Below are 49,077 nucleotides of genomic sequence, written 5' to 3'. Positions count from 1 at the left end.
CGTCCGGAGTGGGCCCGACTTGCCTGACCCGAGCTACCCGTAAGGCTCACCGCGCCCAAGCCGCTAGTCCGTGCAACAAGGTCGCGGCTGGTCGCTGGATCTGAGCCACGAAGCAGACCAGCTCAGCGTTCCGAAGCAGGAATCTAGCTCCATCGAAGCGCCCAAGTGGTGTTAAACTCAACTTCATGAAGTCGATTCTGGAAGATGTAGGCAGTTGTTCTGGGGGTTTGCCTCAACGCGGCTTGGTGCGCCTGCAGTGGCGCGTCCCCTCCAAATCTGACGCAATGATGCCCACGGCCTGGTGGTCCTTCCTTGATGCCGAGGAACGGGACCGAGCCGTGCGTTTCCATAACGAGGAGGATCGCCAATCCTATGTGGCTGCGCATGCCCTCAAGAGGGCGATGCTGGCGGAAGCCACCGGGCTGGAGCCTGGCGCCCTCCGCTGGATGCGGAACCATGCAGGCAAGCCGGAACTGCATCCAGCCCTCAACTTTCCACAGCTTCGCTTCAACATCAGTCATACACGCGGGCTGGTCGCCTGCGGATTGACCCTCAATGACGATATCGGGGTGGACGTCGAAGCTATCACCCGCCCAGTCAATGTGTTGGAACTCGCGGAACACAGCTTCACGCGGGAGGAATTTACGAAGATCGGGCTCCTTCCCGCCCACGAGCACGAGGCATACTTCCTGCGCCTGTGGACGCTCAAGGAGGCATTCGTGAAAGCCCTAGGAACGGGCCTGCCGTTTGGTCTGGACAGGTTCTCCATGCGGCTGGACCCTATTAGTCTGGTGCGAGCGCCCGAAGAGGCCGGATCACCTGACAGGTGGCGCTTCACGCAGCTGCACCCAACCCCGTGCCATGTGCTCTCCGTGGCCACGCGGCACGTTTCTTGCCTTGCAGCGGAACCAAACGGCATGCTGACCTTTGCCGAAGCCTGTACCAGCGTCGCCGCCACTTCTGCTTGACTAGAGCAACGGCCCCCCTTCGCTGCCTGACAGTCCGCTCATCAATACGCGGAGGCCGGATGCGTGCTGCCGACAATGCGGCTGCCGCGGGGCCCGCATCTTCCGCAGTGACCCGCGGCTGGGGAACGTCTCTTGCCCGGACGGGATGCGCGGCTTAAGCCGAAGCGTCTCCTTGGATACGTCTCCAGATGCATCGGCTCCTTGTTCTTCCCCATGCTGGCGGTGCTGCGCACGGCTATCTTCCCCTTCGCCAGGCTCTTGAACCCGCCGTACCCGTGCTGTGCCACGAGCTTCCTGGCCGCGGGAAGCGCAGCCGCGAGGCAAAGGCCAAAAACCTCAACAGTGCCGTGGACGACATCCTGCAGGCGAGCGCGGAACTGAGACAGGGTACGTGGTCGGTGTTCGGGCACAGCATGGGCGCCCTGCTGGCCCACGCGCTGGTCCGCCGCCTGCTGGAACTCGGGCAGGCGCTGCCGCAGGGCATCTATGCCTCCGGCACCATGGCACCCTCCGCCCGGCAGCGCAAATCCATCTCGCAACTGCCCCGTGATGACTTCTGGCGTGAAATCCGCGCCTACGGAGGCGTTCCGGCCGAGATTCTGGCGGTGCCCGACTTCATGGACTACTTCGAGGGAATCTTGCGCGACGACTTCCGCCTGCTGGAGGAAGCGCTGCCCCCACCCTCGCCCGTACCCGTGCCAGTTACGGTGCTTTATGGCACGGACGAGATGACTTTGACCCAGGCGGAAAGCTGGACCGCCGAAACCACGCGGCCGGTCGTCATACATGGCTTCTCCGGGCATCATTTTTTTCTGTCCACCCAGTTCGCGGCCGTCGCCAAGGTAATCCGGGACGGCATGGCCGCCTCATGAGGCATGGCACGGTGAATCCGGCACCTGTGGTGGATCGCAACAGGATATAAAAGGCGGATCGACCTCAACCTGCCTTGTTCAGCGGAATGAAATCGATATACGCTCCGTGCACGCCAACCTGCGATTGCATGGCGGTCAGATCATGTCCCAGCCAAAGGCAGACCTTGATGTCCACGACGACCCAGCACGCAGATAACGCCATGCCAGCAGTGCTGAGCCAGGGCGACCGTCTGGCGGCCGCATCCCAGATCATCTCGAATTCCTGCGGCTGGTCGGCCGCCTGCGGCATCATTCCCCTGCCGGTGGTGGATCTGGTGGCGCTGGGCGCCGTGCAGGCCACCATGATCAACCGCATCGCCAAGCTCTACGGCGAGAGCATTTCCAGCGAGAGCGCGCGCTCCCTGATCAGCGTGCTGCTCGGCACCCTGGCGCCCGGCATGGCCACCGGCGTCGCCGGCGCGGTGGTGGGCTCGGGCATCAAGGCGGTGCCCGGCGTCGGGCTGCTGCTGGGCGGGGCCGCGCTGGCGGGCTTCAGCGCCGCGGCCACCTACGCCATCGGCAAGATCTTCGTGCGACACTTCGAAGGCGGCGGCACCTTCGGCACCTTCAGCGCCGATGCGGTGCAGGCCGACCTGCAGCGCGAGTTCACCTCAGCCAAGACCCGCAACAAGGCCGGCTGAACAACGCCCATGACGCTGCTGCTCCTGCTCTACGTCCTGACGTGCCTGGCAGTGGCCTGGGCCGGGCGTGGGCGGGAGATCGGCTTCGCGGGCTTCCTTGTGCTCTCGATCCTGATCACCCCTCTCGTGACCGCGCTCATTCTACTGGTCAGCGCCCCGCGCCAGACGCGGATCTGACTCTGCATAGCGCTACGGAATAGACTTATGAACGAGGCAGCATCGCCTCTCGGCGAGCGTCTGCTCTCGCTGATCGCGCGGCTGCGCATTCGCGCACCGTCGTTGCGGACCCTGCGTACCGACCTGCTGCGGCTCGAAGCGCCGTGGCAGGTGGTGGTGATGACCGCCCTTGCCGGCCTGTGCGGCACAGGCATCGTCGCCATGCTCAACAGTTCCGCGGTCGTGGAAGGCGATGCGGACGAGGTGCTGTGGCACGGACTCATGTTCGTCGTGCTGCTGCTGCTCTACCGCGGCCTGCAACGTGGCCTGCTGCGGCGCACGGCGGCCGCGGTGGAGGCGGCGCTGGACCGGCAGCGCACCGCCATCGCCGGCAAGGTGCTGCGCCTCGACCTCCGGCGCTTCGAGACCCTGCCCAGGGAACAGCTCCAGGGCGGCCTTGCCCGCCATTACGCAACCATCTCTGAAGCCATGGTCGGCATCCTGACAGGGCTGCAGTCGCTAGTGCTGCTGGTGCTGACGCTGGGCTACCTCGCCACGCTGTCCGTGATGGCGGCGCTGCTGAGCCTGGGCGTGTTCTTTATCCTGATCCAGGCCTATCTGGGCAAGCGTGCCGAGCTGGCCCAGCGCATGCGCGCCGCCGCCGCCGCAGAATCCGGGCTGGCCGGTGCGCTGGCCGAGTTGCTGGACGGCTTCAAGGAATTGCGGCTGGACCACCGGAAGCGCGCGGCGGTGCTGGACGCGGTGGACACGCAATCCACCCGCTCCGGCATGGAACGCGCGGTCACCGCCGGCATCTTCGGCGACGTCATCGTGTTCGGCAATTCCATGGCCTACCTGATGGGGGGTGCCGTGGTGTTCCTGCTGCCCATCCTGGGCAGCGCCGACAACGCGGATCTTCCCCGCCTGGTGGCGGTGGTTCTGTTCCTGATCGGCCCCATGGGCGCCACGGTGGGCGCCGCGAAGCAGCTCGCCACCGCGCGCTTCGCCATCAATGCCTTGAAAGAATTCGAAGCGCTGCTGGACACCCTGCAGCCGCCCGAGGGGCCGCCGCCATCGCTGCCGCCCTTCCGATCCCTGCGCGCGGACGGGTTGTGCTACGCGCACCGCCCGCAGGGCGGCGATGCCGCCTACCGCGTCGGGCCCGTCAGCTTCGAGGTCGCGGCAGGCGAGGTGGTGTTCGTCACCGGCGGCAACGGTTCGGGCAAGACCACCGCGCTCCGGGTCGCGATCGGCCTTTATCCGCCCACGGCCGGGCGATTGCTGCTGAACGGCACACCGGTGTCGGATGCCGTGCAGGAGGGCGACGCCTATCGGGAACTGTTCGGCGCCGTCTTCGCCGACGCCTATCTGTTCCGTCACCCCCATGGCCTGACCGACGCCCAGCTGCCCCGCCTGCGGCGGGAGCTGGAAGGCTTCGGCATCGCCGACAAGCTGCCGGCCGACCCGCGCGATGGCTTCGACCCCCGCACCCTGTCCACGGGCCAGCGCAAGCGGCTGGCCCTGGCACTGGCACTGGCCGAGGAGCGGCCCGTGCTGGTGCTGGACGAATGGGCGGCGGACCAGGACCCGCAGTCGCGTGAGGCCTTCTACCGCGTGCTGCTGCCGCGCCTCCGGGCGGAAGGCAAGGCCGTGATCGCCATCACCCACGACGACCGCTACTTCGACGCCGCCGACCGCCGCTACCACATGGAAGACGGCCGCATGACAGAGGTTCCCGCCGCATGAGCGTGACCATGGCCACCCCTGCCCCGCGCCGCCGCAACCCCTGGTGGGCGCGTGGGGCCTTCGGCCTGCTGATCGTGGCCTTTCTGGTGATCCTGCTCTGGAACCGCATCTTCATCACCATCCCCCCCGGCCATGTGGGCGTGCTGTGGATGCGCTTCCTGGGCGGCACCATCACCAGCTTCCATTTCAGTGAGGGCACCAAGGCGGTCTTTCCGTGGGACCGGGTGTATCTCTACCCGATCCGTCTGCAGCGCATCGACCACACCATTACTTCCCTGACCCGGGAAGGTCTGCCGCTGGTGCTGGAAACCACGGTGACCTTCGTCATCGCTCCCAGTTCCGCGCCGGAGTTGCACATCTCCGTCGGCCCGGAATATGCCGCGCGCCTGATCGAGCCGCTGATCGCCGCCTCGGTGCGCGAGCGCATCGCCGACAGCCCTCCGGAGCAGCTCTACGCCGTCGCCCACCGCGCCATCGAGGACGACATCGCGGCCGGCCTTCAGCAGAAGCTCACCGCCGTTCACGTCAACCACGGTTCCACCGGCAGCCCGCTGATCGTCATCTCCGACTTCAGCGTCCGCAGCATCACCCTGCCCCCCATCGTCCGGCAGTCGATCGAGGAAAAGCTCGCCGCCGACCAGGCGGTGCGCCGCTACCGCTTCAGCATCGACCAGGAACGGCTGGAAGCCCAGCGGCGCGAGATCGAGGCCCAGGGCATCCGCCGCTTCCAGGAGATTGTCAGCCCTGCCATCTCGGACAGCTTCCTGCGCTGGCGCGGCATCGAGGCAACGGTGGCGCTGTCGCAATCCCCGAACAGCAAGATCGTGGTCATCGGCAACGGTGGCTCCGGCCTGCCGCTGATCCTGGATGGACGCGGGGATAGCGCGCCACCGGCCGCATCTCCGCCCATGTCCGACGCGGCGCCAGCCTTGCAGCCGGCGGCGCCGGTGGGCGCGCAACCCTCGGCGGCCCCGGCCGGGGCACCGCACGCGCCACAGCCGCAGCCTGACCTGCCCTCGAGCGGCGACATCCGCGTCCTGCGTCAGCCCCTGACACCGCACAACGACTTCACCGGTCACAGCCCGCAGGAAGCGGCCATCCGGCCGGGCGCCATGGCCGGCGCGCCCGGTGCCACGGAACCGGATAGCGGCGGAGCCCTGCCGGAACCGCCCCGAGGCCGGCTGCTGGCCCCTTCGGAGCGGGCAGCCGCCCTTGGCGGTATTGTCGGCCCGATGTCGCGCGACATGCCGGGCTTCCGCGGCGGGGCATTCGACATGCGCCCTGGCCTGCCGGCGCCGCGGCCTTCCCGCGCGGAACTGGACGGCAAGGCGCGCTGACAGCAACCCCGGACCTGCCTCTCTGGCAGGCCCGGGGTGGTCTTACCGCCGCAGCACGGCTGCCAGAACCTCCGCAAGCCCAGGCACATGCGGTTCCGCCAGCATGGTCAGGTGGGTGCCGGGCGTCACGTGCAGCGCCACGGGGCCGATCGCGGCCCAGGCCCGCCGCATCGCATCCCGCGCCGCGCTGGCCTGTCCAGAAGGTGAGAACAACGCCACCGGCACGGCACGGACCGGCTTCGGCCGGTAGCACAGGTGCGCCCGGGTATTGGCGCGGAACAGCGCAACCATGGCCCGGACCTGCGGCAGGCTGGCGCCTTCTGGCAGGAAGCGGTGCCGCTCCAGCGCCGCCTTGACGCGGTGCAGCCGCGCTTCCGGGTCCAGGGGCGCCAGGCTGGCGGCCAGCACGCCTTCCTCTTCCGCCTCCGCGCCACCGAACTCGGCCGCCGCCCGCATCAGCCCGGCCAGCCAGCGCGTGTCGTCCCACTGGACCGGCACCGCTTCCCCCTCGAAGAAGGGCAGGCCGTCGAACACGGCGACCACCTCCACCGTGTCTCCCGCCTCCAGCAGCCGCTGCGCCACTTCCAATGCGATCTTGGCGCCCAGGGAATGGCCGCCGAGGCGGTAAGGGCCCTGGGGCTGCACGGAACGGATCAGGCCGATGAAATGCTCGGCCATCGCCTCGATCCGCTCCAGCGGCGGGCTGTCCCCATCCACCGCGGCCGATTGCAGGGCATAGAAAGGCACCTCCGCCGGCATGTGGCGTGCCAGGTGGTACAGGTAGAGCGCGTGCCCGCCGGAGCCGGGGAAGCAGAAGAAGGGCATGTCCCCACCACCCCGCCGCATCGGCACCAGGCTGGAGCCGCCAGAGGGGCGGACATGGCCGCGCAGCAGCGCCGCCATCTCGGCCACCGTCGGGTTGTTGAAGATCTCCGTCAGCATCAGCGGGTGGCCGAAATGACGGGTCAGGCTCGCGGCCAGCCGCACGGCCAGCAGCGAGTTGCCGCCGAGGTCGAAGAAGTTGTCGTCCGTACCGAGGGGCGCGTCGCGGTCCAGCACGGCTTGCCACTGCGCCGCCAGCGCCTGTTCCAGCCAGTCGCGCGGCGCGGTGAAGCCAGTCGGTTGCAGGACAGCGGGCGGGGCCGCCTGCCGCAGGGCGGCGCGGTCCACTTTGCCATTGCCGGTCAAGGGCATGGCCGACAGCGGCAGGATCGCTGCGGGCAGCATGTAGCCCGGCAGGTGCGCCGCCAGGTGGCGGGCCAGGCGCTGTGCCGGCGGCTCCGCCGCGGCAGGCTCCTCCGGCCAGGTGGTTGCCGCTGTCGGCTCGGGCAGGCCGCCCAGCAGGCCTTGCAGCAGGGTTTGGCCATGCTCCAGCCGCAACCGGTCTCCGAGCGGGGCGAAATCCATCCGCCCCACCGGGCAGAGGCCGATGCCGTGCTCCGGCGCCTGCTGCATCAGCAATTGCATCATGGCGCCCGCTTCCAGCAGCGCGAAGCTGTCGGCGGCGTCGCCGTAGAGCGGCGCGATGGCGGCCGGGCGGCCCACCAGGAACAGCACGAAGGCGGCATCCGCTTCCACTTGGCGGTTGTAACCGCCGGCCGGGCCGAACAAGGCCGCTTCCGCCGGCGCGGAGGAGACAGGCAGCAGCCGGTGCCGCAGCGGGTGGTAATAGTAGAGACCCCCTTCCAGCCCCGCCACGCGCCCCGACTTGACCGACAGATAGGCCTGCACCGGGTAGAGCGAACCGGCGGAAGGATAGGCCCGGCGGGGCAGCGCCCCACCGGCATCCCAGGCCATCAGCCCGGTCAGCAAGCCAGCCAGGGCCTCCAGCCCCACCGCACCAGCGGCGAAGCGGCGGTGGCTGCGCCGGCGCAGCAGCGCCTCACGCTGTTCGGCATCTGGCGCCGGCAGGACCACACCGTCATGTTCCGGCAGGTCGGCGCGCAGCCCCGGGTGCGACAGCTTGAAGCGCAGCCGCTCCCCCGCATCGTGCAACACGCCGGCCGCATCCGGGTCGGCGGCATCCCCGGCGCCCGCACCCGCCTCCTCCAGCACCACATGGGCCACCAGGTGCTGGGGCCCGTGCCGCTCACCCTGGAGGGTCACCACCGCGTCGCGGACCTCCGGATGCAGCAGCAGTGCGGCCTCGACCTCGCCCAACTCGATGCGGTGGCCACGCAGCTTGATCTGGTGGTCCTCCCGGCCCAGGAACTCCAGCGTGCCGTCCGGGCGGTAGCGGCCCAGGTCGCCGGTGCGGTACAGCCGTTCTCCCGTGCGGGGGTGGCGGATGAAGCTGGCTTCCGTGCGCTCCCGGTCGCGCCAGTATCCCTGGGCCAGGCCGGCGCCGGCGATGAACAGCTCGCCCGGCACCCAGTCCGGGCGCGGCGCCAGGTTGCCGTCCAGCACATGAAACGCCTGGTTGGCCAGGGGGCGGCCGTAGGGGATGCTCTTCCAGCCGGGCTCAGGCGCCCCCGCAGGGTGGGCGACGGACCAGATGGAGGCTTCGGTTGCGCCGCCCAGGCTGACGACCTCCGCCTCCGGCCAGAAAGCGCGGATACGGTCCGGCAGGGAGAGCGGAATCCAGTCGCCGCTCAGCAGCACCAGCCGCAGGCCGGGGGGCGGTTGCAGGCCCCGCTCCTCCAGGTGGTCCAGCAACATCACCATCAGGGCGGGCACCGTGTTCCACACCGTCACCGTTGCATCGGCCATCAGCGCCAGCCAGTGGTCCGGGTCCCGCCGGCGGTCGGGGCGCGGCAGCACCACCGCGCCGCCGGCGCCCAGCAGCCCGAAGATGTCGTAGACCGAGAGGTCGAAGCCCAGGGCGGACAAGGACAGCACACGGTCGGCTGGCCCGATGCCGAAGCGGGCATTGATGTCGGCCACGGTATTCAGCGCCGCCCGATGGTCGATCATCACCCCCTTGGGCTGGCCGGTGGAGCCGGAGGTGAAGATGACATAGGCCAGGTCGTGCGCCGCCGCCGCCGCAGCATCCGGCGCGGCATCCGGTCGGGCCGGCCCTGCCTCCACCGCCATGACCCGCAGTTCCGCGGGCCAGGGCAGCCGGTCCCGCAGCCATGGCTGGGTCAGCACCACTCGGGCGTCGAGGCGCGCCAGCAGTTGCGCCAGCCGCTCCCGCGGCAGCTCGGGGTCCAGCGGCACATAGGCTCCGCCGGCCATCAGCACGCCCAGCGAGGCGGCCAGCTGCGCCCAGCCCTTCTCCATCACCACGGCCACGGGCTGGCCTGCGGGCAATGGTCCCAGTTGCGCCGCCACGGCGCGGGCGCGGGCGGCCAGGGCGTCGTGCGTCAGGGTGCCCTCCGCATCCAGCACCGCAAGGCGCGCGCCGGCTGCCGGCAGCGCATCCAGCCAGGGCTGGTGCAGCAGCCCGGCGGGCAGCGGCGCCGCCGTGGCGTTAGCCGCGTTGCGGGCCGCCATCTGCGCCGGGGGCGGCAGCCGTTCCGCGCTGTTCTCCTTCCAGGCGGTATCAGACTGCGCCAGGCGCAGCAGATGCGCCGCGTAGTCGTGGAACATCGCGTCCAGCATGCCCGGCGGAAACAGCGCCTCGATCGCGTCCCACTCGAACTTCAGCGCGCCGCCGGCCTCGGACACCTTGTGGTCCAGCCAGACCTGCGGTGTCTGAGTGATGCTGAACACCACCTCCCCCGGCGGGGCCGCGGCCTCGCTGCCCGCCGCCAGCGCCAGGGTGCTGGTGAAGACCACGGGCATCGCGACCGGGGTTCCGCCGTTGCGCCGCGCCAGTTCCCGCAGCACCGTCACGCCATTCACATAGCGGTGGTCCAGATCCTGCCACAACTGCCGCTGCAGCCGGCGCGCGCGGGCCTGGAAGGTCGCGGCCGGGCCATTGTCCACCGCCAGCAGCACCAGGGACGTAAAGTCCCCCACCACCCGATTCACCGCCGGGTGCACCGGATGCCGGTTGAACAGCGTGAGATTGATGGTGAAGCGCGGGCTCTTGCTCCAGGCCGTCAGCACATCCGCGAAGGCCGCGAGCAGCACGCCAGTGGGCGTCATGCCGGCACGGGCCGCGCGTTGCTTGAGCGCCTGCCAATCGGCGGCCTCCAGCCGGCCGGCGCGGCGATCAAAGCGCGGGTTCCGCAGCGCGGAAGGGCTGGTGGCCAGCGGCAGGTCCGGACCCGGCGGGAAATCGGCCAGCCGCTCCTGCCAGTAGCGCAGGGATTCCGCGTACCACGGCGTGTCGCGCCAGCCCTGCTCGGCCAGCACGTAGTCGCGGAAGGTCAGCTCCAGCGGCGGCAATGCCGTGGCCGGGGCGTGGTAGAGCTGGAACAGCTCGGCCATCAGCACGCGCAGGCTGTGCGCATCGCCCCACAGCGCGTCGATGCTCAGGTGCAGGCGGGTGAGATCCCCGTCCAGCAGCGAGGCGCGCAGGTCGAAGAGCGGCCCTTCCGCCGCGTCCAGCAACTGGTGCGACAGAACCGCGCGCCAGTCCGCCAGCGCCGCCTCCCGCCCGGGGGCGAGACAGCCGCGCAGGTCCTGCACCACGATGCGATAGGGCGCGGCCGGGGGGCGCACCTGCTGCATCCCGCCCGGCAGCACCACCATGCGCAGCATGTCGTGCCGCTCCACCAGGCGCTGCCAAGCCTGCTCGAAGCGCGGCAGGTCCAGGCCAGGGCAATCGGCCTCCAGGTAGCCATGGGTGGCCACGTTGCCCAACTCGAAACCGGTGTCGCGGCCGAGCCAGTAGGCCTGCTGGATCTCGGTCAGCGGAAAGGGCTCGTGCCGCGCCGCCGGGTCGGACGTCACGGCGGGCAGGGCCACGACAGGCGCGCCGCCCCGCCGGCGATGGGCGGCGAGGCAGGCCGCCAGCGCCGCCACCGTGGGATGTTCGAACACCTCGCGGATCGGCAGGTCCACGGCAAAGGCGTCCCGCACGCGGGATGCAACGCGGGTGGCCAGCAGTGAATGCCCGCCCAGCTCGAAGAAATTCTCGTCCCGGCCCAGGGGGCGGGCGGCATCCCGCCCTAGCACCTCGGCCCAGATCGCCGCCAGCAGCACCTCGTCCTCGCCGATGGGGGGCAGCGCCACCGGCGCGGCCAGTTCCGCCACTGCGTGGCGCGCCAGCGCGCGGCGGTCGACCTTGCCGTTGCCGGTGAGGGGCATGGCATCCAGCAACCGGAACTCGGCGGGCATCATGTGCGCGGGCAGCGCGCGGCCCAGGGCGTCGCGCAGGGACGCCACCAGCGCGTCCGGCCGGCTCCAGCGCTCCCCGTCCTCCTCCACGGCCGGGCGCGGCGCGCCCCGGCGGGCGTAAAGATTGACCAGGGGCACGGCACCGCCAGCGCCCATCGGCGCTTCCGCCGCCACGGTGAATCCCTGGCCCCGCAGCAGCGCGGCCACCGCCTCCGCACGGCCGCCGGCATCGTGCACCTCCACCACCACCTGGTGGATGCGCGGCCAGTCCTGCGGCGCGATGCCGCGCAGCACCTCGGCCTCACCATCCTCCACGTCGATCTTCAGGAAATCGATGCGCTCCACCCCGCGCTCGCGCATGGCGGCGGAGAGGGTCGTGAAGCGGGCCCGCAGCAGCTCGCTTTCCAGGCGGTAATCCAGCACGTCCTCGGCGACCGCGCCGGCGCCTCGGTCGCGTTCATAGGCCAGCACCGTGTCGCGGACCGCCCCTGCCTCGGCCCCGCGGCCGGACATGATGGAGAGGTGCGGGAAATAGCGCAGCGCCGCCTCGCCCTCGTGCTCGGCCAGGCCCACTGCCTCAGCAGTGCCCGCGATCCCGTGCAGGGCGAAGTTGCGCGCCAGCACGGCGTGCACGGGCTCCGCCGGCTCGAAGGCATGGATGCGCGCGCGGTGGTCGGTCTCCTCCGCCGCGAACAGCGAGAAGAGGCCGATATTGGCGCCGACATCGAACACCACGTCGCCCGGCCGCAGCGTCAGCCCGTGCCGAAGATAGCAGCGGTCCTCGAAGATCTCGCGGAACAGGAAGCTGGTCTCGTTGCCGTTCAGCTCCGCCACGCGGAGGCCGTTTGGCAGGCGGGTGGTCGCCCCGGCCGGCGCCGCGTCCCGCCGCAGCCCGCGCCGCACGGCCGCGGCCCGCACGGGATGCGGCACCACATAGGCCACCAGCCGGTTGGAGCCAGTCCCGGCTTCCGGCTCCGCCAGCACATGGCATTCCGCGACGCCCGGATGCGCCGACACATGCGCGGCGACCTCGCCGGGCTCGATGCGGTAGCCGCGGATCTTCACCTGGTGGTCCGCGCGGCCGAGATAGGCATAGCGCGGCGGCGTGCCGGGCAACCGGCGCACCAGGTCGCCGCTGCGGTAGGTGCGCCGGCCGGTAGCATCGGTCGGGAAGCGTTCCGCCGTCAGCTCCGGCCGGCCGAGATAGCCGCGCGCCACGCCCGCACCGCCGACATGCAGCTCCCCCGGCAGCCCGGGCGGCACGGGCGCGCCGAAGCGGTCCAGCACCTGCAGGCACAGGTCCGGGATCGCCTCGCCGATCAGGCTGGGGCCCGGCACGGCGTCGGCGGCGCGGATGACATGGGCGGTGACATGCACCGTGGTCTCGGTGATGCCGTACATGTTGACCAGCCGTGGCGCGTCCTCCGCATGGCGGGCGAACCAGGGTGCCAGGCTGGCGAGGTCCAGGGCCTCCCCGCCGAAGATCACCAGCCGCAGGGCCGGCAGCGGCGTGCCCAGCGCCGCATCGGCCTCCATCAGCGGGCGGAAGGCGGAGGGCGTCTGGTTCAGCACCGTGACCCCTTCCCGCCCCAGCATGGCGTGGAACTCGCGCGGGGCGCGGGAGAGCAGGTGGGGCACCGTCACGAGGCGGCCGCCATGCAGCAGCGCGCCCCAGATCTCCCAGACCGAGAAGTCGAAGGCCGCGGAATGGAACAGCACCCAGGTGTCGGACGGGCCGAAGCCGAACCACTGCGCCGTCGCGGCGAACAGCCGGGCCACCTGGGCGTGCTCCACCACCACGCCCTTGGGCCGGCCGGTGGAGCCGGAGGTGTAGATGACATAGGCGGCGGCGGAAGGGTCCAGGGCCACGCCGGGGTCGGTGTCCGGCATGCCGTCCAGCGCCGCGCCGTCATCCAGGCAGAGACATGGAAAGGTGCCTGGGCCGGGCAACGGCGGCAGGGCGGCGGCGGTCACCAGCAGGCTGACCCCGGCATCCTCCAGGATCATCGCCTGCCGTTCCTCGGGCTGCGCCGGGTCCACCGGCACATAGCAGCCGCCCGCCTTCAGGATGCCTAGCATGCCCGTCAGCAGAATCGGCCCCGGCGGCAGCCGCAGGCCCACCAGAACCTCCGGCCCCACGCCGCGTGCGCGCAGGGCGTGCGCCAGGCGGTTGGCCGCGGCGTTCAACGCCGCATAGCTCAAGGGAGCCCCGGCCCGGTGGCCGGCATCGTCCACCAACGCAACGGCGACGGCATCCGGCACGCGGGCAGCGACGGTTTCGAACAGGTGGTGCAGGCATGCGACCGGAAAGATGGCGGGGGCGGCGGCGGCGGGTGTGGCATCCGCCAGCGGCAGGCGCAGCGGCTCGGCGGCGGGGTCCGCCACCATGCGGCGCAGCACGGTTTCCAGCAGCGCCGCCAGCCAGTCCACTGTCTCCGCCGCCACGCGCGCGCCGTCATGGTAGAAGCGCAGCAGGATCTGCTCACCCGGCAGCACGGCCAGCGCCAGCGGATAGCCGGTGCGCTCCACCACGCTCAGCGTTTCCACCCGAATGCCGCCTTCCAGGCTCTGGCTCATCGCCTCGTCGGTCAGGGGAAAATTCTCGAACACCAGCAGCGTCTCGAACAGCGGCGTGCCGCCCGGCACGGCGCTGCATCGCTGGATCTCGGCCAGCGGGCTGTGGCCATAGGCATCCTGGTCGCGCTGGGCATCCTGCAGCCGGGCCAGCCAGGGCACCAGCGCCTCGCCTTCCCGGATGTCGACGCGCACGGGCAGGGTGTTGATGAACAGCCCGACCATGCCTTCGACGCCGCGCAACTCTGGCGGCCGGCCGGAGACGGTGGCGCCGAAGACCACCTCGTCCACGTCGCAGATCCGCGCCAGCAGCAGGGCCCAGGCACCCTGGAACACGGTGTTCAGCGTCAGCCGGTGCTGCCGCGCCATCTGCTCCAGGGCAGTGCCCAGATCCGTCGGCAGCCGCCGCTCGCGGTGGCCGGCTCCGGTGCTGGCGCCGGCAGCCACGGGCGGCAGGCTGGCCAGCAGCGGCGTCGGCGCGGCGAAGTCCTGCAGCAGGCGGCGCCAATAGGCTTCCGCGGCCACCGCGTCCTGCTGCTGCAGCCAGCGGATGTAATCCCGGTAGGGGCGCGTCGGCGGCAGCGCCGGCGGCTGCCCGCGCAGTGCCGCGTTGTAGAGGTCGATCAATTCGCGCACCAGGATGGGGATGCACCAGCCGTCCAGCAGCAGGTGGTGGTGCGACCACAGGAAGAACCATTCCTCTTCCCCCAGCCGCGCCAGGGTCAGCCGCATCAGCGGCGCCTGCTCGGGGGCGAAGCCGGCCGTGCGGTCGGCGTCCTGTAGCGCCCCGATCGCCGCCGCCTGCGTGGCGGCATCGCGGTCGCGCCAGTCCAGCTCGGTCCAGGGCAGCGGCAGTGCCTTGCGCACCACCTGCACCGGCTTGTCGAGCCCGTCCCAGAAGAAGGCGGTGCGCAGCGCGGCGTGGCGATCCAGCAGCGCCTGCCAGGCGGCGCGGAAGGCGGCCACCGACAGCGGCCCGCGCAGGCGGTAACCGAACTGCTCGACGTACAGCGCGTCCCGCCGCTCTCCCACCAGGGCTTCGAACAGGATACCCTGCTGCAGCGGCGACAGCGGATAGATGTCCGCGACATTGTCCAGCTTCATCGCCCTCAGTGGTCCTTGCCCATCAGTGTGGCCAGCCGCGCCAGGTCCGCGTCATCCATGCCCGCCATCTCGAAGTCGCTGGCGGTGTGGCCGCCCGTGCCATCGGCCAGGCAGTGTTCCAGCAGCAGCCGCAGCTCCGCCATGATCGCCTCCGCCCAGCCCTGCGCGGTCGCGGCGGCGTAGCGGCCGGCGGGGTAGTCCAGGGACAGCCGCAGCCGCCCGGCCAGCACCAGTGCATTCACCTCGATCGGGTAGACGCGGTGCTGGCGCGGGTCCCGCATCGGGCCGGCGCCGGTGCCGGCCTCCCCCGCCAGCAGGGTATCGGCCCCGCCATCGGAAAGACTGTCGAACTGGCCGAGGTAGTTGAACACCATGGGGGCCGCCGGCTGGGCCTGCAGCGCCGCCGCCCCGGCGCCGTAGCGCAGCAGGCCGTAGCCGATGCCCCTGCCCGGCACGCGCCGCAGCGCTTCCTTCACCGCGCGGATGTCGGCGCCGGGGTCGTCGGCCCAGCCGCGCGGCGGCAGCGTCAGGCGCAGCGGGAACAGGCTGGTGAACCAGCCCACGCTGCGCGACAGGTCGGCCGCCTCGTCCGGTGGCTCGCGCCCATGGCCTTCCAGGTCCACGCGCAGCGCCGCCTGGCCGGTGGCCGCGCGCATGGCGCGCGCGAGCGCCGCCAGCAGCAGGTCATTGACCTGGGTATTGTAGGCGGCCGGCGCCCGCTTCAGCAGCGCATCGGTTTCCGCCGCATCCAGCGCAACGGAAACACGGCGGGCCTGCAGAACGGTATCCGGCGCCAGCGCGTGGTCGGCGGGCGGCGGTGCGGCGCCGTCCGCGCTGCCGGCGGCGATCCAGTAGGGCAGCTCGGCCGCCACGGCGGCCGAGGTGGCATGGGCCTGGAGAAGCCGTGCCCAGCCCGCGAAGGACATCGTGACCGGCGGCAGCACCACCGGTTGCCCGGCGCGAAGCTGCCGGCAGGCGGTATCCAGCTCGGCCAGCAGGATGCGCCAGGACACGCCGTCCACCGCCAGATGGTGGATAGCCCAGTGCAGCAGCGGCGGCAGGCCGCCGCCGCGCCGCACCAGGGTCATCCGCATCAAGGGTCCGGCCACCGGGTCCAGCCCGCCCTGGGCCGCGGCCAGCGCTGCTTCCAGCGCCACCGCTTCCGCCCCGGGCAGGTCGAGCACGCGGAGGATGCTCCCGGCATCCTCCGCGTCCCCGAACAGCAGCTGTGCGGCGGGGCCGTAGTCGGACAGCCGCATCCGCAGTGCGTCGTGCCGCGCGATCACCGCGGCAAGCGCCGGGCGCAGCACCTCCGGCGTGGCGTCCGGCGGTGCGGCGAAGATCATGGCCTGGTTGTAGTGCGCAGGGTTGGCCAGGCCGAGTTGCAGGAAGCGGCGCTGGATCGGCGTCGGCGGCGCGGGCGCTCCGGTATCCGCAGCCGTCGCCGCCGCATCGGCGGGGCTTGCCACGAAGGCCAGCTCGGCGACGGTCTGGTGCGTGAAGATCTGCCGCGTGGTCACTACCCAGCCGGCCTGCCGCACCCGGGCGACGATCTGGATGGCCAGGATGGAATCGCCGCCCAGGTCGAAGAAGTTGTCGCTCACTCCGGCGCAGGGCGCCCGCAGCACCGCGGCGAAGGCGGGCAGCAGCGCCGCCTCCACCACATTGCGCGGCCCGGCGGCGCGGTGGGCGGCGGGCTCGGGCTGCGGCAGGCGCTGGGTGTCCAGCTTGCCATTGCCCAGCCGCGGCATGGCCGGCAGCGGCACCACGGCTGCGGGCAGCATGAACTCCGGCAGGCTGTCGCGCAGGACGGCCAGCAGCGTGTCGGCCCATCCCTCCGGCTCCGCGCCGGCGGGGACGACATAGGCCAGCAGGCGCTGCCCGCCGGCCGGCGCCGGCGACGCCACCACCGCCACGTCCCGCACGCCCGGCTGCCGGCGCAGGGCGGCGGCTAGCTCTTCCGGCTCCACGCGGTAGCCACGGATCTTCACCTGCCGGTCGGCCCGGCCGAGATAAAGCAGGGTGCCATCCGGCAGGCGCCGCGCCAGGTCCCCCGTCCGGTAGGCCGGCACCGCGCCGGGCCGGAAGCCGCCCGGTTCGGTGCCGTCCAGATAGCCCTCCGCCACCTGCACGCCGGACAGCACGATCTCCCCAGGCGCACCCGCCGGCACCGGCTGGCCGGCGCCGTTCAGCAGCGTCACCGCCATATTGGCCAGCGGCTGACCGAGCGGCGCCGTTTCCCCCGCCCGCGCATGGGCAGGCAGCGCATCCACCCGGCCGGCCACCGCGCCCACCGTGGTTTCGGTGGGTCCGTAGTGGTTGAACACCGCCGTGGAAGGAGACAAGGCGCGGGCACGGTCCACCAGCGCCCAGGGCAGTGCTTCGCCGCCGCAGATCAGGGCGCGGCGCGGCAGCAGCGCGGCCGCATCCCGCGCGGACAGCAGGGCCGCAAAATGGGAGGGCACGGTCTTCAGGTAATCCACAGGCTGTGCGCGGAAGAGGGCGGCTAGCGCGTCCGGATCGGTGGCCAGCGCTTCCTCCACCAGCAGCAGGCGGCCGCCTGTGCAGAGCGTGCCAAACAGGGCGGTGTAGCCCAGGTCCGCGGCGAAGCCGGCGGTGGTGGCGAAGCAGGGCTGCGGGCCGCCGGCCTCCAGCCCCAGCCGCTCGGCCAGGGCGTGAAGGTAGTTGTGCAGTTGCCGGTGACCGACGCGCACGCCCTTGGGGCGCCCGGTGGAGCCGGAGGTGAAGATCACATAGGCCAGCGTCCCGCCCACCACTGGGGGAGCCTGCGCCGCGTCGGCGGCGGCATCCGCGGCAAGGATGCGCCGCGTTCCCGCCAGCACCGGGATCGCGCCCCCGTCGGTGACCACATGGCCGATGCCGGCCTGCGCTGCCAGTTCCTCCAGCCGCGCGGCCGGCCAGCGCGGGTCTAGCGGCACAAACGGCGCGCCGCGCCGCCAGGCCGCCAGCACCGCCGCCACGAAGCCCGCGCCACGGTCCAGCAAGAGGCCCACCGGGCTGCCTGCCAGGTGGCCCGCCGCCGCCAGCCGCGCCGCCAAGCCTGCGGCAGCGGCGTCCAGCATGGCGTAGGTCCAGGTGGAGGCGCCGTCCAGCAGGGCGACGGCATCCGGTGCCGCGGCGCGGTGGGCGGCGAACAGCGCTGGCAGGTCGGGCGGGCCGGCCCAGATGCGGGTGGCGCCCTGCCCCGCGGACAACAGCGCCGCGCGCCCGGCCTCGTCGTAAGGCAGCAGTTCGCCGACCGTGCCCTCCAGCCCCTCGGCCAGCCGGTCCAGCAGCGCCCGCAGGCGCGCGGCGAGGGTTTCCACCCGCGCGGCGTCGAGGCAGGCCTCGTCGAAGGTCATGCGCAAGGCCAGGCGCCCGGCGCGGGCACTGGCCACCACGGTGAGAGGGAAGCTGGTCTCGCCCGTGGCGGAGAAGCCGGATACCGCAACGTCAGTATCCAGGGATGGGCGCTGCTCGGCAGCGTCAAAGGGGAAGTTCTCGAACACCAGCAGCGTGTCGAACAACGGTGTTCCGCGCGGCACGCCGGGCGCGCAGGCCAGGATGTCGCGCAGCGGCAGGCTGCCATGCTGCTCCATGGCGACCTGCGCGGCGTGGCGGGCTTCCACCCAGTCCCGCACCGGCAGGGACCAGTCCAGCCGCGTGCGCACCGGCAGGGTGTTGATGAACAACCCCACCATGTTCTCCACGCCCGGCAGGTCAGCCGGCCGGCCGGACACGGTGGTACCGTGCAGCACGTCCGTGGTTCCGGTCTCGTGGCCCAGCAGCAGGGCCCAGGCGGCCTGCAGCAGGGTGTTCAGCGTGACGCGCGCGGCGCGGGCGGTGCCTTCCAGCGCCGTCGCGGTGCGGGCCGGCAGTTCCAGCCGCAGGGTGTTGCAGCGGCGGGGCATACCGTGGCTTGCGGCGGGCAAGGCGGCCAGGCGTGTCGGCGCCTCCACATCCCCGAGTTCCGCGCCCCAGAAGGCCAGCAGCGCATCGCCGTCCCGCGCACGCCGCCAGCGCAGGAAGTCACGCCAGTCCGGCGCCGGCGGCAGCGCGGCGGGCGTGCCGCGCACAGCGGCCGCGTAGAGCGCGCGCAGTTCCCGCATCAGCACCGGAATGCACCAACCATCCATCAAAGCGTGGTGGGTGGTCCAGACCATGTGCCACCGGGCTTCTTCCGCCCGCAGCAGCGCCAGGCGCATCAGGGGTGGGCGGGCGGGGTCGAAGGGCGTGCGGCGGTCGGCGGCCAGCCAGTCCTCCACCCGCCGCTCCCGCACCGCCCCGGGCAGGCCGCGCCAGTCCTCGCGCAGGAAGGGCAGCGTGGCCCGCCGGCGCACCACCTGCCTCACCCGTGCCTGCGCTTCCCAGTGGAAAGCGGTTCGCAACACGGCATGGCGTTTCACCAGCTCCTGCCACGCGGCTTGCAGGGCATCCTCCCGCAGCGGGCCTTGTAGTTCCAGCACCACCTGCTCCAGGTAGCTGCCGGCTCCGGGGGATGAGAGGGATTCGAACAGCATCCCCTCCTGCAGCGGCGTGGCGTCGCAGACATCCTCCACCTCCGTGTCGAGGGGAAGCGAGGCCAGTTCGGCGCCCGTCAGCGTCGCGGCGGGATAGTCGGCGGGCGTGGGCACCGGGGCGGGCAGCGACAGGCAATGCGCCGCCAGCGCTTCCAGCCGCCGCAGCATCGCCTCCGCCAGCTTCTCGATCGTGGCCTCGGCATGCACGGCGCGGCTGTAGTGCCAGCGGAACACGAGCCGCCTGCCAGTGAAGGCGGCGTTCACCTGGATCAGGTAGGGGCGGTGCTGGCGCGGCGCGTGGATCGGGCCGCTGTCCAGCTCCGGCACGCCCGTCACCAGCTCACCATCCCGCGGCACGGTGGTCTGGCCCAGGTAGTTGAAGCACAGTTCCGACCCGCGCTGCCCCAGCAGCGCCGGGTGGCGGCGGAGGTAGCGCAGCAGCCCGAAGCCCAGGCCGTGGCGGGGCACGGCGCGCAACTGCTCCTTGGCCGCGACGATCAGCGCGGCGGCATCGTCGCCCGCCGCCGCCAGCCGCAGCGGGTACAGCGCCGTGAACCAGCCGACGGTGCGGGACAGGTCGGCCTCCGCCGGGCCGCCCTGGCGGCCATGGCCCTCCAGGTCCAGCCGCACGGCATCCGCGCCCGTCCAGTCCCGCAGGACGCCTAGGAGCGCCGCCAGCAGCAGTTCCTGCCCTTGGGTGCGGTAGGCGGCCTGGGCACGGCCCAGCAGCTCCCGGCTTGGCGCCTCCGCCAGCCGCGCCACCACCACCGCTTCCGACGCCACGGTGTTGTCGCCGGCGAAGTCCCGCGGCAGGGCGGGCGCGTCAACGGACACCGCTTCCCGCCAGTAGGGCAGCTCGGCCTGCGTGGTGGGCGCCTCGGCCTCCCGCTCCAGCATGGCCGCCCAGACGCGGGCGGAGGTGGTCTTGGGCGGCAGCGCCACGGCCTCCCCCCGCGCCAGCAGGGCGTAGGCCGCGGTGAAATCCTCCTGCAGGATGCGCCAGGACACGGCGTCCACCACCAGATGGTGCATGGTCCAGAACAGCAGCGGCGCCGCGTCCGGGCCCATGTCGAACAGCGCCAGGCGCAGCAGCGGGCCGCCGCGCGGGTCCAGGCTGGCCTGCAGGGCGGCGCAGAGGGCGCGCAGCCGCCCGGCCCGCGCGTCCTCCGGCAGCAGGGAAAGGTCGTGCCGGTCGATCAGCGCGGCGCCCCCCGCCGCGTCCATGGCCGGCAGGATCTCGGGCTCCGGGCCGGGGCCGGGGAAACGGCTGCGCAGTGCATCGTGGTGACGCAGCAGGGCGTCCAGCACGCCGGGCAGCAGGGCGGCATCGAAGTCCGGACGCAGCGTCACCAGCAGAGACTGGTTGAAGTGGTGCGGGTCCGGCGCCACGGTCTCGGCGAACCAGTGCTGGATCGGCGTGGCGGCGGCGGGGCCCACCACGGCGTCCTGCTCGGCGGTGGGGACGGCATCCTCCGTGGCCACCGCCGCCAGCCGGGCGATGGTCTGGTGCGCGAAGAGGTCGCGCGGGCTCAGCCGCAGCCCGGCGGCCCGGGCGCGGGAGATCACCTGGATGGACAGGATGGAATCGCCGCCGCACTCGAAGAAGTTGTCGTGGATGCCGACCTGGTCCAGCCGCAGCAGGTCCCGCCAGATGCCAGCCAGCACCGCCTCCGCCGGCGTGGACGGCGGCACGGTCGCGGCAACAGGCTGGCCGCCGGGCGGCGGCAGCGCGGCGCGGTCCACCTTGCCGTTGGGTGTCAGCGGCAGCCGCGCCAGCATCACGGTCGCGGCGGGCTGCATGTAGTCGGGCAACGTGTCCCGCAAGGCCTGCCGCAGCATGGGGGCCAGCCGCTGGCTGGCGCGCCCGAGCAGCGGATCATTGGCGAAGCGCAACCAGTCCCCCCTCACCCCGGCGGCGACGGGAAGGGCGGGCGGTGCGCCCCGGTGGAACACGGCGCGCATCGCGCAGGGGTCGCCGGCTGTTGTGGCCAGCTCCAGCGCCCAGCCATGCCGCGCCGCCAGGGCATGGAGCGCCTCGGGCTCGATGCCGGCAGGCACAGGCTGGCGCCGCCATTCCTCCAGCGTGGCCTCTCCCGGCTGCTGCAACCAGCGCAGCAGCTGCGCTTCCGCCGCCAGCCGCGCGTTGGGGATGCCCTCCACCGCGAAGGGTGCGGTGCCGTCTTCCAGCCGTGCCGCCAGCGCCGCCAATCCCAGGCGGTCGCGGCTCCAGTGCAGCTCCGCCGCCAGCGGCGTGCCCTCGGCGGCGGGGCCCAGCACCGCCTGGTAGCGAAAGGCGCTGAGCTCGTTGCGCGCGGCGCCACGCTTGACGCGGATGCGCGCTTCCTCCAGGCCCGGCAGGTCCGGCAGCAGCGCGGCGAAGAAGGCGGGGTCGACGTAGAGCTCCTCCTCCTCCGTCATGCGGCGGCGGACACGCTCGCGCAGCGCGGCGCGGGTGGTGTCATCCCCCGCCGCATGCACCGCGACCGAGGCCTGGAGCGCCTCCATCAGCCCGTGATGGCGCAGATCCCCCAGGAACACGCGGCCGCCCGGCGCCAGCAGCGGCACCACCGCCAGCAGAAGCCGCCGCAGGTCGTCGATGCCAGGGAAGTACTGCACCACCGAGTTCAGCACCACGAGGTCGTAGCCGCCCGGCAGGCCGCCGATCTGCTCGGCGCCGCGCTGTTCCAGCGTCACATGCGCGAGCTCCGGCCGCGCCTCGCACAGCGCCGCCACGCTCCGCAGCGCATCCGCCGCGATGTCGGTGCCATGGTAGGCGGCACAGAGCGGCGCCACCCGCGCGAGCACCAGCCCGCTGCCGCAGCCGATCTCCAGGACCCGCCGCGGGCGCAGCGCCAGGATCTCGGCCACCGTGTGGTCCAGCCATTCCCGCATCTCCCCGGCAGGGATCGGCTGGCCGTCATAGGAGCTGTTCCAGCCGGCGATGTTGAAGTCGCCCGCCGCCATGTCCCGGTAGAGGCTGTCGAACAGCGTGCGCCAGCTGTCCCGCCGTTCCGTCCCTTCCACGGCATGGTCCGGCAGCGGCTGCACATAGGCGACGAGGCGTTTCTCGCCCGGCACGTCCTCCCGCGCCACGACCACGCAGTCGGCCACGCCGTCGCAGCGGCGGATCGCCGCCTCCACCTCCCCCGGCTCCACGCGGAAGCCGCGCAGCTTGGCCTGGTGGTCGGCGCGGCCGACATAGTCCAGGCGCCCGTCCGGGCGGTGCCGCGCCAGGTCGCCGGTCTGGTACAGCCGGCCAGGGCCGTAGGGGTTGGCGATGAAGCGCTCCGCCGTCAGCTCCGGCCGCCCGAGATAGCCGCGCGCGACCCCGAGACCACCGACCGCCAATTCCCCCACCGCGCCCACCGGCAGCAACTGGTTCTGCGGCCCGAGAACCAGCGCCACGACATTGTCGATGGGTCGGCCGATCGTCACTGCCTCCCCGGCCCCGCAGGTGCCGGCCGTGGCGCAGACGGTGGTTTCGGTGGGGCCATAGGCGTTGGTCAGGCGCCGCCCGGGTGCCCAGCGCGCCAGCAGCGGCTGCGGCAGCGCCTCCCCCGCCAGCACCAGTTCCCGCAGCGCCGGCAGGGGCGCATTGGGCAGGGCGGCGAGAAAGGAGGGCGGCAGCGTCGCGTGGGTGATGCCCGCCTCGGCCATCCATTCGGCGAAAGCGCAGTCTGGCAACGGGCGGGCCGGCGGCAGCACCAGGCAGGCGCCGCTGCCCAGCGCCATGACCATCTCCCAGCTCGAGGCATCGAAGCTGAGGGACGCGAATTGCAGCACCCGGTCCCCCGGCCCGGCGCCGAACCGCCACGCCACGGCGCCGGCGAGGTTGCCGAGCCCGCCATGCGTCAGCATCACCCCCTTGGGCTGGCCCGTGGAGCCGGAGGTGTAGATCACATAGGCCAGGTCGTCCGGCGCCGGGTCATGGGGCGCCAGGGCCGGGCCTTCCGGCAGCCGCTCCAGGCACAGGGGCTGCCAGCTTCCTGGCGCCGGCAGGCGCGGCAGCAGCGCGTCGCGCGTGAGCACCAGCGGAACCCCGGCGTCCGACAGCACGAAGGACAGCCGCGCGGCGGGATAGTCGGGGTCCAGCGGCAGCCAGGCGGCCCCCGCCTTGATCAGGGCCAGAATGGCGATAAAGGCGTCCGCGCCGCGCTCCAGGCACAGCCCCACCAACATGCCGGGCGCCACGCCCGCCGCGCGCAGCCGCGCCGCGAGGGCGGCGGCGGCGGCATCGAGTTCCGCGTAACGCAGCACGCGCGGCCCTTCCGCCAGGGCGACGCCGCCGGGCGCTTCCGCCACGCGGCGCTGAAAGCGGGCGGGAAAGCTGTGCACCGTGGCTGCCGGGACCGGCGGCGCGTTCCATTCCTGTAACTGCTGGTGCCGCTCCGCCTCGGACAGCATGGGCAATGTGCCGACGGCGCCGGCGGGGTTGGCTACCGCCGCCGCCAGGATCGCCTGGAGGTGGCGCGTGAAGCGGTCGATGCTGCCGGGCTCGAACAGGTCGGTGGCGTATTCCCATACCCCGGCCAGCGCCCCGTCCTCCTCCTGCATCGACAGGAACAGGTCGAACTTCGCCGTGCCGTTGTCGAGCGGCAGCGGCTCGATCTCCAGCCCGGCCAGCCGGAGGGGCGGCCGGGGCGCATTCTGCAAGGCGAAGGCGGTCTGGAACAGCGGCGCGTGGCTCATGTCCCGCTCCGGTGCCAGTTCCTCCACCAGCCGCTCGAACGGCAGGTCCTGGTGGTCGAAGGCATCGCGGGCGGTTTCGCTCAACTGCCGCACCAGCGCCTCGAAGGGCATGGCGCCATCCACCCTGGCGCGCAGCGCCAGCGTATTGACGAAGAACCCGACCAGCGGTTCCACCTCCCGCCGGTGGCGGTTGGCGATGGGCGTGCCGGCGACGATGTCGTCCTGCCCGCTGTAGCGGTGCAGCAGCGTGAAGAACCCGGCCGCCAGCACGGTGAACAAGGTGGTGCGGAGGCGGCGCGCCAGTCCCTTCAGATCCTCCGCCAAGGCGTGCGGCAGGCGGAAGCCGGCATGGGCGCCGCGGAAGCTCTCGCGCGGCGGCCGGGGATGGTCGGTCGGCAGGTGCAGCAGCGCCGGGGCACCGGCCAGTCGGTCGCGCCAGAAGGAGAGTTGCCGCTCCAGCTCCGCGCCGCGCAGCCAGCCCCGCTGCCACAGCGCCACATCGGCGTATTGCAACGCCAGCGGCGGCAGCGGGGACGCCTCGCCACGCGCGAAGGCGGCGTAGAGCGCGCCCAGCTCATCCGTCAGAAGGCCGATCGACCAGCCATCGGCGGCGATGTGGTGCACCAGCAGCACCAGCACATGGTCCTGCTCACCCAGGCGCACCAGCGTGGCGCGCAACAGGGGTGCCTGGGCAAGGTCGAAGGACTGCGCGATAATCTCGACAATCACGGCACGAAGGGCGGCATCTCCGACATCGCCGATATCGCGCTGCGGCAGCGGCACGGGGAATGCCGGCATCACCTGCTGGAAGGGCTGGCCGTCCTCGGCCACGAAGCGGGTGCGGAGCACCTCGTGCCGCGCCACGATCCCGGACAACGCGGCCGCCATGGCGGCGGCGTCCAGCGCGCCCCGCAGGCGAAGGGCGCTGGAGATGTTGTAGGTGGGGCCCGGCCCCATCATCTGGTCCAGGAACCACAGCCGCTGCTGCGCGAAGGACAGCGGCAGCCGTGCCGGCCGGGGGTCTGCCGCGCGGATGCCCTCATTCCGGCCGAGCGCCCGCAGCAGTTCCGGCTTGCGCGCCGCGATCTCCGCCCGCAGCGCGTCGTTCAGCACGCCGGGGGCGGCGCGCAGGCGGAGGCGGTCTCCCTCCACGGCCAGCACGACGCCGGCGCGCGAAAGGACTTCGAGGAAATCCTCGATGCAGGGGCTGGTCACAGCAGAAACTCCTCCTGCTCGCCCGCGGCGGGCGGCGGGGCGGCGAGGCTGTCGAGGTGTTGCGCCAGCGCGGCGACGGTGGGCGCGGCGAAGAAGTCGCGCAGACCCAGCGGCGCGCCGAACTCGTGCCGGAGCCGGGACACGATCTGCGTGGCCAGCAGGGAATGGCCGCCGATCTCGAAGAAGTTCTCGTCGGCGCCGAGGCTGTCCAGCCCCAGCACAGCCCGCCACACGGCGGCCACGCGCTGCTGCGTGCGCCCGGCCGGCGGCGCCGTGCCCGCGGCGGGGCGGCGGACGCGGGCCGGGTCCGGCAGGGCCGCGCGGTCCACCTTCCCGTTCGGCGTCAATGGCCAGCGGCTGAGAAACACGATGGCACCGGGCACCATGTGCTCGGGCAGCGCGGCGCGCAGATGGTCCCGCAGCACCGGCCCCAGCCGCCGGCTGAGCTTGCCCAGCAGGGGATTGCTGGCCAGCGCTTCCCGCGCCGGAACCATGGCCGAATGCGGGCGGGCCAGCAGCGGCGCGGCCGGGCCGGCACGGTGGAACGCGGCGTCGAAGGCGCCATCGGCCCCTGCCCCGGACCAGGTGGTGGCGACGGCATAGCCCATCGCCTCGCCCAGCGCGTGCAGCGCCTCGGGGTCCAGCCCCTGCGACCGGGGCGGAGGCAGCGGCGCCTCCGCCGGCTCGGCCAGGGCTTCCAGCAGCGCGGCTTCCCGCCCCAGCCGGGCATTGGCGATGCCGCGCAGCACCAGCGCCGCCGGCCGCGCCGCCAGCATGGCGCGGACGGCCGGCAGGCCCGGGCGGTCCGCCGCCCATTCCACGGCATGGGCCACCGCTGGCAGGGGCGGCGGCATGTCCCGCCTGAGAACAGCCTGGTAGCGGAAGCGGGTCAGTTCGTTGTGGAACCGCCCGCGCTTCAGGCTCACCCGCTCGCAGCCCAGCCCCGGCACGTGGCGGCCGATGTCGTGCAGCAGCGCCGGGGCCACCAGCAGCTCCTCCTCATCGGCCAGCGCGTCGCGCACCTGCCGGCCCAGCTCGGCCAGCGTCGTACCCGGCTCGGCCCGCGCCGCCTGCACGGAAGCGTGGAAGGCCAGGTCGAGGTCGGCGTTGCGCAGATCACCCAGATAGATGCGCCCCCCCGGCCGCAGCCGCGTGGCGGCGGCGCGAAGCACCTGCAGCAGGTAATCCAGGCTGGGGAAGTACTGGGCGACGGAGTTGATGACCACCAGGTCGAAGCCGCCTTCCGGCAGCCCTGCCAGGTCATCCGCCATCTGGCGCGCCAGATGCACATGCGCCAGTTCCGGCCGCGCGCGGCGCAGCGCCGCGATGCCGTCCAGCGCCGCCTGGGAGAAGTCGGTGCCGACATAGGCTTCCCGCGCCGGCGCCAGCCGTGCCAGCAGCAGGCCGGTGCCGCAGCCGATCTCCAGCACCCGCGCGGGCGCCAGCGCCTCGATCTCGGCCAGCGTGTGGTCCAGCCATTCCCGCATCTCGTCGGCCGGGATGGGCGCGCCGGTGTAGCTGCTCTCCCATCCCCGGAAGTTGAGGGCGGGATCGGCGGGGGCCAGCGGGCTGGCGGTGCGGGTGGAAGTGTCCTCGCGGTATGTCGCGTCGAACAGGGTTTCCCATTGCTGCACGTGCTCGGCGCCGGCACCGTCATGCCCGGGATGGTCTGGCAGGACGTAGGCGACGAGCCGCGCATCGGCCTTCCCCGCGTCATGCACCGCCACCAGCGCGTCGCGCACGCCCGGGTGGCAGGCCAGCGCCGCCTCCACCTCCCCCGGCTCGATGCGGTACCCGCGCAGCTTGATCTGCCGGTCGAGCCGTCCGGACAGTTCCACCTGCCCGTCCGGCCGCCGCCGCGCGCGGTCCCCGCTGCGGTAGAGGCGGCCGAGCGGCGTGTCCACGAAACGCTCCGCCGTCAGTTCCGGCCGGTTCAGGTAGCCAAGGGCCAGCGCGTTCCCGCCGATCCACAGCTCGCCCCAGATGCCCGGCGGCAGCGGCTGGCCCGCGGGGTCCAGGACATGCGCCTCGGTATTGGCCAGGGGGCGCCCGATCGGAACCGCCTGCCCCTCGCTTGCCGGCAAGGAGAAGGGGCCGGAGACGGCGAAGGTGGTGGCTTCCGTGGGGCCGTAGGCGTTGCTGATGCGGCGCGGCGGCGCGCCGGATTCCATGACCCGGCGGATGGCGGCGGGGGAAACGGGTTCTCCCCCGACCAGCATCTGGGCGACACCGCCGAAGGCGTCTGGCCGCTCGGCCGCCATGCGATGGAACAGCGCCGCTGTCAGGAACAGGGTGTCTATGCCGTCCCGCCGCAACGCCGCCGTGAAGGCGTCGGGCGCCAGCAGCGTGTCCTGCGGCACGACCACCAACTCGGCCCCATGCAGCAGCGCGCCCCAGATCTCGAAGGTCGCGGCATCGAAGGCGGTGTTGGACAGGTGCGCCATGCGGCGGATGGCGGGGAAGTCCAGGTAGTCCGTGCCGCAGACCAGCCGCGCCACGGCCCGGTGCGGCACCACCACGCCCTTTGGACGGCCGGTGGAGCCCGAGGTGTACATCACGCAGGCGGGGTCCAGTGGCCCGGCCGGCGGCGGGAGGGACAGCGGCGGGGCGGCTTTCTCCGCCTCATCCAGCAACAGCAGCGTCACCGGCAGGCCGGCCAGGGCGGCCGCGTGGGCGCGGTCCGTGACCACATGGCGGATGCCGGCATCGGCCAGCATGAAGGCCAGCCGCTCCCGTGGATAGGCGGGATCGAGTGGCACATAGGCGCCACCAGCCATCAGGATGCCCAGGATGCCGCCCACCAGGGCCGCCGAGCGGCCGAGGGCGATGCCGGTGAACTCGCCGGGCCGCGCGCCATGCCGCACCAGCTGCGCCGCGATGCCGCGCGCCATGTTGTCCAGCCCGGCATAGCTGAGGCAGGCATCCGGCGCGCGGATCGCGGGCGCATCAGGCGTGCGCCTCAGCTGCCGCGCCCACAACGCCGTCAGTGCTTCGTTTCTTGGATAATCCGTCCGCGCGCCACGCCCGGCGGCCAGTGCGGCATCCCGCTCCGCGTCCGGCAGCATGGGCAAGGTGGAGAGCGGTACGTCCGGGCGCGCGGAAGCGGTAGCCAGGAGGTGACACAGGTGGCCAGCCATGCGGGCGACCGTGGCGGCGTCGAACAGGTCGGTGTTGTATTCGAAGCTGCCGGCCAGCCCGCCGTCCTGTTCGTGCAGGAACAGCAGCAGGTCGAACTTGGCGGTGCGGCAGGGCAGCGGAAGCGGCGTCACCCGCAGGCCCGGCAGCGCCAGCGGCGCCTGCGGCGCGTTGCGCAGGCTGAACATCACCTGGAACAGCGGCGCGTGGCTGAGGCTGCGGCGCGGTGCCAGCGCCTCCACCAGCTGCTCGAACGGCAATGCCTGATGCGCGAAGGCGTCCTGCGCTACCCGCCGGACCCGGTCCAGCAGTGCGCGCAAGGACGGGTCGCCCGAAAGATCGCTGCGCAGGGCAAGCGTATTGACGAAGAACCCCGCCAGCCCTTCCAGTTCCTGCCGGTCACGGTTGGCGATGGGGGTGCCCACCACCAGGTCATCCTGCCCGCTGTAGCGCTGCAGCAGCAGGTTGAAGCCGGCGGACAGCACCATGAAGGGCGTGGCCTTGCAGTCCCGCCCCAGCTGCCGCAGCGCGGTGGTGGTGGTAGCGTCCAGCATGAAGTCGTGCCGGGCGCCGCTGAAGGTTTCGCGCGCCGGGCGCGGCCGGTCCGTGGGCAGGGGGATGGTGCCGGGTGCCCCGGACAGGTGCTGCTTCCACCAGGCCAGGTCGCGGTCCAGCAGCGGGCGCCGCGCGGGGTCGCGCTGCCAGGCGGCGAAGTCAGCGTACTGGATGGGCAGGGGCGGCAGCGGGGATGGTTCCCCCTGGCGGAAAGCGGCGTAGAGCGTCGTCCATTCCCGCACCAGCACGGCGGAGGACCAGCCGTCGCAGGCGATGTGGTGCATCACCAGCACCAGCACGCCCGTTTCGGCATCCTGCCGGAACAGCGTGGCGCGCAGCATCAGGTCGCGGCCGAGATCGAAGGGGCGCGCGGCTTCCTCGGCTATCGCCTCCTCGGTCGCGGCTGCCGAAAGGTCCTGCACGCGCAGCGCCAGGGTGGCGGTGGGCGCGATGCGCTGCTGCGGAACATCGCCGGCGGCTTCGAAGCTGGTGCGGAACACGGCGTGGCGGCGTACCACCTCGCGCAGCGCCTCCTCCAGCGCGGGAAGGTCCAGCACGCCCTCCAGCCGCAGCGCCACAGCCTCGTTGTAGAGGGGGCTGTTGCCCTGCCACTGGTGCAGGAACCAGAGCCGTTGCTGGGCGAAGGACAGCGGCAGCGGCGTGGCGGGCGGGGCGGGCGGAATAGGCCGCTGGGCGGACGCGGCGGGCGCATCGCGCAACAAGGCCACCAGCGCGTCCCGCTGCGCCGCCAGCGTATCGCGCAGCACCGCGGGCAGTTCCGCCGTTGTCTTGAGGCGCAGCGCGCCGTCCTGCACAGCGATCTGCGCACCGTGGCGGCGCAGGGCCTGCAGCAGTTCAGCGACCGTCATGGACCGATCAGTTCTCCGTCATCCATCTCGGCCGGATCGGCCATCACCGCCGCCAGCGCCTGCCGCATCTCGACATGCCGCGCCAGTGCGGCCACCGTCGGGTTCTCGAACACCGCCGTCAGCGGCAGTTCCAGCCCCAGCAGCCCCCGCAGGCGCGATACCAGCTGGGTCGCGCCGAGCGAGTTGGCGCCCTGCGTGAACACGTCATCCTCCACACCCGGCGGGACGCCTGGCAGCACGTCGTGCCATGCCCGCAGCAGCAGTGCTTCCATCGCGCCACGCGGTGGCACCACCGCCACGGGCGACGCGGCCTGTGGCGGCGGCAGGGCGTGGCGATCCAGCTTGCCGTTCGGCAGCAGCGGCAGCGCGGGCAGGAGTGTCACGCATCCCGGCACGGCGGCGGCCGGCAGCCGGGCGGCCAGGAAGGCCCGCAGCGCCGCGGGGGCCGGGTCCTCATCTGCCGCCGGAACGACATAGGCGGCCAGTTCCGGCCCTGCCGCACCCGGCCAGGCCAGCACGGCCGCCTGTGCCACGGCCGGGTGTGCCTCCAGCGCCAGGCGCGCCTCGGCAGGCTCCACCCGCACGCCCCGGATCTTCACCTGCTCGTCCAGCCGGCCCAGGATCTCGACCGAACCATCCACGCGGAAGCGGCCGGTGTCGCCGCTGCGATACAGCATGTCCGCTGAACGGAAGGGGCTGGGCACGAAGGTCGCGGCCGCGCCGCCTTCCAGATAGCCGGCGCTGCGGAAAGGCGTGCGGACCACCACCTCTCCTGCTTCGCCGACGCCGCAGGGCTGGCCGTCTCGCAGCACCAGCATCTGGGTGTCAGCCATCGGCAGCACGGCGTGCAGGGGGCCGCCCTCGTCCAGCACGCGGTAGCCCTTGATCATGGTGGTCTCGGTGCTGCCGTAGAAGTTCACCACCAGCGCCTCGGCCGCGCAGGCTGCCCGCCATGCGCGGGCCAGCCCGGGGTCCAGCGCTTCCCCCGAGAAGAAGGTGCGGCGCAGTTGCGGCCAGCCGCCCACCGGGGCCGCCGCCAGCCACCCCCGTGCGCGCGATGGCACTGCATGCAGCACGGTGACGCCACTGGCTGCCAGCCATGCGGCGAGGCCGGCAGGGTCATCCGCCACGGCGGGCGGCGGGACATGCAGCGTGGCGCCCGTGGTCAATGGCAGGAACACGTCCCGCAGCAGCACGTCGAAGGACGGGGCGGCGAGTTGCGCCACATGGTCCGCCGGGCCGATGCCGAAGCGCTGGCGCTGCCAGTCCAGGAACTGCGCCACCCCCTTGTGCGTGCCCAGGATGCCGCGCGGCCGGCCCGTGGTGCCGGAGGTGAAGACGATGTAGGCCGGGTCGTCTCCGGCCGGCATCGCCGGCAACCCGGCTTCCGGCCAAACGCTGCCGGAAGGGGCGTGCAGGTGCGTCGGCCCGGCGGGCACCGTGGACGGCGTGGCATGCAGGTCCAGAACCCAACCAGCGCCGGCGGCCTCCGCCATGGCCTGCAGGCGCGCCGGCGGCAGGGCCGCGTCCAGGCAAAGGAAGACGGCGCCTGCCAGCCAGGTTCCCGCCATAGCACAGGCCAGCCGGCCATCGCGCGGCGCCAGCAGCGCCACACGGTCCCCGGGCCGCACGCCATGGGCCACCAGCATCCGGGCGATGCCCTGGGCTTCCTCCGTCACCTCCGCGTACCGCCACGCGCGTTCCGCGTCCCGGATGGCGATGGCATCGGGCGGCTGGCGCAGCAGCAGCGCCAGCACGCCAGGGTAGGACGGCTCCGCAAGCGGTGCCGCGGGGTCGGGCAGCGCCGCTTCCCCTCGCGACAGGTCGAGCGATGCCAGCGGCACCTCCAGGTCGGCCGCCACCTGGCGCAGCACCGTCTCGTATTGCCGCAACAGGGCCTGGATCCGCGCGGGGTCGAACAGGGCGGTGTGGTAGCGGCATTCCACGACGGGCCCGTCATCCAGTTCGGTGATGTTCAGCGCCAGCTCGTAGCTGGCATGATGCACCGGCGGCGGCACCACCTGCAGGGTCACGCCATCCATCGTGGCCGCTGCCGGGGGGTGGTCCAGGTTGAAGGTGGTGGACAGCAGTGGCGTGCGCGACGCGTCCCGCGGCAGGGCCAGCGCGTCCAGCAGCTCCGCGAACGGGAGATCGCCATGCGCCATGGCATCCAGCAGCGTGGCGCGGGTGGCTTCCAGCAGGTCGGCGAAACGCGCGCCGGCCAGGGGGCGGCTGCGAACGGGCAGCAGGTGCGTGCAATATCCGGCCATCGCCTCGCTGCCCGGCATGCCGCGCCCGGCGGTGGGTACGCCGACGATCAGGTCGTCATCGCCGCTGATCCGGTGCAGCAGCGCCTGCCATGCCGCCAGGCACAGCATCAGGAAGGTGGCGCGCCGCGTGCCGCCAGCCCGCCGCAGCGCCGTCGCCAGGGCGATATCCATGCGGGTGGTCGCCACAGCCGCCGCGTGCCGCCGCACCGCCGGCCGAGGATGGTCCAGCGGCATGTTCAGCACCGGCAGCGGCCCGGCAAGCTGTTGCCGCCACCATGCGAGATCCGTGGCCGAGGCAGGGCGGCGGGCTTCCAGCCAGGCTGTGTAGGCATGGAAGGGCACGGGCTCCGGCAGCCCGGCGGCGCGGCCCGCCCGCTCGCCCTCGTAGAGCTGTACCAGTTCCCGCAGCAGCAGGTTCAGGGTCACGCCGTCCCCGATGATGTGCGGCAGGGACAGCACTAGTTGCGCCGACCCCGCCCCCAGCCGCAACAGCTGTGCGCGCAGCAGCGGGCCTTCCGCCAGGTCGAAGCGGCGGGATGCCTCGCCGGCGAACCAGCCGTCCACCGCTTCCGGCGCCAGGTCGTGGCGCTGCAGCGGCACCCAGAGGAACGGCTCCGCCACGCGCGCATCCGCGCTGTCAGGGAAACGGCTGCGCAGCACTTCGTGCCGCCGCACCAGGGCCGCGACCGCCAGCTGCAACGCGTCCTCGTCCAGCGGGCCGGACAGCAGGGCCGTCAGGTGAATGTTGTAGGCCAGCGCGGCATCGGGGTCGATCCGCTCCAACAGCAGCAGTTGCGCCTGCGCGGCGGTGACGGGGTGGCGTGGCGCGGGGGGCGCCGCGTCCAGCAAGGCGTCCGCGCGCAGGGCCAGGGCACTGTCGCGCGCGGCCGCCATGATGCGCTCCACATCCGCGTCGTCATGCGCCGCGGCCAGGAAGCAGTTGCGGCCTTCCCAGATGTAGATGCCGCTCGCGATCATGTGGAAGAAGAAGAGGTCCGCCAGCCCGCCCACGCGGAAGCGGAACAGGGACGCGAAGTGGACGACCTCGAGCGCCACGCCTTCCCGCGCGAAGAACGCGTTCAGCGCGGTGGCGAGCCAGGTGGTGCGGCGGTTCAGCGCGGTGAACAGCGCCGGGCCTCGCGCGTCGATCTCCGCCAGCACCGCGCGCGCGGCGGCCATGGTCCAGGGATTCTTGTTGAAGGTGCCGGCATAGAAGATGGCGGGCTTCTCCGGATAGGTCGCATCGCCGAAGCGCCACGCACCGCCGTCCAGCCCGTCCATCCACGCAGCCTTGCCGGCGACCACGCCCACCGGCATGCCGCCGCCCACGATCTTGCCGTAGGCGGCGATGTCCGCCTCCACCCCGAACCAGGCCTGGGCGCCCCCGGCACCGATCCGGAAGCCGGTGATCATCTCGTCAAAGATCAGGGCGATGCCGTGCTGCTGCGTGATCCGCCGCAGCGCCTGCAGGAAAGCTTGCGGCTGGCGGTCCGGATGCCGGCTCTGCACCGGTTCCACCACCACCGCCGCCAGATGGGCGGCCTGCGCCTCGATGCGGTGCAGCGCATCCTCGCTGCCGTAGTCCAGAATGGTCAGGTGCTGCAGCGTGGTGGAGGGCACGCCGGCGGAGAGCGGCGCGGCGCGGCCGTCGGGCAGGCCGATGCCGAGCGTCGCATCGGCATGGCCGTGATAGGACCCCTTAAACAGCACCAACCCGTCCCGCCCGCTCCGCGCACGGGCCAGCCGCAGGGCGGTCATCACCGCTTCCGTGCCGGTGGTGAAGAAGGCGACCCGCTCCATCCCCGTCATCCGCCGCAGCAAGGCGGCGACGTCGCCGGTGTCGCGGTTCTCCGGCCCCAGCGGCGCGTCGCGGTCCAACTGGTCGCGCAACGCGGCGTCCAGGAACGCGGCGCGGTGGCCGAACAGGCGCACGCCGAAGCCCATGGTCACGTCCACGTAGTCGTTGCCGTCCACGTCGGTGACGTGCCCGCCGTCACCACGCTCCACCACGATCGGGTAGAGCATCTCCTTGATCAGCAGCTTGAAGCCCGCCGCGGCCCGCACGTCGGCCAGCCCCGCCCGCTTCTCCGCCGCCAGACGCTTGGAGGCCGCCGTGCGCGCGGTATAGCGCGCCACCAGCGCGGCGACGTGCTGCTGCTGCCGGGGGTCGTCCAGCACGGTGTCTGGCGGCGGAGCCGGGATGGAGGGCGCGGCGGCAGGCACCGGCATGGCCGCTAGAGTGGGTGGTGGTGACGCCGCCGAAACTGGAGCCGCCGCCAGCCGCGTGGCCAGGGCCCGCGCCAAGCTGGACACGGTGGTGGTGGTCTCGAACAGGTCGCGCACGGGCACGCGCAGGCCCAGCCGGCGCTCGATCTCCTGCACGGATTCCACCAGCACCAGGGAATCCGCGCCCATCTCGATGAAGTCGCGGTCAGGTGAGACCTGTTCGGGCGGCAGGTGCAGCGCATGGCCGACGATCTGCTGCAAGACCAGCCGGATGCTGCGGGCATCCGGCGCGCTGGCCGAAGTTGGCGCTGCAACGGCAGGCGGCTCCGCCACGGCGACGGGCTGTGGGGCCGCCTCCACCCAGAATCGCTGCCGCTCGAAGGGATAGGTCGGCAGGGCCACGCGGCGGGCCGACACCCCGGCCAGGGCACCCGGCAGCGGTTCCAACCCCTGGGTCCAGAGGTGCGCCACCAGTTGCAGCAGGGCATGGCGCCCCGCCCAGGCGGCACCGCCATTCAGGCGCAGTGCGGAAGGGTCGACCCAGATCCCGCCCGCCTGTTCCGGCGCCATTGCGGCGGAAGGCGGCGTACCCTTCGCACAGGCCAGCGCGGCGGCTTCGGGCAGGGTGAGGCGCCCTTCCAGGCAGGACCGCAGGGCCAGGGCCCAGGGCGTGCCGGCGGCCAGGGCGGCGGGCGGCAGCCCCCAGGCGGCCAGCAGCCTCGCCAGCCCATGGCCAGCGCAAAACGCCGCAGCGGGCGGCAGCGGGTCCTGAAAGGCGTCGGGGGTCAGGCCACAGGCCGCCAGGGCCTCGTCCGCCGCCGCGCGGAAGGTGTCGTCCTCGGCGTGCAGCGCGCGGGCCAGGGAGGGCGGCAGCGCGCCGTCCAGCACCAGGCCCAGATGAGGCGGGGGCCCGGCCTTCGGGCGGACAGCGGGCGTCGGCGTTTCCAGCAGCGTGGCCAGTTCCTCGACCGAGGCGCAGACCAGCGCTCGCCGGAGCGGCAGGCGGGCGCGCCCCGCGGCCAGGGTATGGGCCACGTCCGCCAGCCGCAGGTCGGGTTGCCGGCGCAGCTGCGCCAGCAGGGCGCGGCCGATGCGTGCCAGCGCCGTGGGCGTGCGCGCGGAGAGCAGCAGCAACTGCGGCCGGTTATCCAGGTCCGGCACGGCGCGCGGGGGCGCTTCCTCCAGCACCACATGCGCGTTGGTGCCACCCATGCCGAAGGAGCTGACGCCCGCCCGCAGCGGGCCCTCCGCCTGCCAGGGGCAGCGTGCTGCGTTCACCACGAAGGGGGTGGCGGCGAAGTCGATCTCCGGGTTCGGCGCCGCATAATGCACGCTCGGCGGCAGCTCCCGGTGTTCCAGCGCCAGCACGGTCTTGATCAGGCCGGCGACCCCGGCCGCCGTCTCCAGGTGTCCGAGGTTGCCCTTCACGGAGCCGATGCGGCAGAAGCCGCTCTCCGCCGTGTTCTGCCGGAAGGCGCGGGTCAGCGCGGCGACCTCGATGGGGTCGCCCAGCGCGGTGCCCGTGCCATGCGCCTCGATGTAGGAGATGCTGCGGGCCGGCACGCCGGCGCGGGCCAGGGCCTGCGCGACCACCGCCGCCTGCCCCTCCAGGCCCGGCGCGGTGAAGCCCGCCTTGCCGCCGCCGTCGTTGTTGATGGCGGAACCGCGGATCACCGCCCGCACCGGGTCGCCATCCGTCAGCGCATCCCCCAGCCGCTTCAGCAGCACGACGCCGACGCCGCTGCCGAAGACCGGGCCGCTGGGGGCGGCATCGAAGGGCCGGCACACGCCGTCCGGGGAGAGGATGCTGCCTTGCGTCCACTGGTACCCGGGGTCGTGCGGCACGCGCACGGTGGCGCCGCCGGCCAGCGCCATGTCGCACTGCCCCGACAACAAGGCCTCGGCCGCCATATGCACCGCCACCAGCGAGGTGGAGCAGGCGGTCTGCACCGACAGTGCCGGCCCCTTCAGGTTCAGGCGGTAGGCGACATGGGTGGCGAGGTAGTCCTTGTCATTGCCGAGGATCTGCTCCAGCCCGGGCTCCAAGCCATGCGCGCCCAGCCGCCAGTACTGGCTCATGTTGGCGCCGGCATACACGCCCACCGCGCCGCCGGGCACACGCCCGGCATTCTCGAAAGCTTCCCAGCAGCACTCCAGGAACAGCCGGATGGCGGGCGCCAGCGTCGTGGCTTCCCGGGGGCTGATGCCGAAGAAGGCGGCGTCGAAGCGGTCGATCTCTTCCAGCAGCGGCGCGGCGGGCACGAAGCCGGGCCGGTCCAGCACCGCCTGCGGCACCCCCGCCGCCAGCAGCGCCGCCCGATCGGGCCGCGTGATGCCGTCCCGCCCCTGCAGCAGGTTGTCCCAGAGCTGCGCGGTGTCGGGGGCGCCGGGGAAGCGGCCGCTCATGCCGATGATGGCGATGTCGCGCGCGCTGCTCACGATACCGCCTCCGCCCGGGGCATCGCTGGCCGCGCCGGCATGGCGGCGCCTGCTTCTTCCAGCCACTGGGCCAGCAGCCGCACGCTGCCACGCCCGAACATCTCCGCCATGGGCACGGTGAGGCCGCATTCGGCCTGCAGCCGGTTGCGCAACTGCACCAGCGTCACGGAACTCGCCCCCAGGTCAAAGAACGGCGCCGCCGGGTCCACCGGGCCGGTGCCGAGCAGCGCGCCCAGCATGGCCGCCACCTCTGCCTCCAGCGCCGAGGCCGCCGCCGGGGGTGGCGCCGCTTCCTCTCCCGCCCCGGCCTCGGCCAGCCGCCGCCGGTCGAGCTTGCCATTGGCGGTCAGCGGCAGGGCGGGCCAGCGGCGGAAGGCGGAAGGCACCATATGGGCGGGCAGCACCGCCTGCGCCGCCCGGCGCAGCGGCGCGTGCCAGGCCTCGGCCGCGCCGGGCGCGTCATTGGCCATCCAGGCGCCGGACCAGGCGGGATCGATGCCGCCGCCGGCCAGCGTATAGGCCAGCACGTGCCGGTCGCCGAGGCCGCAGGCGCGGCGGAGCGCGGCCTCCTCCACCCCCTGCCCCAGCGGGCAGAGGCCGATCTCCAGCGCCGCCGCCCGCTGCATCAGCACCTGCCCGGCATGGCCGGCCTCCAGCAGGCAGAAGTCGCGGCTGGCGCCGGGATAGGCGGGCTCCACCGCGTCCAGCGCCCCCACCAGCAGCACCACGAAGGCAGCCTCCCGCAGCAGGGCGGCGTTGCTGCCGGCGTAGGGGCCGGCTTCCTCCCCGCCCACCGGCAGCAGCGCGTGGCGGGAGGGGTCGTAATAGTGGAAGCCCGCCGGCACGCCCGCCACGCCCCCAGGCCGGACATGCAGGTAGGCCTGCAACGGGTAGAGGCTGCCGGCTGAGGGATACAGGCGCTTGGGCAGCGGCGCCCCCGGAACCGGCATCTGCCGGAGCCCAGCCAGCAGCCCGGACAGCGCCGCCGCCGGCACGGCGCGGCCGGTGAAGCGGCGGTGGCTCTGCCGCGCCAGAAAGGCGGCGGATTCTTCCGGCACGGTGGGCAGCGGCAGGGCGTCCTGCCCTGGCTCCGCGCGTCGCAGCCCAGGCTGGCCGAGCTTGAACTCCAGGCGCCACGCATCGGCGGGCGGGGCCGCTGCCGGCACCATATGCGCCACCAGCCGGCTTTCCCCGGCCGGCAGGCGCTGCAGCGTCACCACGGCGCGCGCCACGCCCGGCATCCGTTCCAGCGCGGCCTCGATCTCGCCCAGCTCAATGCGCTGGCCCTGCAGCTTCACCTGGAAGTCCTGGCGCGCCAGGATCTCGATCCGCCCGTCCGGCAGCCAGCGCCCCATGTCGCCGGAGCGGTAGAGCCGCTCGCCGGTCACGGGATGGCGGATGAAGGCGCGCGCCGTGGCCGCCTCGTCCCGCCAGTAGCCATGGGCCAGCCCGGCGCCCGCGATGCACAACTCCCCCGGCACCCAGTCCGGGCAAGGGTCCAGGTTCTCGCGCAGCACATGGTACCGTGCATTCGCCATGGGGCGGCCATAGGGGATGCTGGGCAGGCCGGCATCCACCGCGTCCAGGGGGTCGCAGATGTCCCAGACCGTGGTCTCGGTGGGCCCGCCGGCGGCCACGACCTCCAGCCCCGGCACCAGGCCGCGGATACGATCGGGCAGCGTCACCGGAATGAAGTCCCCGGACAGGATGCACCAGCGCAGGGGCGGGGCCGCGCCCCCGGTCGCTTCCAGCTCGTCCGCCAGCATGGACAGGAAAGCGGGCACCGAATTCCACAGCGTGACACCGTGCCGCGCCATCAGCGCGCGCCAGTGGGCGGGTTCCCGCAGCCCGTCCGCGTCGGGCAGCACCAGGGTTCCGCCGGCGCAGCACAGCACGCCGAAGATGTCGAACACCGAGAGATCGTGGTGCAGCGCCGTCAGGCCCAGCACGCGGTCCTGCGGCCCCAGCCCGAAGCGGCGCACCACGTCCTGCATCCGCTGCACCACGCCGCGCTGCCCGATCATCACGCCCTTGGGCTGCCCGGTGGAGCCGGAGGTGAACAGCACATAGGCCAGGCCGTCCGGCGGCGCCGGTCTGGGTTCGGCAGCGGTGGCATCGGCGGGCTGCGCGTCAACCGCCAGGCATGGCAGGCTGCCCGACAGGGCTGGCAGCAGCAAGGCGTCGCACAGCACCTGCCGCGCGCCGGCCTGTTGCAGCAGTGCGGCACGGCGGGCAGGCGGCAGGGCGGCATCCACCGGCAGGTAGGCGCAGCCGGCCATCAGCGTGCCCAGCACCGCGACCGGCTGGGCCCAGCCCTTGCGCATCACCACCGCCACCGGCGCGTCCGGCGAGGCACCCTGCGCCAGCAGCCAGCCCGCGACGCGGCGGGCGCGCAGGTCCAGCTCCCGGTAGCTGAGCGTCTCCTCGCCCGCGATCACCGCCGGCGCATCGCCGCGCGACGCCACCTGGCGGGCGAACAGCTCGCACAGCGTTTCCTCCCCCATCGGCGCGGCGGTGTTGTTGCTGGCATCACGCCGGGACTGCTGCGCGGCGGGGATGGCCGGCCCCCTCGCCTCGGCGAAAGCCTCGTCCCCCGCCGCGAGCCGTGACAGGAGGGCGGTGTAGGCGCCGAACATCGCCGTCACCATGCCTTCCGGATACCGGCCGTCCAGCACGTCCCAGTGGAACACCAGCGCGCCGTCATCCTCCATCAGCTGGTGGTCGAGATCGCATTGCGGCGTCTGGCTGATGGCGTAGCCCAATGTTCCGCCGAACAGCCGGCCCAGGCTGAAGCCCTGCGCCGTGTCCAGCACCAGCGTGCTGCTGAACACCACCGGCGCCAGTGCGCGGCCGGTGACACCCTGGCGCCGCGCCCATTCCCTCAGCGCCCGGACGCCTGGATAGGTGCGGTGATCGAGGTCTTCCCGCAGTTGCCGGTTCAGGGCCGCCGCGTGTTCCACGAAGGGGCGGCGGGCCGTGAAGTCTACTTCCAGCAGCGTGACGGAGGTGAAGTCGCCAACCACGGCGCCGATCGCCTCGCCCATCGGCAGGCGGTTGAACAGCGTCAGGTTCAGGGTGAAGCGCGGGCTCTCGCTCCAGCCTGCCAGGATCTCGGAAAAGGCCGCCAGCAGCAGGGCAGAGGGCGTGAGCCCGTGCCGCACCGCCCGCTGCTTCAACGCCGCCCATTCCGGCGCGGGCAGCCACCCCGTCATCCGCCCGAAGCGGGACGCGGCGCGGGGCTGGCGCGGTGCCAGCGGCAGCGCCGGGGCGGGGGGCAGCGCCTCGACCCGCCGCTGCCAGTAGCGCTCGGCCCGCTGGAACAGCGGGGTGCCCTGCAGGGCGCGCTCGGCCAGCACGTAGTCGCGGAACGATGTCGGCAGCGGCGGCAGCGCCGCACCGGCATCCTCGTACAGCCGCTGCCACTCGGCGAAGAGGATCATCATGCTGCCGCTGTCGAGCGTGATCAGCCCCAGGCTGACATGCACCCGCCCCAGCCCGCCGGCCCGCAGGCTGACATGCACCTCCGACAACGGCCACCGGTCCAGCGGGCGGTCGGGGTGCGACAGCGTCCGCCGCAGCGCGGCCTGCCGCTCCTCGGCCTCGTCCCCGGCCAGGCCGGACAGGTCGTGGCGGCTGACGCGGGGCGCCGGCACCTCGGGCAGGATGCGCTGGCGCCCGTCCGGCATCACCACGGCACGCAGCATCTCGTGCCGCAGCACCAGCGCGCCCCAGGCACGCTCCAGCCGTGCCACGTCCAGCCCGGGCACGTCGAATTCCAGGTAGTAATGGTAACCGCCGCCGCCTTCGAGGCCGCTGCCGACCCAGTAGGCCTCCTGGATGTCGGTCAACGGAAACGGCTCATGCCGCCGCGCCGGGTCCGGCACCACGCGGGGCAGCGCGTCTTCGGTGATGGCGTCCCGCTCCAGGTAGGCCAGCAAGGCGTCCTTGGCGGCCATGAGCCGCTGGCGCAGCGCGTCGTCCACCGCGCCACGGGGGCCGCGCACGCGCAACTGCCCGCCTTCCGCCGCCAGCCGCAGGCCACGGGCGGCCAGCTCGGCCAGAAGATCATCCAGGGGCGTTATAGGAGGATATCCTCTTCCATGGGAGCGTCGCCGGCTTCGGCCGGCACGGGGCCGGCATCCATGCGGATACGGCCCGCCAGGTCGGCGCGCGCTTCCAGCTCCGCCGCGAGCTGCCGCAGGGTGGCATCCATCAGCGTGCCCAGCGGCAGGTTCACGCCCACCTCGCGCGCGATGCGGTTGCGCAGGTTGATGCTCATCAGCGAGTCGAGCCCCAGTTCCAGCAAGGTGCTGGTGGCCGGCGGCGGCATGGCCGCGCCGGTGATCCGCTGCAGCTCAGCCACGAGGTAGCCCATCATGCCCCCTGGCGCCGGCCCGGCAGGAACAGCGGGCGCGGGCGGCGCCGGTTGGAACACCGGTTGCGGCGCCGGGCGTTCCAGCTCCGCCAGCAGCGTGGGGCGTCGCGGCAGTCCGGCCAGCAGGCGCGGCCAGTCCGCCGGCAGCACCGCCTGGTGGGCAGGGCCATCGGAGATCCGTTCCAGCAGCGCCAGACCGGCATCGGGAACAATGGCGCCATGGCCCGCAGCCTCCAGCCGCACGGCATCGGACGCCACCATGCCAACCTCCGACCACCGCCCCCAGCCGATGCTGAGAGCGGGCAGGCCCGCGGCACGGCGCCGGCGTGCCAGCGCGTCGAGCGCCGCGTTGGCGGCTGCGTAGGCACCCTGCCCCGGCAGGCCCAGCAGCGCGGCAGCCGAGGAGAACAGCACGAAATGCTCCAGCGGCGCCGCCCGCGTCAGGCGGTCCAGATGCAATGCTCCTTCGATCTTGGCGGCGGTCGCCGTGGCGAAGGCATCCGGTGACAGTTGCGCCAGGACCCCCTGGTGCAGCACGCCGGCGAGATGGAAGACGCCGCGCAGCGGCGGCTCCTCTTCCCCCTGCGCCAGCACAGCCGCCAGGGCCGCGGCATCCGCCACATCCGCCTGCGCCGTGCGGACGCGCACCCCGCGCGCGGCCAGGGCGTCGATCGCGGCCTGCGCCGCCGCGTCCGGTGCGCCGCGGCCCAGCAGCAGCAGGTGGCGCGCACCCCGCGCCACCAGCGCGGTGGCGAGGCGCAGGCCAATGCCGCCGAGGCCGCCGGTGATCAGGTATGTGCCATCGGCCCGCAGCGGCATACTGGCGGGTCGCGGCGCGGGCAGCGGCCGCAGCCGCGCGGCCAGCACGCGGCCGCCGCGCAGGGCCAGCTCGTCTTCCGCCCGCCCTTCCAGCAGCAGGGAGGCCAGAACGGCCATGGTGTCGCCCTGTTCGTCCGGATCGCGGTCGATCAGGTTGCCGGCCATGTCCGGATGCTCGGCGAAGAGCACGCGACCCAGGCCCTGCAACGTGGCTTGCGCCGGATCTTCCAGCGCGCCGCGTGTCACCAGATGCACGGGGTGCGACGTGCCGGCGCGCAACTGCGCCCGCAACAGCCGGATCGCGGCGGTACATGCCGCAGCGGCCGCCTCCCCGGGCGTCACGACCAGCACGATGCCGCGCAGCGCATCCCCGCCCACCAGGGCGGCATCCAGCGCGGCTTCGGACATCGGGCGCGCTTCGGCGCCCGCGGCCGCCAGCGCGGTGGCCAGTGCCCCCGCCGGCCCTGCCCCGCCCAGCACGGCCCATGCGCCAGGGCGTTGCGGCGCAACGCCGTCCGCCTGCGCGAGAATCACGCTCTGCAGCCCGCCCGGCGTCGGAATCTCCAGCGGCGCGGCGGCGGCCGTGGCGAAGCCCTGCGCCCGCAGCAGCGCCAGCCACTGACGGCGCGACAGCAACGGGTAGGCCGGACGCAGCGCCGTATCGCTGAAGCGCCACCAGCCTTCCAGCAGGCCGAAGGTCAGGTCCACCGGAACGGTGGGCTCGTTCACCTCCAGCAGCGCCAGGTGCCCCCCGGGCCGCAGCATGCGACGCACATGGGCCAGGGTCTCGGACAGGTCCCGCGTGGCGTGCAGCACGTTGGCGGCGATCACGAGATCCACGCTGCCGGGCTCGATGCCCTGCTCCGCCGGGTCGCGCTCGATGTCCAGCAGGCGGTAGTCCATGCCGGGCCAGGCCGCGAACTTGCCGCGCGCCCGCGCCAGGAACAGGGGCGATACGTCGGTGAACACGTAGTCCACCCGGGCCGCGTCCAGCCGCCGCAGCACGTAGTGGCTGGTGGCCCCCGTGCCGGCGCCGACTTCCAGGATGCGCAGGCGCCGGCCGGCCGGCAGGCCCTGGGCCAGCCTCTCAACCAGATTGGCCACAAGGCCGTTCAACGCGCCGAAGCCGGCGGAATCCTGGTACAGGCGCGTGGCGGGGCCGAGGTCTCCGCCCGGGAACAGCGCCTCCAGCGGGTCCGCCTCCCCGCGCAGGATGGCACCGAGTTGCGTGCCGCAGGCGGCCAGCAGCGCCAGCTCTGCTTCCGCCGCCGTGCCGTGCCGCGCCTCGACCCGCGCCCGCTGCGCGGCGGAGGACAGGGCGGGCGGGCATTCCAGCGCTTCCCATCCCCCGTCGCGCCCGAGCAGGCGGCCATGCCGTTCCAGGATGTGCAGCAGCCGCCGCAGCAGGCGGTCCTGACCCGGAACCAGCGCCAGCCGCCGCGCGATCTCCTCGGTGCCGCGCCAGGCACCCGGCTGCGGCAGGGCGCCGACTTCCTTGAAGGCCTCGACCAGGTAGGCGAGGCCGAGCGCCTCCAGGTCCTCGGACTGCTGCTGGTAGCGGGGGCTGTTGACCGCCGCCAGGGGCGCATCCAGTCCATGGCGCAGCACCGCATCATCGGCCATCAGAACAGCAGGAGCGGGAAACTCCGCCGCTGCCGCCGCCGGAGCGGGGCATTCGTCCCAGGCCACGGCGTAGAGCGCCGCATCCAGCGGGGATGCCGCGCCCACCCTGCCCGCATCCAGCCGGCGGAACTCGAAGCCGTGCACCTCTGCCACGCAGGCATCCGTGGCATCGCAGACGAGGATGTCCGCCAGATCCTGCGCCGCGCCGCGCCGGCGCACATATCCGCGCAACGGAAAGGCCGCGGGGCGGGCGTGGAAACGGAATGATTCCAGCGCCACGGGCACGTAGGTGTCGTTCCCCTGCCCCATCGCCAGCACGGCCAGGGCCGGCTGCAACAGGGAATCCAGCAGGCCCGGGTGCAACTGGAAGGCAGGGTCCACGGCCTCGCCGGAAGGCGGCGCCACCTCGAACACCGCCTCATCCTGCCCGAGCCAGATCCGTTCCAGCCAGCGGAACTGTGGGCCGAGGGCGATGTGCCGGTCGGCCAGCCGCGCGTAGAGCGTCGCGGCTTCCAGCAACCGGGGACAGCGTTCCCGCAGCGCGGCGAAATCCGGCGGCGCGGGCGGCGGGGCGACATCCGCCGCCAGGGTGGCGGTGACGTGCAGGCGGTGGTCGCCCTCCTCCGCGGCGGCGTCGAAGCCCACCAGACGCGCTTCCTGCCCCTGCGGCAGGGGCAGGAACTGCATCTGCACGGTCCAGCCGCCATGCTCCGGCAGCAACAGCGGCTCCACAAAGGATACCTCGCGCAGCACCTGGGCTTCCCGGCCCGTCAGCAGGGCGGCGCCGGCCAGCAGCATGGACAGGTACCCGGCCCCCGCGACCAGCACGCGCCCATGCACCCGGTGGTGCTCCAGCAGCGGCAGGCGCCGGGCCTCCAGCGTGGTCTCGAACACCGAATGCGGCAGGCCCGGCAGGCGCAGGCGGCGATGCGCGAGGGGATGCAGCGCGGCATCCTGCGCCTGAGGCGCCTGGGGCCGCGGCTCGATCCAGTACCGGCGATGCTGGAAGGGGTAGGACGGCAGTGGGACGCGTTGCCGCAGGGTGGCGTCGTGCAGCGCGTCCCAGTGGACCGTCAGGCCGCGCCGGTACAGTTCCGCCAGGCTCTCCAGCATCTGCCGCGCATCGGCCACACCAGGGCGGAGGGACGGCAAAACGCAAGCGCTGCCGCGCACCAGCCCGGCCAGCACCGGCCTGGGGCCGATCTCCACCAGCGTGGCGCATCCCAGCGCTTCCAGGGTGGCGACGCCCTGCGCGAAGCGCACAGGCTCCATCACGTGACGCAGCCAGTAGTCCGGCTCGGTGAACAAGGCGGTTTCCACCGCGCCGGTCAGGTTCGACACCAAGGGCAGGGATGGCGGCCGCAGCGTCACCGTCGCCAGCACCGCGCGGAAGGCCTCCAGCATCGGCCGCATCAGCGGCGAGTGGAAGGCGTGGGAGGTGCGAAGCGCGATGCCTTGCACGCCATCCGCTTCCAGCCGCGCGGCCAGCGCGGCCACGTCCGCCGCGCGGCCGGACACCACTGTGCTGGCCGCACCATTCAGCGCGGCGACTGACACCGTGTCGCGGTACGGCGCCAGCGCGGCCCGCACCCGGTCAGGATCGGCCGACAGGGATATCATCGCCCCGTCCCGCGGCAGGGCCTGCATCAGGCGCGCGCGGGCCGCCACGAGGCGCAGGCCGTCCTCCAGGCTGAACACACCGGCGAGACAGGCGGCGACGTATTCGCCCAGGCTGTGGCCCAGCAGCGCCGCGGGGCGCAGCCCCCATGCCTGCCAGAGCGTCGCCAGCGCGTATTCCACCGCGAACAGGGCTGGCTGGGCCTGCGCGGTCTCGCCCAGCGCCTCGCCCTGCAGCGCCGCCGGAAGGTCGAACCCGTCTTCGGCCCGCAGCAGCGCCGCGCAACGGTCCAGCGCATCGCGGAAAACCGGTTCCTCCCGGTAAAGGCCCAGCGCCATGCCGGTGTGCTGGGCGCCCTGGCCGGTAAACAGGAACGCGACATCGCCCACCGGTGCCCGGGCGGTGTCCGGCGGGCCGGCCAGGGCGGCGTCGAGCGCCGCCAGCAACGTGTCCCGCCCGGTGAAGACGGCGGCAAAGCGGTGGGCGAAATGGTGGCGTCCGGTGGCGGCGCTGTAGCACAGGTCGGCGCAGTCCAGCGCCGGGTCAGCCAGCAGCCTGTCGCGATAGCGCGCCAGCAGCGCGGCCAGGGCAGCGGGCGAGCGGGCGGAGAGCGGCAGCAGATACCATTCCCGCGTGTCGCCGGCGGCACGGCGCGGCCGGGCCGGCGCTTCCTCCAGGATCACATGCGCGTTGGTGCCGCCGATGCCGAGCGAGTTGACGCCCGCGCGGCGCGGCGTTTCCGATTCCACCCAGTGCAGCGCTTCCGTGTTGACAAAGAAGGGCGTGCGCTCGAAGGCAATGGCGGGGTTGGGCCGCCGGTAGTGCAGGGTGGGCGGGATCTGCCGGTGCTGCAGCACCAGCACCGCCTTGATGAAGCCGGCGATGCCCGACGAGATCTGCAGATGGCCGATGTTGGTCTTCACGGAGCCCAGCGCGCAGAAGCCGGTTCGCGTGGTGTCATGCCGCCAGGCACGGGTCAGGCTCGCCACCTCGATGGGGTCGCCGATCTCGGTGCCCGTGCCGTGCGCTTCCACGAAGCCGATGCTGTCGGCTGGAACGCCGGCCACATCCAGCGCGGCACGCACGACCTCACTCTCGCCGGCCTCACTCGGCGCCATGTAGCCGACCTTGCGCAGGCCGTCATTGTTGACCGCCGTGCCTTTCACCACCGCGAGCACGCGGTCGCCGGCGGCCAGGGCATCGTCCAGCCGCTTCAGCACCACCGCGCCGACGCCGCTGCCGAAGATGGTGCCGCGGGCATCGGCGTCGAAGGCGCGGCAGTGCCCGTCCGGTGCCACGATCATGCCCTCCTGGTGCAGATGCCCGGCCAGCTGCGGCGCCTGTACGGAGGAGGTGCCGGCGATGGCCATATCGCACTCGCCCGCCAACAGGCTCTGCACGGCCTGATGGATGACCACGAGGCCGGTTGAACAGGCGGTCTGGGTGTTGATGCTGGGGCCGCGCAAGTTGAGCTTGTAGGAAACGCGGCTGGCCAGATAGTCCTTGTCGTTGGCCACCATCAGTTGGAAGCCGCCCATGGAATCCAGGGTAACGCTGCGCAGGTCGTCCTGCGGGTCCAGCCCGGCGCGGGCAGGCAGGACGTTGTTCAGCAGATAGGTGTTCATGCTCGCGCCGGCATAGACGCCGACGCTGCCGGGAGCGGACAGCGTGTCCTGCCCCGCATCCTCCATGGCTTCCCAGCAGCATTCCAAGAACAGGCGGTGCTGCGGGTCCATCAGCTCCGCCTCGCGATCCGTCAGGCCGAAGAAGGTGGCGTCGAACCCGGCGGCGTCGTTCAACACCGGGCTCGCCGCGACGTAGCCCGGCTGCTGCGCGGAGCGCGGGTCGGCACCCTCCCTCACCGCCTCGGCCGCCGTGAAGGTGCGGATGGATTCCACGCCGTCGCGGAGATTGCGCCAGAATTCATCAATGGTGTCGGCACCGGGGAAGCGGCAGGCCATGCCGATCACCGCGATGTCGACGCGACGGCCGTCGGCGCTGCGACGGACCGGGCGCGGCACCACGTCCTCCTTCGTGCCTGACAGGAAGCGGGCCTGCATGGCCACGGTGGAATGCGCGAACAAGTCGCCCAGTGTCACGGGCCCGAAGGCGGCCTCCAGCATCGACTGGGCCTTGATCAGCAGCAGCGAGTGCCCGCCAAGATCGAAGAAGTTCTCGTCCCGCCCGACATGCTGCAGGTCGAGCACGGCTCTCCAGATTGCGGCCACGCGCTCCTCGACAGCGGAGAGCGGCGTTCCGGCGGCGGCGCGCCCGGGCGCGGTGTCGAACCGGTTCGTGACCTCGGTGAAGTTCCCAGCCATATAGCTGGCCTGGAGGCTGCGGCGCTGGATCTTGCCGATGCTGGATTTCGGAACATCACTGGCAGCGAGAGGGACGACCTGGACCGGCGACAATCTCATGTCGCGCACGAGGTGGGCCCGGATTGCCCGGACCAGGGCGGGCCATGCCGCCTGGTCCCGCTCCTCCGCGCAGAAGGTGACAACAAGCCCGTCCGTATCTGCCTGCCTGACGCCGAAGGCGCAGGTAAAGGCAGGCATGACGCCGGGCACCATCGCGACGCTGGCTTCCACGTCGTGAAGGGGTACCTTACGGCCGTTGATGGCCAGCTCCTCTTTTTCCCTGCCGGTCAGGTACAGCTCGCCGTCACGGATGAAGCCGAGATCGCCGCTGCGGAACCAGCCATCATCGGTGAAGGCTTCCGCATCGGCGGCAGGGTTCGCGTGGTAGCCGGTGATGACGGATGCACCGCGCAGTTCCAGCCGACCGACCTCCCCTTCCGCCAGGACCGCGCCGTCCTCGCAGGTAATGCGGATCTCCGCGCCGGGAATGGGACGTCCCAAGGAAACATAGGAACCCTCCTGTGCCAGGCATGCCGGCGTCAGGCCAGCCGACCAAGTGATGCCGGAGCAAGTTTCCGACATGCCGAAGGCCGGTCGCAGCACGTCCTGCGGCACGCCGTAGGGTGCCAGGAGCGTCAGGAAGTCCAGAGCGGTTCTGGCCGTCACCTGTTCGCCGGCATTCACCAGAAATCGCAGACACGACAGGTCCAACGCCGCCCGTTGCAGTTCCTCCGCCGCATTGTTGATGAGCGAGAAGGCAAAATTCGGAGCCCAGGAGATAGCCGCACGGTGCCGGGCAATCAGTTCCAGCCAGAGCAGGGGGCGTTCCACCACCCGCCGGGTCGGTATGTGTACCTGGCTGGCGCCCAGCAGGACCGGCATGACGCTCAGGAATATCAGGGCGCCGGCATGGTCCAGCGGCATCCAGTTCAAGGCAGCGTGCGCCGCGCCGAAGCCGTTCATCTGCGCCGTGCCGGCAGCCATGGCCAGCAGGTTCGCATGGGTCAGCGGCACGCCCTTCGGAGTGCCCGTGCTTCCTGAGGTCAACAGAAGAAGCGCAGGGCTTTCCGGACCCGGCTCTTTCGGCCTTTCCTTCGCGCTGTCCTGACGTAGCTCCCGCAGAGACACCACGCGCGAGCCCACGTTTCTACCGCGCCATTCCTCAAGCCTGTCATCAGGCACCACGACCAGCGGATCGTTCAGAACATCAATGGCCGCCCGCAACCGGCGGGCCTCGGCATGTCCGTTGGTGAACTCGGCAACAGGGGCGACCGGCACTGCCGTATAACCGTGCAGAAAACAGGCCCATACTGCCGGCAAAACATCCGCCGCGTTGTCCAGTTGCAGAACAACGGGTTCCCCGTCGCGTAGTCCTTGCGCTCTCAAGCTTCCAGCTATACTTGAGGCTTGCTGAAGAAGCTCGGCATAAGATTGCTGACGATGGTCTTCGGCATAGAAGATGCCTGCGCCGCTTTGGGCCGCCTGTCGCAGTGCGGCCGCCAGATTAGCTGGCGCGCCTGGCAGCGCTTGCAAACATCCACCATGGGTCCAAGCCCGCAGTTCAGTCTGGTACACGCCAACAGACACTGAGGAGCCTCTACCTTACGATAGATGAAGATAGACAGGCTTCGGTGCCTTAGGAAAGGGTAACATTTACATGTTTGTTGCGTTGCGTAACCTTGTTGCACGGACTGGCGGCTTGGAGGTGGAGGCCCGGGAAGTTACGGGTCGGGTCTCTGTCCCTGCAGTTTGGATGCC

12 protein-coding genes are annotated in these 49,077 nt (G+C 72.3%); 6 read left to right on the top strand and 6 right to left on the bottom strand.

From position 1 onward, the window contains the following. The first annotated feature begins 185 nt into the window (after positions 1 to 185). The 6 genes from EBE87_RS22120 to EBE87_RS22100 all read left to right on the top strand — a co-directional run bounded on the left by EBE87_RS22120 (position 186) and on the right by EBE87_RS22100 (position 5,759). Positions 186 to 968: a 4'-phosphopantetheinyl transferase family protein gene (locus tag EBE87_RS22120; RefSeq protein WP_120640098.1), complete on the top strand. Its 783-nt coding sequence runs from the start codon at positions 186 to 188 to the stop codon at positions 966 to 968. Between the two features lie 188 nt (positions 969 to 1,156). Further along, on the top strand, positions 1,157 to 1,840 hold the full coding sequence (locus tag EBE87_RS22115; RefSeq protein WP_120640097.1) for a thioesterase II family protein: 684 nt from the start codon (positions 1,157 to 1,159) through the stop codon (positions 1,838 to 1,840). A 167-nt stretch (positions 1,841 to 2,007) separates the two neighbouring features. Continuing rightward, positions 2,008 to 2,520, top strand: coding sequence for a YcjF family protein (locus EBE87_RS22110; RefSeq protein WP_158600998.1), 513 nt, complete (start codon positions 2,008 to 2,010; stop codon positions 2,518 to 2,520). 9 nt (positions 2,521 to 2,529) lie between these two features. Then, on the top strand, positions 2,530 to 2,697 hold the full coding sequence (locus EBE87_RS29135; protein ID WP_158600997.1) for a hypothetical protein: 168 nt from the start codon (positions 2,530 to 2,532) through the stop codon (positions 2,695 to 2,697). Positions 2,698 to 2,724: 27 nt separating this feature from the next. Continuing rightward, positions 2,725 to 4,422: an ATP-binding cassette domain-containing protein gene (locus tag EBE87_RS22105; RefSeq protein ID WP_120640095.1), complete on the top strand. Its 1,698-nt coding sequence runs from the start codon at positions 2,725 to 2,727 to the stop codon at positions 4,420 to 4,422. After that, positions 4,419 to 5,759, top strand: a complete 1,341-nt coding sequence (locus EBE87_RS22100) for a prohibitin family protein (RefSeq protein ID WP_120640094.1) — start codon at positions 4,419 to 4,421, stop codon at positions 5,757 to 5,759. Before EBE87_RS22105 ends, EBE87_RS22100 begins: the two co-directional genes overlap by 4 nt. Before the next feature lie 42 nt (positions 5,760 to 5,801). On the opposite strand, the gene EBE87_RS30370 is transcribed toward EBE87_RS22100, so the two are convergent. Genes EBE87_RS30370 through EBE87_RS22070 form a run of 6 tightly spaced genes read right to left on the bottom strand, consistent with a single transcriptional unit; the run spans position 5,802 to position 48,894 of the window. Next, complete coding sequence (locus EBE87_RS30370) at positions 5,802 to 14,606, bottom strand: non-ribosomal peptide synthetase (protein WP_122140121.1); 8,805 nt, start codon at positions 14,604 to 14,606, stop codon at positions 5,802 to 5,804. A gap of 5 nt (positions 14,607 to 14,611) precedes the next feature. Beyond that, positions 14,612 to 25,030, bottom strand: coding sequence for a non-ribosomal peptide synthetase (locus tag EBE87_RS22090; protein ID WP_122140120.1), 10,419 nt, complete (start codon positions 25,028 to 25,030; stop codon positions 14,612 to 14,614). Beyond that, on the bottom strand, positions 25,027 to 29,589 hold the full coding sequence (locus EBE87_RS22085) for a non-ribosomal peptide synthetase (RefSeq protein ID WP_122140119.1): 4,563 nt from the start codon (positions 29,587 to 29,589) through the stop codon (positions 25,027 to 25,029). Before EBE87_RS22085 ends, EBE87_RS22090 begins: the two co-directional genes overlap by 4 nt. Next, positions 29,586 to 36,524 (bottom strand): hybrid non-ribosomal peptide synthetase/type I polyketide synthase, encoded by a 6,939-nt coding sequence (locus EBE87_RS22080; protein ID WP_158601003.1) that lies wholly within the window; start codon positions 36,522 to 36,524, stop codon positions 29,586 to 29,588. Before EBE87_RS22080 ends, EBE87_RS22085 begins: the two co-directional genes overlap by 4 nt. Beyond that, the gene (locus EBE87_RS22075; RefSeq protein ID WP_267898271.1) at positions 36,521 to 40,585 is read right to left on the bottom strand and encodes a non-ribosomal peptide synthetase; all 4,065 of its coding nucleotides are present in this window, start codon (positions 40,583 to 40,585) and stop codon (positions 36,521 to 36,523) included. The genes EBE87_RS22080 and EBE87_RS22075 overlap by 4 nt, the downstream gene beginning before the upstream one ends. Positions 40,586 to 40,602: 17 nt before the next feature. Beyond that, positions 40,603 to 48,894, bottom strand: a complete 8,292-nt coding sequence (locus tag EBE87_RS22070) for a type I polyketide synthase (RefSeq protein ID WP_233560151.1) — start codon at positions 48,892 to 48,894, stop codon at positions 40,603 to 40,605. Positions 48,895 to 49,077: the final 183 nt, after the last annotated feature.

Origin of the sequence: Teichococcus wenyumeiae, from assembly GCF_003696345.1 — a bacterium.
In the GTDB taxonomy this organism is placed as follows: domain Bacteria; phylum Pseudomonadota; class Alphaproteobacteria; order Acetobacterales; family Acetobacteraceae; genus Pseudoroseomonas; species Pseudoroseomonas wenyumeiae.
Note: the sequence above shows the minus strand (reverse complement) of the source record. Positions and strands in the feature narration are given on the sequence as shown.

Excerpts from the sequence above, each read along its gene's own strand:
- EBE87_RS22120 (WP_120640098.1), top strand. The coding sequence starts at position 186 with ATGAAGTCGATTCTGGAAGATGTAGGCAGTTGTTCTGGGGGTTTGCCT.
- EBE87_RS22115 (WP_120640097.1), top strand. The coding sequence starts at position 1,157 with ATGCATCGGCTCCTTGTTCTTCCCCATGCTGGCGGTGCTGCGCACGGC.
- EBE87_RS22110 (WP_158600998.1), top strand. The coding sequence starts at position 2,008 with ATGTCCACGACGACCCAGCACGCAGATAACGCCATGCCAGCAGTGCTG.
- EBE87_RS29135 (WP_158600997.1), top strand. The coding sequence starts at position 2,530 with ATGACGCTGCTGCTCCTGCTCTACGTCCTGACGTGCCTGGCAGTGGCC.
- EBE87_RS22105 (WP_120640095.1), top strand. The coding sequence starts at position 2,725 with ATGAACGAGGCAGCATCGCCTCTCGGCGAGCGTCTGCTCTCGCTGATC.
- EBE87_RS22100 (WP_120640094.1), top strand. The coding sequence starts at position 4,419 with ATGAGCGTGACCATGGCCACCCCTGCCCCGCGCCGCCGCAACCCCTGG.
- EBE87_RS30370 (WP_122140121.1), bottom strand. The coding sequence starts at position 14,606 with ATGAAGCTGGACAATGTCGCGGACATCTATCCGCTGTCGCCGCTGCAG.
- EBE87_RS22085 (WP_122140119.1), bottom strand. The coding sequence starts at position 29,589 with ATGACGGTCGCTGAACTGCTGCAGGCCCTGCGCCGCCACGGTGCGCAG.